Annotated in this window: 59 protein-coding genes, 1 pseudogene and 1 riboswitch (2 of these 61 running past the window's edge); of the genes and pseudogenes, 39 read left to right on the top strand and 21 right to left on the bottom strand. The window is 72.4% G+C overall.

The annotated features are described in order from the left end of the window. A protein-coding gene (locus ITJ54_RS08400) for a MetQ/NlpA family ABC transporter substrate-binding protein (RefSeq protein ID WP_194627211.1) crosses the window boundary here: on the bottom strand, nt 1-562 show its 5' portion. 389 nt of this gene lie to the left of the window's left edge; the window shows 562 of its 951 coding nt (coding positions 1-562); its start codon is at nt 560-562; the stop codon falls past the left edge of the window. Between the two features lie 129 nt (nt 563-691). Here ITJ54_RS08400 and ITJ54_RS08395 point away from each other — a divergent pair, with 129 nt between their 5' ends. After that, on the top strand, nt 692-1186 hold the full coding sequence (locus ITJ54_RS08395; protein WP_194627209.1) for a 2'-5' RNA ligase family protein: 495 nt from the start codon (nt 692-694) through the stop codon (nt 1184-1186). A gap of 50 nt (nt 1187-1236) precedes the next feature. Here ITJ54_RS08395 and ITJ54_RS08390 read toward each other — a convergent pair whose 3' ends face one another. The 3 genes from ITJ54_RS08390 to ITJ54_RS08380 form a co-directional block, all read right to left on the bottom strand. Continuing rightward, nucleotides 1237-2505, bottom strand: a complete 1269-nt coding sequence (locus ITJ54_RS08390) for an FAD-binding protein (RefSeq protein ID WP_194627207.1) — start codon at nt 2503-2505, stop codon at nt 1237-1239. 203 nt (nt 2506-2708) lie between these two features. Next, nucleotides 2709-4199, bottom strand: a complete 1491-nt coding sequence (locus ITJ54_RS08385; RefSeq protein ID WP_194627205.1) for an MDR family MFS transporter — start codon at nt 4197-4199, stop codon at nt 2709-2711. Between the two features lie 100 nt (nt 4200-4299). Next, a complete protein-coding gene (locus tag ITJ54_RS08380) occupies nt 4300-4581 on the bottom strand; it encodes an acylphosphatase (protein WP_194627203.1) in 282 nt (93 codons plus the stop codon). Between the two features lie 148 nt (nt 4582-4729). Here ITJ54_RS08380 and ITJ54_RS08375 point away from each other — a divergent pair, with 148 nt between their 5' ends. From ITJ54_RS08375 to ITJ54_RS08345, 7 genes are all read left to right on the top strand, one after another. Beyond that, entirely contained in the window at nt 4730-5428 is a 699-nt protein-coding gene (locus ITJ54_RS08375) for an NUDIX hydrolase (RefSeq protein ID WP_194627202.1), read from the top strand. Nucleotides 5429-5439: 11 nt separating this feature from the next. After that, on the top strand, nt 5440-6711 hold the full coding sequence (gene nadA / locus ITJ54_RS08370; RefSeq protein ID WP_194627200.1) for a quinolinate synthase NadA: 1272 nt from the start codon (nt 5440-5442) through the stop codon (nt 6709-6711). 2 nt (nt 6712-6713) lie between these two features. Beyond that, a complete protein-coding gene (locus ITJ54_RS08365; protein WP_194627198.1) occupies nt 6714-8453 on the top strand; it encodes an L-aspartate oxidase in 1740 nt (579 codons plus the stop codon). After that, complete coding sequence (nadC, locus tag ITJ54_RS08360; RefSeq protein WP_194627196.1) at nt 8450-9361, top strand: carboxylating nicotinate-nucleotide diphosphorylase; 912 nt, start codon at nt 8450-8452, stop codon at nt 9359-9361. The genes ITJ54_RS08365 and nadC overlap by 4 nt, the downstream gene beginning before the upstream one ends. Nucleotides 9362-9366: 5 nt before the next feature. Next, complete coding sequence (locus ITJ54_RS08355) at nt 9367-10524, top strand: cysteine desulfurase family protein (RefSeq protein ID WP_194627194.1); 1158 nt, start codon at nt 9367-9369, stop codon at nt 10522-10524. An 89-nt stretch (nt 10525-10613) separates the two neighbouring features. Next, nucleotides 10614-10865 (top strand): hypothetical protein, encoded by a 252-nt coding sequence (locus tag ITJ54_RS08350; RefSeq protein ID WP_194627192.1) that lies wholly within the window; start codon nt 10614-10616, stop codon nt 10863-10865. Nucleotides 10866-11117: 252 nt separating this feature from the next. After that, the gene (locus ITJ54_RS08345) at nt 11118-11408 is read left to right on the top strand and encodes a hypothetical protein (protein ID WP_194627190.1); all 291 of its coding nucleotides are present in this window, start codon (nt 11118-11120) and stop codon (nt 11406-11408) included. Here ITJ54_RS08345 and ITJ54_RS08340 read toward each other — a convergent pair. Then, nucleotides 11368-11862, bottom strand: coding sequence for an MSMEG_6728 family protein (locus ITJ54_RS08340; protein ID WP_194627188.1), 495 nt, complete (start codon nt 11860-11862; stop codon nt 11368-11370). The genes ITJ54_RS08345 and ITJ54_RS08340 overlap by 41 nt on opposite strands. Nucleotides 11863-11947: 85 nt before the next feature. Here ITJ54_RS08340 and ITJ54_RS08335 point away from each other — a divergent pair, with 85 nt between their 5' ends. Further along, on the top strand, nt 11948-12544 hold the full coding sequence (locus ITJ54_RS08335; RefSeq protein WP_194627186.1) for an NAD(P)H-dependent oxidoreductase: 597 nt from the start codon (nt 11948-11950) through the stop codon (nt 12542-12544). A 291-nt stretch (nt 12545-12835) separates the two neighbouring features. On the opposite strand, the gene aroQ is transcribed toward ITJ54_RS08335, so the two are convergent. Continuing rightward, on the bottom strand, nt 12836-13279 hold the full coding sequence (gene aroQ, locus ITJ54_RS08330; protein ID WP_194627184.1) for a type II 3-dehydroquinate dehydratase: 444 nt from the start codon (nt 13277-13279) through the stop codon (nt 12836-12838). Nucleotides 13280-13342: 63 nt separating this feature from the next. On the opposite strand from aroQ, the gene ITJ54_RS08325 reads away from it, so the two are divergent. Further along, complete coding sequence (locus ITJ54_RS08325) at nt 13343-13936, top strand: DNA-3-methyladenine glycosylase I (RefSeq protein ID WP_194627182.1); 594 nt, start codon at nt 13343-13345, stop codon at nt 13934-13936. Nucleotides 13937-14013: 77 nt separating this feature from the next. Next, nucleotides 14014-14700 (top strand): DJ-1/PfpI family protein, encoded by a 687-nt coding sequence (locus ITJ54_RS08320; protein WP_194627180.1) that lies wholly within the window; start codon nt 14014-14016, stop codon nt 14698-14700. 11 nt (nt 14701-14711) lie between these two features. On the opposite strand, the gene ITJ54_RS08315 is transcribed toward ITJ54_RS08320, so the two are convergent. Continuing rightward, a complete protein-coding gene (locus ITJ54_RS08315; protein ID WP_194627179.1) occupies nt 14712-15503 on the bottom strand; it encodes a LysR family transcriptional regulator substrate-binding protein in 792 nt (263 codons plus the stop codon). A 33-nt stretch (nt 15504-15536) separates the two neighbouring features. Between ITJ54_RS08315 and ITJ54_RS08310 the strand changes: the two genes are divergently transcribed. From ITJ54_RS08310 to ITJ54_RS18280, 3 genes are read left to right on the top strand one after another with little or no spacing between them, the layout of a single operon-like run. After that, the gene (locus tag ITJ54_RS08310; RefSeq protein WP_071269968.1) at nt 15537-15926 is read left to right on the top strand and encodes a DUF5997 family protein; all 390 of its coding nucleotides are present in this window, start codon (nt 15537-15539) and stop codon (nt 15924-15926) included. A gap of 49 nt (nt 15927-15975) precedes the next feature. Next, nucleotides 15976-16482: a hypothetical protein gene (locus ITJ54_RS08305; protein WP_194627178.1), complete on the top strand. Its 507-nt coding sequence runs from the start codon at nt 15976-15978 to the stop codon at nt 16480-16482. A 58-nt stretch (nt 16483-16540) separates the two neighbouring features. Continuing rightward, nucleotides 16541-17068 (top strand): Lrp/AsnC family transcriptional regulator, encoded by a 528-nt coding sequence (locus ITJ54_RS18280; protein WP_194627177.1) that lies wholly within the window; start codon nt 16541-16543, stop codon nt 17066-17068. 21 nt (nt 17069-17089) lie between these two features. Here ITJ54_RS18280 and ITJ54_RS08295 read toward each other — a convergent pair whose 3' ends face one another. Next, the gene (locus tag ITJ54_RS08295; protein ID WP_194627176.1) at nt 17090-17521 is read right to left on the bottom strand and encodes a GNAT family N-acetyltransferase; all 432 of its coding nucleotides are present in this window, start codon (nt 17519-17521) and stop codon (nt 17090-17092) included. A gap of 105 nt (nt 17522-17626) precedes the next feature. Between ITJ54_RS08295 and ITJ54_RS08290 the strand changes: the two genes are divergently transcribed. The 7 genes and pseudogenes from ITJ54_RS08290 to ribH all read left to right on the top strand — a co-directional run bounded on the left by ITJ54_RS08290 (nt 17627) and on the right by ribH (nt 27219). Then, nucleotides 17627-19012 carry a hypothetical protein gene (locus ITJ54_RS08290; protein ID WP_194627175.1) on the top strand — a complete coding sequence of 462 codons (1386 nt, stop codon included), beginning with the start codon at nt 17627-17629 and terminating at the stop codon, nt 19010-19012. An 86-nt stretch (nt 19013-19098) separates the two neighbouring features. Beyond that, complete coding sequence (locus ITJ54_RS08285; RefSeq protein ID WP_194627174.1) at nt 19099-20958, top strand: cell wall anchor protein; 1860 nt, start codon at nt 19099-19101, stop codon at nt 20956-20958. A gap of 156 nt (nt 20959-21114) precedes the next feature. Beyond that, nucleotides 21115-22476 (top strand): alpha/beta hydrolase, encoded by a 1362-nt coding sequence (locus ITJ54_RS08280; RefSeq protein WP_323741643.1) that lies wholly within the window; start codon nt 21115-21117, stop codon nt 22474-22476. Beyond that, nucleotides 22473-25073, top strand: coding sequence for a bifunctional lysylphosphatidylglycerol flippase/synthetase MprF (locus tag ITJ54_RS18275; RefSeq protein ID WP_194627173.1), 2601 nt, complete (start codon nt 22473-22475; stop codon nt 25071-25073). Before ITJ54_RS08280 ends, ITJ54_RS18275 begins: the two co-directional genes overlap by 4 nt. Before the next feature lie 57 nt (nt 25074-25130). Further along, a riboswitch (FMN riboswitch) is annotated at nt 25131-25265 on the top strand. 96 nt (nt 25266-25361) lie between these two features. Next, complete coding sequence (locus ITJ54_RS08270) at nt 25362-26003, top strand: riboflavin synthase (RefSeq protein WP_194627172.1); 642 nt, start codon at nt 25362-25364, stop codon at nt 26001-26003. Next, nucleotides 26003-26698: pseudogene (ribB, locus tag ITJ54_RS08265) on the top strand (3,4-dihydroxy-2-butanone-4-phosphate synthase); the annotation flags it as partial. The gene ITJ54_RS08270 and the pseudogene ribB, both read left to right, overlap by 1 nt. Before the next feature lie 41 nt (nt 26699-26739). Next, nucleotides 26740-27219 (top strand): 6,7-dimethyl-8-ribityllumazine synthase, encoded by a 480-nt coding sequence (gene ribH / locus ITJ54_RS08260; protein ID WP_194627169.1) that lies wholly within the window; start codon nt 26740-26742, stop codon nt 27217-27219. 63 nt (nt 27220-27282) lie between these two features. Here the strand turns inward: ribH and ITJ54_RS08255 are convergent, their stop codons facing one another. Together ITJ54_RS08255 and ITJ54_RS08250 are read right to left on the bottom strand one after the other, a co-directional pair. After that, complete coding sequence (locus tag ITJ54_RS08255) at nt 27283-27453, bottom strand: hypothetical protein (protein WP_194627167.1); 171 nt, start codon at nt 27451-27453, stop codon at nt 27283-27285. Between the two features lie 66 nt (nt 27454-27519). After that, nucleotides 27520-28068 carry a TetR/AcrR family transcriptional regulator gene (locus ITJ54_RS08250; protein ID WP_194627165.1) on the bottom strand — a complete coding sequence of 183 codons (549 nt, stop codon included), beginning with the start codon at nt 28066-28068 and terminating at the stop codon, nt 27520-27522. 136 nt (nt 28069-28204) lie between these two features. On the opposite strand from ITJ54_RS08250, the gene ITJ54_RS08245 reads away from it, so the two are divergent. The 5 genes from ITJ54_RS08245 to ITJ54_RS08225 all read left to right on the top strand — a co-directional run bounded on the left by ITJ54_RS08245 (nt 28205) and on the right by ITJ54_RS08225 (nt 34769). Next, nucleotides 28205-30259: an aldo/keto reductase gene (locus tag ITJ54_RS08245; RefSeq protein ID WP_194627163.1), complete on the top strand. Its 2055-nt coding sequence runs from the start codon at nt 28205-28207 to the stop codon at nt 30257-30259. Then, a complete protein-coding gene (locus ITJ54_RS08240) occupies nt 30238-31260 on the top strand; it encodes a LacI family DNA-binding transcriptional regulator (protein ID WP_194627162.1) in 1023 nt (340 codons plus the stop codon). Before ITJ54_RS08245 ends, ITJ54_RS08240 begins: the two co-directional genes overlap by 22 nt. 194 nt (nt 31261-31454) lie before the next feature. Continuing rightward, a complete protein-coding gene (locus tag ITJ54_RS08235) occupies nt 31455-32978 on the top strand; it encodes an MFS transporter (RefSeq protein WP_194627160.1) in 1524 nt (507 codons plus the stop codon). A gap of 607 nt (nt 32979-33585) precedes the next feature. After that, a complete protein-coding gene (locus ITJ54_RS08230) occupies nt 33586-34110 on the top strand; it encodes a flavin reductase family protein (RefSeq protein WP_071270001.1) in 525 nt (174 codons plus the stop codon). Nucleotides 34111-34154: 44 nt separating this feature from the next. Further along, nucleotides 34155-34769 carry a superoxide dismutase gene (locus tag ITJ54_RS08225; protein WP_194627158.1) on the top strand — a complete coding sequence of 205 codons (615 nt, stop codon included), beginning with the start codon at nt 34155-34157 and terminating at the stop codon, nt 34767-34769. A 99-nt stretch (nt 34770-34868) separates the two neighbouring features. Here ITJ54_RS08225 and ITJ54_RS08220 read toward each other — a convergent pair whose 3' ends face one another. Beyond that, nucleotides 34869-35444 (bottom strand): TetR/AcrR family transcriptional regulator, encoded by a 576-nt coding sequence (locus ITJ54_RS08220; RefSeq protein WP_194627156.1) that lies wholly within the window; start codon nt 35442-35444, stop codon nt 34869-34871. A gap of 181 nt (nt 35445-35625) precedes the next feature. On the opposite strand from ITJ54_RS08220, the gene ITJ54_RS08215 reads away from it, so the two are divergent. After that, on the top strand, nt 35626-36600 hold the full coding sequence (locus tag ITJ54_RS08215; protein WP_194627154.1) for a carbohydrate kinase family protein: 975 nt from the start codon (nt 35626-35628) through the stop codon (nt 36598-36600). An 11-nt stretch (nt 36601-36611) separates the two neighbouring features. On the opposite strand, the gene ITJ54_RS08210 is transcribed toward ITJ54_RS08215, so the two are convergent. The 5 genes from ITJ54_RS08210 to upp all read right to left on the bottom strand — a co-directional run bounded on the left by ITJ54_RS08210 (nt 36612) and on the right by upp (nt 42196). After that, nucleotides 36612-38117 (bottom strand): serine hydrolase domain-containing protein, encoded by a 1506-nt coding sequence (locus tag ITJ54_RS08210; protein WP_194627152.1) that lies wholly within the window; start codon nt 38115-38117, stop codon nt 36612-36614. Beyond that, entirely contained in the window at nt 38114-39463 is a 1350-nt protein-coding gene (locus ITJ54_RS08205; protein WP_194627150.1) for a cryptochrome/photolyase family protein, read from the bottom strand. Before ITJ54_RS08205 ends, ITJ54_RS08210 begins: the two co-directional genes overlap by 4 nt. After that, entirely contained in the window at nt 39460-40032 is a 573-nt protein-coding gene (locus ITJ54_RS08200; protein WP_323741642.1) for a MarR family winged helix-turn-helix transcriptional regulator, read from the bottom strand. The genes ITJ54_RS08205 and ITJ54_RS08200 overlap by 4 nt, the downstream gene beginning before the upstream one ends. Before the next feature lie 314 nt (nt 40033-40346). Continuing rightward, the gene (locus tag ITJ54_RS08195; RefSeq protein ID WP_194627148.1) at nt 40347-41114 is read right to left on the bottom strand and encodes a winged helix-turn-helix domain-containing protein; all 768 of its coding nucleotides are present in this window, start codon (nt 41112-41114) and stop codon (nt 40347-40349) included. 446 nt (nt 41115-41560) lie between these two features. After that, complete coding sequence (gene upp / locus ITJ54_RS08190) at nt 41561-42196, bottom strand: uracil phosphoribosyltransferase (protein ID WP_071270063.1); 636 nt, start codon at nt 42194-42196, stop codon at nt 41561-41563. A gap of 106 nt (nt 42197-42302) precedes the next feature. Here upp and ITJ54_RS08185 point away from each other — a divergent pair, with 106 nt between their 5' ends. Next, nucleotides 42303-42734 (top strand): nucleoside deaminase, encoded by a 432-nt coding sequence (locus ITJ54_RS08185; protein WP_194627416.1) that lies wholly within the window; start codon nt 42303-42305, stop codon nt 42732-42734. Between the two features lie 12 nt (nt 42735-42746). On the opposite strand, the gene ITJ54_RS08180 is transcribed toward ITJ54_RS08185, so the two are convergent. Next, a complete protein-coding gene (locus ITJ54_RS08180; protein ID WP_194627146.1) occupies nt 42747-43703 on the bottom strand; it encodes a cation diffusion facilitator family transporter in 957 nt (318 codons plus the stop codon). A gap of 63 nt (nt 43704-43766) precedes the next feature. Here ITJ54_RS08180 and proC point away from each other — a divergent pair, with 63 nt between their 5' ends. Continuing rightward, nucleotides 43767-44597 (top strand): pyrroline-5-carboxylate reductase, encoded by an 831-nt coding sequence (proC, locus tag ITJ54_RS08175; RefSeq protein ID WP_194627144.1) that lies wholly within the window; start codon nt 43767-43769, stop codon nt 44595-44597. A gap of 67 nt (nt 44598-44664) precedes the next feature. On the opposite strand, the gene ITJ54_RS08170 is transcribed toward proC, so the two are convergent. Continuing rightward, on the bottom strand, nt 44665-45360 hold the full coding sequence (locus ITJ54_RS08170) for a potassium channel family protein (RefSeq protein ID WP_071270072.1): 696 nt from the start codon (nt 45358-45360) through the stop codon (nt 44665-44667). Beyond that, nucleotides 45353-46786, bottom strand: coding sequence for a TrkH family potassium uptake protein (locus ITJ54_RS08165; protein WP_194627141.1), 1434 nt, complete (start codon nt 46784-46786; stop codon nt 45353-45355). The genes ITJ54_RS08170 and ITJ54_RS08165 overlap by 8 nt, the downstream gene beginning before the upstream one ends. A 71-nt stretch (nt 46787-46857) precedes the next feature. Between ITJ54_RS08165 and ITJ54_RS08160 the strand changes: the two genes are divergently transcribed. The 4 genes from ITJ54_RS08160 to ITJ54_RS08145 all read left to right on the top strand — a co-directional run bounded on the left by ITJ54_RS08160 (nt 46858) and on the right by ITJ54_RS08145 (nt 48239). Further along, the gene (locus ITJ54_RS08160) at nt 46858-47373 is read left to right on the top strand and encodes an ArsR/SmtB family transcription factor (RefSeq protein WP_071270098.1); all 516 of its coding nucleotides are present in this window, start codon (nt 46858-46860) and stop codon (nt 47371-47373) included. A 110-nt stretch (nt 47374-47483) separates the two neighbouring features. Then, nucleotides 47484-47678: a helix-turn-helix domain-containing protein gene (locus ITJ54_RS08155; protein WP_071270101.1), complete on the top strand. Its 195-nt coding sequence runs from the start codon at nt 47484-47486 to the stop codon at nt 47676-47678. A 135-nt stretch (nt 47679-47813) separates the two neighbouring features. Then, nucleotides 47814-47912 carry a 30S ribosomal protein bS22 gene (locus tag ITJ54_RS08150; protein WP_003792170.1) on the top strand — a complete coding sequence of 33 codons (99 nt, stop codon included), beginning with the start codon at nt 47814-47816 and terminating at the stop codon, nt 47910-47912. Between the two features lie 72 nt (nt 47913-47984). Next, a complete protein-coding gene (locus ITJ54_RS08145; protein ID WP_194627139.1) occupies nt 47985-48239 on the top strand; it encodes a glutaredoxin family protein in 255 nt (84 codons plus the stop codon). Between the two features lie 158 nt (nt 48240-48397). Here ITJ54_RS08145 and aspS read toward each other — a convergent pair whose 3' ends face one another. Next, the gene (gene aspS / locus ITJ54_RS08140) at nt 48398-49738 is read right to left on the bottom strand and encodes an aspartate--tRNA(Asn) ligase (protein WP_194627137.1); all 1341 of its coding nucleotides are present in this window, start codon (nt 49736-49738) and stop codon (nt 48398-48400) included. Nucleotides 49739-49912: 174 nt separating this feature from the next. Between aspS and ITJ54_RS08135 the strand changes: the two genes are divergently transcribed. After that, nucleotides 49913-50272, top strand: coding sequence for a hypothetical protein (locus ITJ54_RS08135; RefSeq protein WP_194627135.1), 360 nt, complete (start codon nt 49913-49915; stop codon nt 50270-50272). Nucleotides 50273-50451: 179 nt separating this feature from the next. Here ITJ54_RS08135 and ITJ54_RS08130 read toward each other — a convergent pair whose 3' ends face one another. Next, nucleotides 50452-50847 (bottom strand): MerR family transcriptional regulator, encoded by a 396-nt coding sequence (locus ITJ54_RS08130; protein WP_194627133.1) that lies wholly within the window; start codon nt 50845-50847, stop codon nt 50452-50454. Nucleotides 50848-50914: 67 nt separating this feature from the next. Here ITJ54_RS08130 and ITJ54_RS08125 point away from each other — a divergent pair, with 67 nt between their 5' ends. From ITJ54_RS08125 to resB, 5 genes are all read left to right on the top strand, one after another. Then, complete coding sequence (locus tag ITJ54_RS08125; RefSeq protein WP_194627132.1) at nt 50915-52396, top strand: SulP family inorganic anion transporter; 1482 nt, start codon at nt 50915-50917, stop codon at nt 52394-52396. 67 nt (nt 52397-52463) lie between these two features. Continuing rightward, entirely contained in the window at nt 52464-53120 is a 657-nt protein-coding gene (locus ITJ54_RS08120) for a histidine phosphatase family protein (RefSeq protein ID WP_194627131.1), read from the top strand. Beyond that, on the top strand, nt 53117-53731 hold the full coding sequence (locus ITJ54_RS08115; RefSeq protein ID WP_194627130.1) for a TlpA family protein disulfide reductase: 615 nt from the start codon (nt 53117-53119) through the stop codon (nt 53729-53731). The genes ITJ54_RS08120 and ITJ54_RS08115 overlap by 4 nt, the downstream gene beginning before the upstream one ends. Before the next feature lie 4 nt (nt 53732-53735). Then, complete coding sequence (locus ITJ54_RS08110; RefSeq protein WP_194627129.1) at nt 53736-54479, top strand: cytochrome c biogenesis CcdA family protein; 744 nt, start codon at nt 53736-53738, stop codon at nt 54477-54479. After that, a protein-coding gene (gene resB / locus ITJ54_RS08105) for a cytochrome c biogenesis protein ResB (RefSeq protein ID WP_194627128.1) crosses the window boundary here: on the top strand, nt 54463-55257 show its start. 927 nt of this gene lie beyond the right edge of the window; only the first 795 of its 1722 coding nucleotides appear in the window; its start codon is at nt 54463-54465; its stop codon lies beyond the right edge, outside the window. Before ITJ54_RS08110 ends, resB begins: the two co-directional genes overlap by 17 nt.

Genomic DNA, 55257 nt, shown 5'->3' with positions numbered 1-55257 from the left:
AGAACGCGTTGCCACCGTCCTTGAGTTCGAGCAGCTTGGCCGACTGCAGCACCAGGAGCGCACGGGCCTCGTTGATGGCGTCGTTCGGGATCGCGATCTTCGCGCCCTCGGCGAAGTCCTCGACGTCCGAGACCTTCGTCGAGTACAGCGGCAGCGGGTAGACGGCCGTCGCGCCGATCGGCTGCAGGTCGTCGTCCGAGGTGACGTTGTAGTTCGCCAGGTACTGGATGTGCTGGAACTGGTTGAGGTCGACCTGCTTGTCCTTGAGCGCCGGGTTCGGCAGCGAGTAGTCCGAGAAGTTCTTGAGCTGCACGGTGACGTTCAGGTCCTTCTTCGCGAGGTCCACGTACGTCTTCCAGTAGGGCAGCGACTTGTCCGAGACACCGATCGTCACCGTCTTCGGCGCGGCGCTCGACGCGGACCCGGCGGTGTCGTCACCCCCGTTCCGGACGGCGACCACGACGATCGCGACGATGATCGCGACGACGACGATCGCCGCGGCGACGATCCAGCCGACGGGGCGCTTGCGCTTCGGCTTGGCGGGCAGTGCGGGTGCGGTCATTGGGTGCTCCTCGTGGGGTGGCGGGGTCACACGCTCGTGGACTGCCCCCGAGTGTGGTCGTCGGCGGGAGCGCGGTCGACTTGCGTTCCGCCGTGTTACGCGCAGCACGACCCGGGCAGACTCGGACGGGTGCGCAGCATCGAACTCGTCCTCGACGGCCCCTCGGACCAGGCGGTGCGGTCGCTCTGGCAGACCCTCGTCGCCGCGGAGCTGCCGAGCCTCGGCCACTCCGGCACGAACGACCCGCACGTGACGCTCGCAGCGGGGGAGTCCCTGCCCCTCCCGACGGACCTCGACGCTCCGATGCCCGAGGCCCTCCGCACCGCCGGCGTGCTGCTGTTCCCCGCCGGACCCGGCCGACACGTGCTCGGCCTCGGCGTGGTCGTCGACGGGCCCCTCGCCGAGTTCCACCGCGCGGTCCACGCCGCCGCTCCCGGGTCGCTCGACGCGTCGCTCCCCGGGCGTTGGGCGCCGCACGTCACGCTCGCCCGGCGCATCCGCGACGTCGACCTGCCCGCGGCGCTCCGCGCCCTCACCGCCGACGCGCCCCTGCCAGAGGTGCTCACCGTGGGTGGCCTGCGCCACTGGGACGGCGACGCGAAGGTGGTCACCCCGCTGTCGTGAGCCGGGTGGCGGACCGGTGCTGAGCCTCCTGGCCGGTCTGGAGGCTCGGATCAGGCCAGCAGGACCCGCTCACCGAACGCGGATGCGAACGTCCGGTGCGGGTCGGTGCGCGCGATGAGCGCACGGACGTCCGGCAGCCGCGGGTAGAGCGCGGCGACCGCGTCGCCGTCGAGGGAGCTCATCTTGCCCCAGTGCGGGCGGCCGCCGAAGGGGGCGAGCCGGGCCTCGAGGTCGGGGAGCAGGGCGGCGACCTCCTCGGGGTGTTTCTGCCAGGTGAAGGCGATGCAGAAGACGTCCTCGCCCTGGGACGGGCTGAGCCACAGGTCGTCGGCGGCCATCGTGCGGAGCTCTGCGACGTGCAGGTGCGGCTGGATCCGGTCGGCCAGGCCGCGCAGGGCATCGAGCGCTGCCGCCGCGTGCCGGAGTGGGACGAAGTGTTCGCTCTGCACCTCGGAGCCGTGCGAGGGGACCGAGTCGATCGGGAAGTGCGGCAGCCGGTCCCACCACGGACCGACCGAGCCGTCGCGTGCCGTGTGGTGGTCGTCGCCGGGGCTGCCGGGCAGTCGCGGGGCGCCGAACCGGCTGTCGGGGACGTCGGCGGTCGCGTCCATGCGGGACTTCACGAGGACCTCGCTGACCTCGTTGCCGAACCGCGTGTACGAGCAGACGGAGTACCCGCTGGCGTGGATCTCGGCGGCGTGGTCGAGGAACGTGCGCCAGGGGAACGGGCCGTAGGTGTCCTGGCGCATCCGGTAGGTGGGCTCGACGTCGAGCGTGACCCGGGTGACGATGCCGAGCAGTCCGAGGTGCAGGACGCTCCCGGCGAAGTCGGCGTCCCCGCGGTGGAGGGTGCGGGTGCTGCCGTCGGCGCCGACGACCTCGAACGCACGGACCGCGGTCGACAGCGAGCCGAGGGTCGTGCCGGAGCCGTGCGTGCCGGTCGCGATCGCGCCGCCGACGGAGATGTGGGGGAGCGAACCCATGTTGTGCAGGGCGAGGCCGGCGGCGTCGAGCTCGGGGGCGACCCGGCCGTAGCGGGTGCCGGCGCCGAGGGTGGCGGTGGTGCCGGTGCCGGTGCCGGTGCCGTCGTCGTCGTCGTGTCGGTCGATGACCAGGTCGGTCGGGATGCCGGTCAGGTCGAGCAGCACGCCCGGGGTGTCCGCGACGTCGTTGAACGAGTGGCGCGTGCCGAGGCCGTGGACGCGCGGGGACCGGGCGACGAGGTCGGCGACCTCGTCGAGGGAGGCCGGGCGGACGACGCGCTCCGCGGTGTAGGTGACGGTGCCGGACCAGTTGAGCTCGCTCGTCGTCGAGTGCATGCGTCCACGATGCCACCCGCTGGTGTGCGGCGTGGGCGCCTGCGGGCGTCGGGTGGCGCCGCACAACGGAAACCGGCTCGAACCGCGGAAGTCCGTGGTTCGAGCCGGTTCTGGTGGTGCGATGCCGATCCGCGCCGCGGTCGCGCAGCAGCCGTAGCCGCAACCGCAGCAGCAGCAGCCGTAGCAGCAGCCGCTGCTGCGGGCTAGTGCGCCATCGGGGGCGTCGGCGCGCCCGCGGGGACCACGGGCTTGCGCACGAAGCAGGCCGCCAGGATCGTGAACAGCGAGATGATCCCGCCGACGAGGAAGGCCGTGCGGACGCCGGACGACGTCGCCTCGGCCAGACCGTCCGCACCGGAGCCCGCCGTCGCCGTCGCAGCGCCGATGGTCAGGAGCGTGATGAACAGGGCGGTCCCGGCAGCACCGGCCAGCTGCTGTGCCGTGCCGAGCACCGCGCTGCCGTGCGAGTACAGCTTCGGGGGCAGGCCACCGAGTGCCGCGGTGAACAGCGGCGTGAAGCTGAGGGCGAGGCCGATGCTCAGGACGACGTGCGCGGTGAGGACGAACCACACGCTCGTGTCCGTGCCGACGGTCGAGAGCGCGAAGAGCACGACGCTGATGATCACCGCGCCGGGGATGAGGAGCACGCGCGGGCCACGACGGTCGTAGATGCGGCCGACGACCGGGGACAGCAGGCCCATGAGCAGGCCGCCGGGGAGCAGCAGCAGGCCGACGTTCAGGACCTCGAGCCCGAGGACGCGCTCCAGGTAGATCGGCAGCAGGATCAGCGTGCCGAGCATCACCAGGAAGCTCAGGCCCATCCCCACGATCGGGATGGTGAAGCCCTTCGTCTGGAACGTGCGCAGGTCGAGCAGGGCGCTGTCGCTGCGCTGCAGTCGCGTCTGCCGGATGATGAACAGCGCCAGGGCGACGGCTCCGACGACCAGGGCGGTGACCGGCATGACCGGGCCGGTGGTCGCGATCTCGCCGATGCTCGACAGCCCGTAGACGATCCCGCCGAACGCGAAGGCGGACAGGATCACGGAGGCCACGTCGAGCGGGGCCTTGCGCGGGGTGCCGACGTTGCGGACCTTCACCATGCCGAGGACCAGCGCGGCGATCGCGATCGGCAGCACGAACCCGAACAGCCAGCGCCACGAGAACGCGTTGAGGATCAGCCCGGAGATCGTCGGGCCGACGGCGGGGGCGACCGAGATGACGATGGAGATGTTCCCCATCACACGACCGCGGTGCGCGGGGTCGATGAGCGTCAGGACGGTGGTCATGAGCAGCGGCATCATGATCGCGGTGCCGCTGGCCTGCACGATGCGCCCGAGGAGCAGCGTCGTGAACCCGGGGGCGAGCAGCGCGATGAGTGTGCCCGCGGAGAACAGGCTCATCGCCCACATGAACACCGGTCGGGTGTTGAAGCGCTGGATCAGGAACCCGGTGATCGGGATCACGACGGCCATCGTCAGCAGGAACCCGGTGGTGAGCCACTGCCCGGTCGCGGCGCTGATGTCGAGGTCGTCCATGAGCCGGGGCAGGGCGACGCCCATGATCGTCTCGTTGAGGATCACGACGAACGCCGAGACCAGCAGCAGGCCGATCACGAGTCGGTCGTCGGCCGCGGACCGCGTCGGAGCGGGCAGTGACCCGGTCCTCGGAGCGGTGTCGATGGCGTGGTCGGTCATGGTGAGGCTCCGAACGAGAGTCGATGGGTGATGCCACGGGTGCAGCACCTGAGCACTTTCGATTATTCCGCGCCGCACCGACAGATCTCGGTCTGGTCGCTCAGCGCAGGATGTCGAACCGCTCGGCGTCACCGTGTGGCACGACCGGTCGGGTCGACACCTCCGTCACCGTCGCGGCCGGCGGGCCCGTCCGGAGCAGCTCGACCAGGGCGTCGACGGCGGCCGACGGCCCCTCGGCCTCGACCTCCACCGTGCCGTCGAAGAGGTTCCGCGCGTACCCCGCGAGTTCGAGCCCGTCCGCCTTGCGTGCCGTCCACCAGCGGAAACCGACCCCCTGGACCGTCCCCGCGACGACGACGTGCACCCGTGTCACCGTTGTCATGTCGCCAATGTAGGCGGCCTGGGTTTCCCACCGGTCACCACCGTGCTTCCGGCGGATGTCGGAGTGTTTCGACCAGGTGTCGCTGCGCATCGCACGCAGTGATAGTGTCCTCTCAACCCGATCACTTACAGTCAGGATGACCTGAATCATGGACGACACCGGGATCCGCCTCGCGGTCTCCACCGTGATCGTGGCCCTGCGCCCGCATCCCGACACCGGGGCCCCGGCGCTGTGGATGCCGCTCGTCCGTCGCACGGCCGAGCCGTACGAGGGGTCGTGGGCGCTGCCCGGGGGATGGGTCGGTCCGGACGAGGGGCTCGAGGACTCGGCCGCCGCCCGGCTCCGCGAGACGACGAACGTCCAGCCGCGGTACCTCGAGCAGCTCTACGCGTTCGGCGACGTGGGCCGTTCCCCGACCCGGGTCGTCTCGATCGTGTACTGGGCCCTCGTCCGTCCGGCCGAGGCCAGCTCGGTGCCCGACGACTGGAACGTGCGCTGGTTCCTGGCGGACGAGCACCCGCCGCTCGCGTTCGACCACGACCGCATCGTCGAGTACGCCCTGTGGCGGCTCCGCACGAAGATGTCCTACTCGCGGATCGCCCAGGCGTTCCTCGGCGACCGCTTCACCCTCGCCGAGCTCCGCGGCGTGTACGAGGCCGTGCTCGGCCGCACGCTCGACCCCGCCAACTTCCGGCGGCAGGTCGCCCAGTCCGACGCGGTGATCGCCACCGACGAGACCACGAGCGGGGACCGGCACCGTCCGGCCCGCCTGTACCGCTCGAACCCCGACCTGGCCTACGCGGACAACGGCCCGCTGCAGTCCGGCCCCACCACCCGCACGACCTGACGGGAACCACCGTGTCCATCGCCACCACCATCGAACTGATCTCCAACGGCCGGGTCGAGGGCAGCACCTGCACGCCCGACCTCGCGATGCCGACGTGGGACTTCGACGCCCGCCCCGGCTACGGCCCCGGGTCGTCGGTGTCCGACGTCATCCCCACCACCGCCCCGCGCCAGGGGGTCCTGCCCGAGGAGTACAAGCAGGCGCCGGTCGAGGAGCTGCACGCGCGCATCGAGCGGGCGAAGGCGACGCTCGGTGACCGGGTCGTGGTCCTCGGGCACTTCTACCAGCGCGACGAGGTGGTCCGGCACGCGGACTTCCTCGGCGACTCGTTCCAGCTCGCGAACGCGGCGCTGACCAAGCCCGACGCCGAGGCCATCGTCTTCTGCGGCGTGCACTTCATGGCCGAGACGGCGGACATCCTGGCTCGCGACGACCAGCACGTCGTCCTGCCGAACCTGGCCGCCGGGTGCTCGATGGCGGACATGGCCGACATCGACAGCGTCGAGGCCGCCTGGGCCGAGCTCGAGGCCGTCTACGGCACCGAACCCGACGCCGACGGCCGCGTGCCGGTCATCCCCGTCACGTACATGAACTCGGCCGCCGACCTCAAGGCGTTCTGCGGTCGGCACGGCGGCATCGTCTGCACGTCGTCGAACGCGGCGACGGTGCTCGAGTGGGCGTTCGAGCGGGGCCAGCGCGTCCTGTTCTTCCCCGACCAGCACCTCGGCCGGAACACCGCCAAGGCCATGGGCATCAGCACCGACCTGATGCCGATGTGGAACCCGCGGCTGCCGGGCGGCGGCAACAGCGCGGCGGAGCTCATGGCGGCGAAGGTCGTCCTGTGGCACGGCTTCTGCTCCGTCCACCGGCGCTTCACCGTCGACCAGATCGAACAGGCGCGTCGCGACCACCCGGGCGTGACGGTGATCGTCCACCCGGAGTGCCCGATGGCCGTCGTCGACGCCGCCGACGTGGCCGGCAGCACCGACCTGATCCGGAAGACCGTCGCGGCGGCCACGGAACCGACGACCTTCGCGATCGGCACCGAGATCAACATGGTCAACCGGCTGGCGGCGGAGTACCCGCAGCACACGATCTTCTGCCTGGACCCGGTCGTCTGCCCGTGCTCGACGATGTACCGGATCCACCCGGGCTACCTGGCGTGGGTGCTCGAGGCGCTCGTGCGTGGCGAGGTCCTCAACGAGATCGTCGTCCCGGACGCGGTGAAGGCGGACGCCAAGGTCGCGCTCGAGCGCATGCTCGCAGCCAAGCCGAGGGCCTGACCGTGCACGTCGTCATCGTCGGCTCCGGCATCGCCGGACTCACCGCCGCCATCCGCGCCAGTACCCGCCACGACGTGACCCTCGTGACGAAGGGGGCCCTCGCCGACGCCGTGACGAGCCACGCCCAGGGCGGGATCGCCGTCGCGCTCGGCGCCGACGACTCGGCCACCCTGCACGCGGCCGACACCCACGTCGCCGCGGCGGGCGGTGCGGACGCCCGCGCGGTCGACGTGCTCTGCACCGACGGCCCAGCCCGAGTCCGGGACCTCCTCGCCCTCGGGGTGCCGTTCGACCGCACTGACGACCCGGGCAGCCTCGACCGGCACGGTGACGACCTGGCCCGCGGGCGCGAGGCAGCGCACGGCCGGTGGCGCGTCGTCCACGCCGCCGGGGACGCGACCGGCGCCGCGATCGAGCGGACGCTCATCGCCGCGCTCCACCGCCGGCACGTCACGATCCTCGAGCGCACGTGCCTGACCGACCTCGTCCTGCGGGACGGCGCCGTCGTCGGCGTCGACGTGCTCGACCTGCTCGGCGAACCCCGACGGATCGACGCCGACCAGGTCGTGCTCGCCTCCGGGGGAGCGGGCCACCTGTACCGCGACACCACGAACCCGCTCGTCGCGACGGGCGACGGGGCCGCGGCGGCCTGGCGCGCCGGAGCTGTCCTCGCCGACCTGGAGTACGTGCAGTTCCACCCGACCCGGCTCGCGGTCCCCGGCGGTGGCCTGGTCTCCGAGGCCGTCCGCGGCGAGGGCGCCGTCCTCCGCGACGCCCGCGGCCACCGCTTCATGCGCGCACTGCACCCGGACGCCGAACTCGCCCCCCGCGACGTCGTCGCCCGGGGCATCGCCGCCGCCATCCGCGACGACGGCGCCGTGTTCCTCGACGCCAGCGGTCTCGACGCCGCCTTCCTCGTCGAGCGCTTCCCCGGCCTGACCCGCGCCACCCGTGCCGCCGGCTTCGACTGGACCCGCGAGGGCGTCCCGGTCGCCCCCGCCGCGCACTACTCGATGGGCGGCATCGCCACCGACGCTGAAGGGCGCACCAGCCTGCCCGGCCTGTCCGCCGTCGGCGAGGTCGCCTGCACCGGCGTCCACGGCGCCAACCGCCTCGCCTCGAACTCCCTGCTCGAGGGCCTCGTCTTCGCGGTCCGTGCAGCGGACGCGCTCGGCACCCCGCGACCCGGTCGGCTCCGCCTCCGCGGCGACGCGACGCTCCCCGTCACCAGGGTGACGGACGCACCGGAGCCGGTCCGAGCCTCCCGTCCGGTGGATGGTGACCAGGGACGGACTGGGCCCACGCGGGCCGGTACCGGCGCGCCGCGGAGCGTGCGGAGCGGCGTGACGGCCGAGCCCGTGGGGGGAGGCCCGGATCGCCTCCCCGAGCCCGCGGACGTCCGGCGGGCGCTGCAGTCCGTCATGACCGAGCGCGTCGGGCTGCTCCGGGACGCGGCCGGGCTCGCGTCCGCGCGACGCGACCTGGACGCGCTCGTCGTCGACGCACCCACGACCGTGCGGGGACACGAGGACCGCGCGCTCCTCGACCTCGCCCGGCTGGTCGCCCGCGCTGCCGAGGCCCGTACCGAGTCCCGCGGCGCCCATGCCAGGACTGACCACCCCGACACCGACCCGGACGCCCCCGCGTCGCTCGCGTGGACGCGTGCCGTCGCGCCCGGCCCCGTCCCCGTCCACGCTCCTGCTCCCGCTCCCGTCCCCGTCCCCGAAGAGGCCATCGCATGACCAGCCCCACGTCGCCCCTCGACCCCGGCTCCATCCCGCCGCACGTGCTCCGCCGCGTCATCGAGACGGCGCTCGAGGAGGACGCCCCCTGGGGGGACGTGACCAGCGAGACGCTGATCCCCGCCGCCGCGACGGCCACCGCGACGCTCGGCGCGCGGGAGGCCGGCGTGCTCAGCGGTGGTCAGGTCGTCGTCGCGGTGATGCACGCGGTCGACCCGACGATCACGGTGTCGCTGCACCATGCCGACGGCGCCCCCTTTGCGGCGGGGGACGTCCTGGCGACCGTGTCGGGTCCTGCGCGGTCCGTGCTCCGTGCCGAGCGGGTCGCGCTGAACCTGGTGCAGCGGATGTCCGGCATCGCGACGGCCACCGCGCGGTACGTCGACGCGGTCTCCGGTACACGTGCGCGGATCGTCGACACGCGCAAGACCACGCCGGGGCTCCGCGCGCTCGAGCGGTACGCGGTGCGGTGCGGCGGCGGGCACAACCACCGCACGTCGCTGTCGGACGCGGTGCTCGCGAAGGACAACCACCTGGCGGTGCTGCTCGCGAGCGGGATCGGCATCGGCGACGCCGTCCGTGGCGCTCGGCAGCGGCTCGGGCACACTGTGCACCTGGAGGTCGAGGTGGACCGGATCGACCAGGTCGAACCCGTCGTCGCCGCGGGCGTGGACACGATCATGCTCGACAACTTCAGCCCGGCGGACCTGGTCACCGGCGTCGGCATCGTCGCCGGACGGGCGCTCGTCGAGGCCTCCGGCGGGGTGTCGCTCGAGACCGTCGCGGCGATCGCGGCCACAGGGGTCGACGTCATCTCGGTCGGGGCGCTGACGCACTCGGCGCGGGCGCTCGACCTGGGCCTGGACATGTCCGTGGCCGCCCCGTCGGCCGTCCCCGCGCCGGTCTGACCCGCGTGTTCTACCTGGACCGGGCGGCCACGACGCCCGTCCGCCGCGAGGTCCTCGAGGCGATGTGGCCCTGGCTCACCGGCGGCTTCGGCAACCCGTCCTCGACCCACGGCATCGGCGACCAGGCCGCTCGGGGTCTCGCCGACGCCCGGGCCCAGGTCGCCGCGGTGCTGGAGTGCCGCCCCGCCGAGGTCGTGTTCACCGCCGGGGGGACCGAGGGGGCGAACACCGCGGTGAAGGGCCTGGCGCTCGCCGCACCCCGGGGACGGCACGTCGTCACGAGCGCGATCGAGCACGAGGCGGTGCTCGCCAGCTGCGACTACCTCGCGCGGTTCCACGACTTCACCGTCACGGTGCTGCCCGTCGACCGGGACGGCCTGGTCGAGCCTGCGGTGCTGGCCGCGGCGCTCCGGCCCGACACCACGCTCGTGTCGATCGCGCACGCCGACAACGAGATCGGCACCGTGCAGGACGTCCCCGCGCTCGCCGCGGTCGCGCACGCGGTCGGTGCCCGGTTCCACACCGACGCCGTGCAGTCCGCGCCGTGGCTGCCGGTCGGGCTCGACCGGCTCGGCGTGGACGCGTTGACGTTCTCCGGCCACAAGCTCGGTGCGCCGAAGGGCACCGGCGTGCTCGCGCTCCGGGCCGGCGTGCCGATGGAGCCGCTCGTGCACGGCGGGGGACAGGAACGGGGCCGACGCTCCGGCACCGAGGACGTCGCCGGCGCGGTCGCGGTGGCCACGGCGCTGACGCTGTCGGACGCCGCGCGGGACACCGCGGCGCGGACGGCGAGCGCGACGCGGGACGCGGTGATCACGGGTGTGACGGCGCGGGTGCCAGGCGCGGTGCTGACCGGGTCACCGTCCGCGCGGCTGCCGGGGCACGTGTCCTTCTGCTTCGGCGGGACGGCGGAGCTGCCCGGGGTCAACGGCGAGACGGTGCTGCTGGAGCTCGAACAGCGGGACGTCGTGTCGTCCTCGGGGAGCGCGTGCGCTGCCGGCAGCACCGAGGCGTCGCACGTGCTCACCGCGCTCGGCCTGCCCGAGGACGTCGCTCGGAGTGCCGTCCGCCTGACGTTCGACGCCGGGCTGACCCTGGCGGACGTGCCCCTCGTCGTCGACGCGGTGGCCTCGGCGGTCGAGACCGTCCGGGCGATGGGATGACGACACTGAGGGTGTACTAGACGTTCTACTCCATCTCTGGGGTCCTGTCCCCCCTTCTGCGGACAAGCGATCTGCGACAGAGTGTTCACATGGCAAACGCGATGATGACCCGGACACCCCGGGAGGACCGCTTCCGAGCGGTGCAGCTCCTCCCGGCACCGGCGACCGTCCTCGCGCTCGCCGTGGCAGCCGGACACGACGTCGGCACCGCCCCACTCGGTCTGATCGCCGCCGTGGGTGCGCTCGCCACGATCGGGAGCGCCCTGCTCCCGATGCTCTGCCGGTCCATGCCCGTTCCGACCGAGTCGGAGCGGTACCGAGAGGACACCGAACACCTCTGAGGACCCGCGCCCTCGGTTCCGACACCCCCATGGGACCCGATGGGCGCGACCAGACCGGACGCGACCCTGAAACCGCGTCCGGAGCGGGCGAGACGAACCCCTGTCGCCGCCGTCCGCTGCACCCGAGGCCCGTCGTGGGCTGCGGGACGTCAATCCCCTGAACGACGTCCACATCGCACCCACGACGGGCCCGGGTGCACTTCCGCGCGTGCCCCCGACGGACCGCACGGTGCTCGCCGCTAGCGTGACCGGGTGCCCTCCTACCGCGTGACCCTCGCCGTCGGTGCCCTCGCCCCCGGGGTCGCCCCCGACGCCGTCCTGCCCGAGGCCGCCCGACTCGTCGCCGAGCGGACCGTGGTCGAGGCCCAGGACGTCCGCCTGCTGCGCGGTGTGCCGTGCGCCGTCGTCCGCTACGAGGCCGCCGAGGACAGCGACGCCGTCGCCATCGCCCACCACGCGGTGGACGGCCTGCGCGACACCGTCGAGATCCGGTCGGACCGGGTCACCCGGCGCGACGGGGCGCGGTGGACGCCGATCGCTTGAGCGCACTGGAGGACGGCACCGGCCAGACGTACTCGAGGTCGTCCGGCGCGTCCGGGAACAGCGGTCGGTAGAACTCCGGCGCCTTCTGCACGAGCTTCGAGCGGTGCGACAGGTGCACTCGCTCGTCCTCGTTCCACGCCGGTCGCGGGTAGTCGCCGCGCTCGTAGGCGGCCAGGTCCTCGGGGACGCGGGCCAGGTCCTCGAGTGTCTTCGCCAGGCAGGTGTCGGCGTGCCCGCGTTCCAGCCACACCGAGCAGGTGGCGTCCTGGTAGGCCATCAGCGCCGGCCGGTACCCGCGCCACATCGCCGTGACCGGGTGGTGCTGCCAGCCGTAGTCGGGCAGCGTCAGCGCACGCATCACCTGCAGGGTCTCGACGCGTTGCTTGCCGAGCCGCTTGTCGTCGAGGACCTCGGCAGAGGCACGGAAGTCGGCGAAGGGCAGGAACGTCTGCATGCCGCGAACGGTACGCGGCGCGGCTGGGGCGACACATGCCGTCACACGCGAGCAGCCGCTCGGCGCCCGTGTGAGCATCGAACCCATGAGCGGAGCACACGTCGTCGGCGTCAGCGGCAGCCCGTCCGACCCGTCCCGGACCTCGACGCTGGTCGCGGCCACGGTCGCGCGGCTCGGCGAGGAACTCGACGGGGCCGAGACCCTGACGGTGGAGATCGGGCCGCTGCTGGCCGACCTCGGCGCAGCGTCCGACCGGGCCTCGATGGCACCGGCGACGATCGCCGCGCTCGAGGCCGTCGAGTCCGCCGACGTCCTCGTCGTCGGCAGCCCCGCGTTCCGCGCGGCCTACTCCGGCGCGTTCAAGCTCTTCTTCGACTGGGTCGGGCAGTACGACCTCGTGGACACCCCGGTGCTCCTGACCGCGACGGGCGGCAGTGATCGGCACGCGCTGCTCGTCGAGCACCAGATGCGTCCGCTGTTCGGCTTCTTCCAGTCCACGACGCTGCCCCTCGGGGTGTTCGGCAACGAGCGCGACTTCACCAAGCGCGAGGGCGGCTACGACATCACGAGCCTCGACCTCGAGCTCCGCATCGACCAGGCCGTGCGGCGCGCGCTCCCGATCATCCGCGGCGGCTTCGCGACGGCCGCCACCGCCGACCTGCGTCGTCCCGCCGACTTCTGAGGCGCGCGCTCGCGCCTGCCTTCCCTCCCACCCCCGCTGAGATCGCACTCGGTGTCGCCTCCGGTTCCGGGGACCCGACACGAACTGCGATCTCGACGCGGCTGGCGTCCGCCACCACCGGACGGGAGGCTCGTGCCGGCGCCGCCACGAGCCTCCCGTCCGCCCCGTCCCTCCTCGCCCCCCCGCGGTGAGATCGCACTCCGTGTCGCCTCCGGCTCCGGGGACCCGACACGAAGTGCGATCTCGACGCGGCTGGCGTCCGCTGGCGTCTCGACGACGGCGCCGTGCGCGTCAGCGCCGCAGGGACGCCAGGTGCGCCACGGCCAGACGGTAGCCGTCAGCGCCGGCCCCGGCGATGACCGCGGTCGCGGCCGTGGCCACGTGGTCGACGTGCCGGAAGGGCTCGCGCTTCCAGGTGTTCGAGATGTGGACCTCGACCACGGGGACGGACAGCGCCTCGGCGGCGTCGTGCAGCGCGACCGAGGTGTGCGCGTACGCCGCGGGGTTGATCACCACGCCGTCGAAGTCGTCGAGGGCCTCGTGCAGCCACTCGACGAGCTCGCCCTCGCGGTTGGTCTGGCGGAAGTCGACGCCGAGCCCATGGACCTCGGCCTCTGCGCGGACGATGCCCTCGATGTCCGCGAGCGTGACCGTGCCGTACTGCTCCGGGTCGCGGCGCCCGAGGATGTCGAGGTTCGGGCCGTTGAGGACGAGGATGCGCGACTGCTCGGTCATGCGGCGAGCCTACCGACGACCACGTGCGGTCCCGGCTGCCGATCGGTCGGGCAGGATGGTGCCGTGCGTGACCTCGTGATCGGCGACGACGACGGCCTGGCCCGGCCGGTGTGGGCGTCGACGGACCCCATGCTGCGGGACTACTACGACACCGAGTGGGGGATGCCCGTCCACGACGAGCGGGGCGTGTTCGAGCGGCTCTCGCTCGAGGCCTTCCAGTCCGGGCTGTCGTGGCGGACCATCCTCGCCAAGCGTCCGGCGTTCCGCGCGGCCTTCGCCGACTTCGACCCGGACGCCGTCGCGGGCTTCGGGGAGCACGACGTCGACCGGCTGATGGCCGACGCCGGCATCGTGCGGAACCGGGCGAAGATCCTGGCGACGATCACCAACGCGAACGCCACGGTCGCCCTGCGTGCCGACGGTGGGCTCGCCGACTTCGTCTGGTCCTTCCGGCCGTCGACGACCCCCGAGCCGCACACCTTCGCCGAGGTCCCGACGACGAGCGAGGAGTCCGTCGCCCTGTCGAAGGCCCTGCGGAAGCGCGGGTTCGCCTTCGTCGGGCCGACGACCATGCACGCGCTGATGGAGGCCCTCGGGATCGTCGACACGCACCTCGTCGGCAGTCACCGCCGCGGCAGCTCGGGCGTCTGGGCCTGACCGGATCGACGCCGGCGGACCGGACCGACAGCGGACGACCGGACCGACACGACACGACCGGGGCTAGGGTCGCGGGCATGACGACCGAGAGCACCGTCCGGATCGCGTTCCTGCTCGTCCCGGACCTGACGCAGCTCGACCTGACCGGTCCAGCGCAGGTGCTCAGTCGTGTGCCGGGCGCCCGCGTGGAGTACGTCGCGGCGACGCTCGACCCGGTGCCGAGCGACTGCGGGCTCGCGCTCGTGCCGACCGTGACGTTCGCCGACGCCGCACCGGCGGACGTCCTCGTGGTCCCCGGGGGCGACGGTGCCTTCGACGCCATGCTCGACCCCGACGTCGTCACGTTCGTCCGCCGTCAGGCCGAGCACGCCACGTGGGTCACCTCGGTGTGCACGGGGGCGTTCGTCCTCGGTGCCGCCGGGTTGCTCGCGGGCAAGCGGGCGACGACGCACTGGGCCTCGAAGCCGATGCTCGCCGCGTTCGGGGCGACGCCGGTGGACGAGCGGTACGTCGTCGACGGCGCCGTCCTGACCGCGGCCGGGGTGAGCGCGGGCATCGACATGGCGCTCTGGCTCGCGGCCGACCTCGCCGGGCAGGACGCCGCCGAGCGCATCCAGCTGCAGATCGAGTACGACCCTCACCCGCCGTTCGACGGGGGGTCGGCCGAGCGTGCCGACGCCCGGGTCGTCACCGCGGCGCGGACGGTTGCCGAGTCAGCGCGCGGCGACCGCGTGGCGCGCGCTGCTGCGGCAGTGCTGTCCTGACGACCAGGTCGTCAGCGGTTGCCCTTGGAACCCCGACTGGGCTTGCCGCGCATCTTGCCGCGGCCGGGGGTGGGCCCCTTGCCGGTGTTCGACTTCTTGCCGGCGCCGGACTTGCCGCCGCCGGGCGACTTCGCCTTGGCCTTGCCGCCGGGTGCTTCCTTGGAACGAGAGCCGTTCCCGGATCCGGACGCACCACGCGCCGGACGCGAGGGTTCGTCGGCGGGCCGCTCCGAGCCTCCTGGCTGGTCCGGCTGGCTCCGCGAGCTGTTGGCGGTCCGCCCACGCACCACGCCGATGAACTCCTCCGTCAGCTCGGAGGAGTCCTCGTCGCGCCAGACCAGCGCGACCCGGGTGCCCTCGGCGTCGGCGAGCGGGCGGGCGACGAGGTCCTTGCGGCTGGCCTTTCGGAACAGTGACTGCGGGAGGACGACCACGCCGACGTTCGCCTCGACGAGGTCGAGCGCGGCGTCGACGTCCGCGGGGACGGGCCCGGCGTCGATCATCTGGACGGTCTCCAGGTGCGCCGCCGTGACCTCGGTGGCCTTCGCGAGGTCCGAGTCCTTCGGGGTCGCCACGACGGCGGTCTCGGTCCAGAGGGGGATGGCGCGGAGGTCCTCGGGGACGGGCATCCTGGCGAAGACCATGTCGACGACGTCGTCCTCGTCGCAGAGCACCGCGACGAGGTCGCCCTGCCCGACGGGGCGGAGCCGGAGCTCGACGGAGGGGAAGCGGTCGCGCCAGACCCTGGCCCACTTGGCGGGTGAGACGCCCGGCACGAACGCGATGGTGAGTGCCACGGTCATGCAACCGAGCATAGGGGCCGTACCCTTGACCCCATGGCGCAGGAACAGACGATGAAGCCCGAGACGGCTGCGAAGAAGCTCGGCATCCTGCTGTCGGCCGCTCCGGAGTCCTTCCGCGACGCGCCCGTCACGCGGACCGCCTTCGAGGAACTCCGGACCGAGCCGCCGACGTGGCTCGAGGAGCTCCGCCGCGACGGCCCGCACCCGCGACCCGTCGTCGCGCAGAAGCTCGGTGTCTCGATCTCCGGGCTGTCGCGCTCCGGCATCGAGGACGCGCTGACCACGGCCGAGATCAAGCAGCTGCTCGTGGAGAAGCCCGAGTGGCTCGTCCAGGAGCGTGCGACCCAGGCTGCCGTGCACGAGGAGAACGCCCGCGTGAAGCACGAGCGCGCCGCCAAGGCCGCCGCCCGCGCCGAGGCCTGACACCCGCTCCACCACGAACTGACCCGCCCGGACCGACCCAGGACCGCCCGTGCACGAGACCGTCGCCGACGCCATGCTCGTCGTGCCGCAGTTCGCGTCGGTGTGCTGCATCGTCGGGGACCGCTACCGCCCGCGCCCCGGGGTGATCGTGCCAGCGGGCGTGATGCTCGTCGCGATGCTCATGCCCGTCGTGCACGCCGGGTCCTCGTGGACGCTGCTCGCCGCGACGGTGCTGCTCCTGCTGGCGCCGCTGCCGGTCATGCGCCGACGCCGAGCCGACGGGCGTCGCGCTGAGCCGATGGACGTGCACCGGGCGCTGTCCTCGGTCGTGATGGCCGGGATGCTCCTGATGGGACACGCCTCCGGGCTCGCCGACCCGCACGCCGGACACGGCATCGCGCTGTCGGCCGTGCTCGGCGGCGGCGTGATCGGGTACTGCGCGTTCAGCGGCTGGTTGCTGCGGTACGAGTGGGGACGCGATGACCGTCGGTCCGTGCGCAGCGGCGAGGTCTTCGCGATGACGGTCGCCGTGATCGGCATGACGCTCGCGATGTAGGTTCCCCGCGCCCGTGCCGACCTCGGGGAACCGGCCGACCCCGCGCTACGGTGGTCGCGTGTCCGACCGCCCTGTCCGCCGCCCCGACCCGGTGCCGCGCCTCGACGAGGTCGACGAGCGCATCCTCTGGACCCTGGCCGCCGACGCCAGGATCCCGAACAACCGACTGGCCGCCGCGGTGGGCATCGCCCCGTCGACGTGTCTGACGCGGGTCCGGGCCCTCGAGGACGCCGGCGTGATCCGCGGCTACCGCGCTGACGTCGACGTCGCGCGCCTCGGGTTCTCGATCGAGGCCATGGTGTCGGTCCGGGTCCACGCGGCTGCGCGACACGAGCTCCGTGACTTCGCCAAACGCCTGCTGCGGGTGCCCGTCGTGCTCGACGTGTCGTTCCTGGCGGGCGACAAGGACTTCCTCGTGCACATCGCCTGCACGTCGACCGAGCAGCTGCGGGACTTCGTCGCCGACGAGCTCAGCGGGGACCCCTCGGTCGCGACGACGCAGACGAACATCGTGTTCGAACGGCTCGTCGCGGACCGGGAGCGGCAGGCACGGTCGTACGACGAACTCCGGCGCTGGCAGGCCTGAGCGACGTCCTGCGGCCCGGCGTCAGCGCGTGCGGGTCATCGGGACGTGCGGGATGGCGTCCTCGACGAAGTCCTCGCCCGAGCGCACGAAACCGAAGCGGCCGTACCAGTGCTCGAGGTGCGCCTGGGCGTTGAGCGTCACGACGGGGGACCGGGTCTCGGCGATCGCGGCCTGCATGAGCGCTGCCCCGAGGCCGGCGCCGCGGGCGTGTGCGGCGGTGGCGACGCGGCCGATGCGCTCGGTGCCGTCGTCCTCGCGCAGGAGTCGCAGCGTCGAGTCGACCGAGCCCTCGCCCGCCCAGAACTGGATCGTGCCGGGCTCGAGGTCGCGGCCGTCGATGTCCCCGTACGCGCACTCCTGCTCGACGACGAAGACGTCCTGCCGGAGCCGGAGGATCTCGTGCAACGTGACGACGTCGAGGTTGCGGGTGGGGGCGCTGAAGGTCGATGGCAACTTCGTTCCTGACTTTTTCTTGGGAATCTGGCGGCGCGGTTCCGACGGAGGCGTACCGTGCCGTTCAACCACTCTACGTGCGCAGCCAGATCAGGAGGTGAGCGCATGGACAACCCGTTGCGCGCACCCTGGCGCGCTGCGATCCGGTACGCCCTCGTGGGCACCGGAGTCAGCGCGGCCGCCGTGCTGCTCTCGTTGACCCTCGGCGCGCAGACCGCGTCCGCCGCCGAGGACGCTCCGAGCGCCCGGACGACCGCGTCGTCGTCCTCCGGACTGCTCGGCGGGGTCGTCGGCGGCGTGGCGAACACCGCCGACCAGGCCGTCAGTGCCGTGGTCACGCCGGTCCGCCAGGTCATCGCACCGGCACCGGCACCGGCTGCGCCTGCCCCCGCTGCGCCTGCCCCCGCGCCCGCTCCCACACACGTCGTGCCGGCCCCCGCAGCTCCGGCTCCGGCCGCACATGCACCGGCGCACGCGCCCTCGACTCCCGTCGTCGCACCCGCCCCGGCGCACCAGCAGCCCGCAGCAGCCGTGCCGACGACGACTGCCCCGACGACGACCGGCCCTACATCGGCCGCCTCCACTCGGCCCGCAGCGCAGCCCGCCGGTCCGACTCCGGCAGCGGTCCCGACCACCCCGACCGCGGCAACTGCCCTGACGGACGTCACCCGGGCCTCCCGTCCGGTCACCGGCACCGTCGCGTCCCTGCTCCGCCCCGTCACCGGGACCGTCCAGGGACTCACGGGCGCACGCCCGGTCTCCTCGCTCGTCGACACGCTGGACGGCGTCGTCGGAGCACTGCCGGTCGTCAGCGGCGTCGTCGGTGACGACACGCTCGGCACCGTCACCGCACCGGTCACCGGGGTCGTCGACGACGTCCTCGGTGGCGTCGGCACGGTCGTCGGCGGCGTCCCGGACGTCGTGGCGGACCCGCTCCCGCCGGTCCTGGGCACCCTGCCTGGAGGCTCCACCCCCCTCCCACAGCTCCCCGCGCCCCCGGTGGGTGGCGGCTCCGGAGCGGTGGGAGACCCGGGTGGGTCGGCGGGCGGTGCCGCGGATCCGCGGCCCACGATGCGGGCCGTGGCCACGTCGCCGACCACGGCGACGCGCGCCCCCGCATCGATCGCCCCCGCGTCGATCGGTCTCGTCGTCGAGAGCAGTGCGCCGACCCCAGGACCGACCGCATCGCAGCTCAGGACGGACGGCCCGCTGCTGGCGCCGACCGTGACCGTGCGCACGCCGGACTCGGCGACGCTCGGTGGCAAGGCGCTGTTCGTCCCGCAGGGGACTCCCGGAGAGGCGCCGCTCGGCGACTCCGGACTCGGACTCACCGGCGGCACCACGACCGGCAGCACTGCCGGTGCGGGTGTCGTCGGGACGGTCGGCGCCTCCGCCGACCAGGACCCCCTCGCCGCGGGGACTCGCGGCTCGATCGCCGACGACGTGGTCCCCACGTCGCTCCCCGGCGACCACGACGTCGCACCTGACTGAGGTCGGCGCACCTGCCCGTTGGCAGGACGCGCCATCCGATCGCACCCGCGATCGGCACACAAGACCTCGATGCAGGAGTGATGACCATGAACAAGCACGTCTCGAGAGGGCTGTGGTTCGCCCTCTTCCTCGGTGGACTGACGCTCGGGGGGACGGCCGCGGCGAACGCGGCGACGACCTCCGGTGCGGACGGCATCGTGTCAGGAACCCAGGTGGCGCCGTCGATCGACGCCCCCGTCTCCGTCGGGCAGAACGCGCTCGGCGTCCTCGGCGACGCGGTCTCGTCGGCCGTGGCAGCTCCGGCTGCTGCACCGTCGCCGGCTGCTGTCCCCGTGCCGGCTGCTGCCGCTCCCACCACCTCGGGGTCGGACGGCATCGCCTCCGGCACCCAGGTCGCGGGAGCCGTCAGCGTGCCCGTTGCGGTGACCGGCAACGCGGTGGCCGCGCTCGGTGACGCTGCGGCGTCGGCGGTCCCGGCTGCTCCCGCGGCCCCGGCACCTGCTGCGGCGCCTGCTGCGGCTCCGGCCACGTCCGGGTCGGACGGGATCGCCTCGGGCACGCAGGTCGTGCCCGCCGTACAGGTCCCCGTGACCATCGGTGGCAACGGCATCGGTGTCCTCGGGGAGGGCACGGCATCGGGCTCGACGCCCACGACGGGCTCGGGGACTGCCAGCTCCGGATCCGCTGGCTCCGGATCCGCCGGTTCCGGGGGGACGACCTCCGGCGCTGACGGGACGCTCTCCGGCACGCAGGTGTCGCCGGTCGTCTCGGTGCCGGTGACCATCGCGGGCAACGGGATCGGGCTGCTCGGTGACGGGACGGCGACGGGCTCGGGCTCGTCGCCCGCGTCGGCACAGCCGGCCGCTCCCAGCACGGGGACGGGCGCCGCGCCCGTCACCTCGGGTGACGACGGCATCGGGTCCGGGACGCAGGTCGTTCCGGGTGTCAGCCTGCCGGTGACTGTTGGTGGGAACGGCATCGGTGTCGTCGGTGACGGCACGAGCACGAACACGAACACCGGGTCGGCCACGCCGGTCGGCACGGGCGCCGGGAGCACGACGTCCGGCAACGGTGGCACGGGTTCGGGCACGCAGGTCGCGCCGGTGGTCAGCCTGCCGGTCACGGTCGGTGGGAACGGCATCGGCATCGTCGGTGACGGCACCAGCACGAACACGAACACGGGTACGGGCACCGGGTCGACCACGCCGGCCGGCACGGGTACCGGGGGCACGACCTCCGGCGACGATGGCATCGGCTCCGGTACGCAGGTCACGCCCGTGATCAGCCTGCCGGTGACGGTCGGTGGGAACGGCATCGGCATCGTCGGTGACGGCACCAGCACGAACACGAACACGGGCTCGACCACGCCGGTCGGCACGGGCACGGGGACCGGGGGCACGACTTCCGGCGACGGTGGCATCGGCTCCGGCACGCAGGTCGCGCCGGTGATCAGCCTCCCCGTCACGATCGGGGGCAACGGCATCGGCATCATCGGTGGCGGCACCAGCACCGGGACGACCCCGAGCGACGGCACCACGCCGGTCACCACACCTGGCGACGGCACCACGCCGGTCACCACTCCCGGCAACGGCACCACCACCCCGGGCGGGACGACCGTCCCCGTCACCACCCCTGGTGACGGCACCACCCCCGGTGACGTCACGACGGTCCCTGCCGGCACGACCACGACCGGCACCACGCCGACCGTGACCGCCGCTGCCGCAACCACCACCGCCCCGACCACCGCAGCCGCCCGCACCACCGCCACGACCGCCTCGGTCGGGACGGGGACGACGGCGACCGCATCCGAGGCGAGCACGGGCAACGGCACCACCCCGGCAGCGCTCGCGTACACGGGGGCGTCCTCGCCCCTCGTGCCTGCACTGCTCGCACTGCTGCTGATGCTCCTCGGCGCGGGGACGCTCGTCCTCCGTCGTCAGCACTAGCCGGATCAGGGCCGAGGGACACCGGTACGCCGGTGTCCCTCGGTGGCGTGCCTGGGAGCGCTCTGACCGCCGACTGTGGGGCGATGATGTCGATGCTGTGAACAGTGGAAGCGCCGCAGCAGCCGCTCGGGAGCCAGCGGGCTGGACGATGGACCCGTGTTCACCGAACTGCTCCGCACTCCGATCGTGACCCCGGGGGTCCTGGTCCCCGTCGACGTCGTCGCCGGACTGCTGACCCTCTGGGCCCTCGTCGGCCCCCTCGGCCGACGCACCGCGCGGAGCGGTGGCCGGACCATCGTGAGCGGTCGCGGGCGACTCGCCGTGCGCTCAGGTGCGCTGCTCGTCGGAGCCGGGGCGGGCCTCCTGGCCGTCTGGTGGTTCGGCGACGTGCAGGACGACTTCGGCGTGGCCTTCACGCCGGTCACGCGGATGTGGGTCGCCTTCCTCGGCGCGACCGTGGCCCTGTGCATCGCCGTCCTGGTGCAGGGTGGCTGGGGCCGCAGGGGAGTGGCGATCGCCGCGCTCGCCGGCGTGGCGTTGGCCTCCGGACTCGGCATCAACGTCGACTTCGGTGCGTACCGGACCATCGAACAGGCGATCACGACCGACCCGTACCCGATGGGCTCGCTCGGGCACCAGCGTGCTGCCCCGGCGGACGCGCAGGTCGTCGACGCAGCCACCTGGACGGCCCCGGCATCGATGCCGGACCACGGCCGCACGATCTCCGTGCAGATCCCCGGCACGGTGTCCCACTTCCACGCGCGCCACGCGGTCGTGTGGCTGCCACCGGCAGCGCTCACCGCGCACCCGCCGACGCTGCCTGTGCTCGTCGCGCTGTCCGGGCAGCCCGGCCAGCCGTCCGACATGTTCCAGGCGGGCGAGCTCGGCGAGGACCTCGACACCTACGCCCGGGCCCACCACGGTCTGGCCCCGATCGTCGTCAGTCCCGACCAGCTCGGGGCGCCCAACCGGAACCCGATGTGCGTGGACTCCCGACGGCTCGGGCGGAGCGCGACCTACGTGATGACCGACACCGTCGACTGGATCCGGCAGCACCTCGACGTGGCCGCGGCCCCGAGCGCCTGGGGGATCACCGGGTTCTCGGAGGGGGCGACCTGCGCGATGCAGTTCTCCACGGCGCACCCCGAGGTGTTCGGCTCGGCGCTGGCCATCTCCAGCGAGCTCACCGTGAAGAACGGGTCGGAGGCGCACACGGTCAAGGTCGGGTTCGACGGCTCCCGGTCGGCGTACCAGGCCGCTGCCCCCGTCGCGGCCATGCGTCGGCACGCGCCGTACCGGCAGCACCTGACGGTCTTCGGGTTCGGCCAGGACGACGCGCCCTACCGGGCCTCCACCACCACGCTCCGCACCGCGGCGGAGCACGCGGGGATGCAGACGTCCCTGGTCGTCTCACCGGGGTCCGCCCACGACTGGAACACGGTGCGGTACGTGCTGACCCACGGGCTGCCCGAGGTCCTCACGCACCTCGGCCTGCCGGCACAGGGCGGTGCGCTGTGAGCGCCGCGCCGACGCCAGCGTCCGCGCCCCCGGCCACGTCCCGTCGTCGTCCGTCCTTCCGCGACGTCGTCCGCCGTCCGCTCCGCACCGCGCGTCGGGCGCCGGTGACGGCCACGATCGTCGTCCTGGTCCTCGCGACGTCGGTCATCGGGGTCCTGATGCGACTGACCCACGGAGGCGCAGCCGGCCACCACGGCCACGCAGCCACGCTCGGGGACGCCTTCGGTCCGGCGTCGTTCGGTCCGCTCCGCGTGTTCGTCGTCTCGACCGGCGTCGTCGCGCTCCTGCTCACCCTCGCCGGGGTCGTCGTGCTGGTCGGCGCAGCCGAGCGCCTGATGGGCTCGTGGCGCACGGCCGTCGCCTTCGTCGTGACGACCGTGGTCGGCACGGGGATCGGGGCGCTCAGCGCATTCGTCGACCTCGACGGCCGCAACGCCGGGGCGCTGATCGCCGGACGCGCGACGGCGTTCGACCCGTGGACCGCGATCGTCGGCACCATCGCGACCGCGAGCGCCTTCGCCGGTCCGCTCTGGCGTCGGCGCATCCGCGTGGGCACCCTGGCCGTGGTGGCCGCACTGTTCCTCTACGCGGGGCACGCGTCCGACCTCTACTCGGTGCTCGCCGCCGCGTCCGGGTGGGTGCTCGGCGAGACGCTGCGCAACGCCCCGAAGCGCGTCGGCTGGACCCGCAGCTCGCACCGGGAGACCCGCGTACTGCTCGGCACCGCGGTGCTCGTGTCGGCCGTGGGGCCGGTCATCGCGCTCGTGTCCCGCGCGCGGGTCGGGATCCTCGCGCCGATCGCCGCGGTCGTCGGTGCCGGTCCGGTCACCCCGGTCGCCGGCTGCCGCGCGGACGGGGTCGCGGGGCAGTGCCTCCGCGGGCTCCTGGCGTACCGGGCGACGGACCCGTGGACGCTGCTGCTCGCGGTCCCGCCGCTCCTCGTCCTGGTCGTGGGCGGGCTCGGGCTGTTCCGTGGCAGTCGGTTCGCGGTGTGGCTGGTCGTGGTCGTGGACCTGGTGACGGCGATCGCCGCCGCGGTCACGTACGGCCTGGTGCCCGGCCGGGTCGAGCGGCTGCACGGCCCCGAGGACCGGCTCATCGTCACGCTGTCCATCGTCGCGTCGATCGCGGTGCCGCTCGCGACGGCCGTCGTCCTGGTGCTGCTGCGTCGTTCGTTCACCGTGCTGCCCACCCGCCGACGCCTCGGCGGGTTCGGGATCGCCGTGCTCGGCACCGCCGTCGTGCTCGTCGTCGTGATGCTCGTCGTCGCCGACGCCTCCCCGGTCCGCATCGCCGAGCCCTGGCGGATCGTCGTTTCCGCGCTCGGCCCGCTCGCCCCGACGACGTTCTGGGAGCACCTGCCGCGGCTCGACCCCGGGCTCCGGCTGACCCTCGGGCTCGCCGGTCCGGTCCTGTGGCTCGTGGTCGCCGTCGCCGCCGTCCGCCCGACCGGAGCCGCGCCGACCGACACCGACCTCGACGGCAGCCGGGCCGCGCGGGAACAGGCAAGGGCGCTGCTCGTGGCCGGCGGTGGGGACACCTTCGGCTGGATGACGACCTGGCCGGGCAACGCCTACTGGTTCGCCGCGGACGGCCGTGCCGGCATCGCGTACCGGCGGAACGGCGGCGTCGCGGTGACGCTCGGCGGCCCGTTCGGACACCTGGACGCCCGCGGGGACGCGCTCACCGCCTTCGCCCGGTTCTGTGACGACAACGGCTGGACCCCGGTGCTGTACGGCGTCGACGAGACCGTCGCCGCACCGCTCCGTGCGCTCGGCTGGGGCACGCTGCCCGTCGCCGAGGACGCGGACTTCGACCCGCGGGACTGGACGACGAGCGGCAAGAAGAAGCAGGACGTCCGCACGTCCGTGAACAAGGCGGCGCGTGAGGGCATCACGGCGACGTGGTCCAGCTGGCAGGACCTGCCCACGGCCACGGTGCGGCAGATCGAGGCGATCTCCGAGGAGTGGGTCTCGGAGCGGGAGCTCCCGGAGATGGGCTTCACGCTCGGCGGCGTCGACGAGATGCGCGACCCGGCGGTCCGCACGCTCGTCGCGCAGGACGCCGAGGGCACCGTGCTCGCCGTGACGAGCTGGCTGCCCTCGTACGACCAGGGCCGCGTCGTCGGGTGGACGCTCGACGTGATGCGACGGACCAGCGCGGCGCCGAACGGCGTGATGGAGTTCCTCGTCGCGAGCGCTGCGGACCGGATGCGCGAGGACGGCGTCGCCCGCCTGAGCCTGTCGGCCGCTCCGCTCGCACAGGCGCCGGATGCAGCAAAGGCACCGGATGCCGCGAAGGCGCCGGGAGCCGCTCCGGCGCAGGGGGCCGCCTCGGCGCCGGGGTCGGCGTCGACGTCGTCGCCGGGCGAGGGCGTGCAGAACCTCCTCGAGCTCGTCGGCGGGGTGCTCGAACCGGTGTACGGGTTCCGGTCGCTGCTGAAGTTCAAGCTGAAGTTCGGGCCGGAGCTGCACCCCCTCGTCCTGGCCTACCCGGACCCGGTGGCGCTGCCGTCGATCGGCATCGCGGTCGTCCGCGCGTACCTGCCGGACCTGTCGCTCCGCCAGGCGGTGGCGCTGGCCCGCGGGCGCGGATGACCACGTGTGACCCCGCTGCCGCGCGCGTCAGGGGGCTGGGGTATCGTTCGGGGTACGCAAGCGCTCCGGGGTCGGTGCAAGTCCGAACCGGTGGTGACAGTCCACGAGCTGACGACGGGTGAACTCCCGACCGATGCTGACCCGGTGGGATTCCGGGACCGACGGTGAGAGTCCGGATGGTAGGCGCGCTGGCGGAGGACACGACCATGCCCACCACGCGGCGCGGACGCGACCTCCGCACTGCCGACGACCGTCGTGCACACCCGGAGTCCCGTTGAGAGGACACCAGTGTTCACCGGCATCATCGAGGAACTCGGCACCGTCACCGCCGTCGAGGCCCAGGGCGACTCCGTCGCGCTCACGATCCGCGGCCCGCTCGTGGTCTCGGACGCCCGACACGGCGACTCGATCGCGACGAGCGGTGTCTGCCTGACCGTCGTCGAGCAGACCACCGACACCTTCACCAGCTTCGTGATGAAGCAGACGCTCGACATGAGCGCGCACGGCTCGCTCCGCGTCGGCGACCCGGTGAACCTCGAGCGCGCAGCGTCCGTCGGCGACCGGCTCGGCGGGCACATCGTCCAGGGGCACGTCGACGGCACCGCGACCGTCCTCGAGACCGCGGACGGTGACGGCTGGCGCCGGGTCCGCTTCGCCCTGACGCCGGAGCTCAGCCCGCTCGTCGTCGACAAGGGCTCGGTCGCGCTCGACGGCGTCTCGCTCACCGTCAGCGCCGTCTCGCCGGAGTCCACCGACCCTGCTGCCGCCTGGTTCGAGGTCAGCCTCATCCCTGAGACCCTCGGCGCCACCACGCTCGGCGACCGGGTCCCCGGTGACCGCGTCAACGTCGAGACCGACGTCCTCGCGCGCCACGTCCGCCGGATGCTCCGGCTCGACGCCGGTGTGCGGTCCAGCCTGGAGGCCCGGTGATGGTCGTCGACGCATCGCACCACTCCGACGTGGCGGCGCCAGGGCACGTGGCCGGCGCCGCGCCGGTGGTCGCGCCCGCACGCGTGCCCGGCCTGTCCACCGTGGACGACGCCGTCGCCGCGATCGCGGCCGGCCGCCCGGTGATCGTCGCCGACGACGAGTCCCGCGAGAACGAGGGCGACGTCATCCTGTCCGCCGAGCTCGCGACACCGGAGTGGATCGCATGGACCGTGGCGCACTCGTCGGGCTTCATCTGCGCGCCGGTCAGCACCGAGATCGCCGACGCACTCGACCTGCCGCCGATGGTCGAGCACAACGAGGACGTCCGCGGCACCGCGTACACCGTGACCGTCGACGCCGCAGTCGGGGTCACGACCGGCATCAGCGCCCACGACCGCGCCCGGACACTGCGGGTCCTCGCCGACCCGACCTCGGTGCGGGACGACCTGCACCGCCCGGGCCACGTCGTGCCCCTGCGCGCCCGACCCGGCGGCGTCCGCGAGCGCTCCGGGCACACCGAAGCCGCGATCGACCTCGTCACCGCAGCAGGGCTGCGTCCGGCGGCGGCGATCTGCGAGATCGTCGACGAGGACGGCAGCATGATGCGGCTGCCGCGACTCGTCGAACTGGGGGCGCGCGAGGGCGTGCCCGTCATCACCATCGCTGCGCTGGCCGAGTGGCTCGACGCAGCCGACCGGGCGACGACCTCCGTCGCGCCCACGGAAGGAACCACACGATGAGCGGAGCAGGCGCGGCGGACCGCGACCAGGTCGACGGCAGCGGGATCCGGGTGGCGATCGTCGCCGGGCAGTGGCACGACACCATCGCGGCAGGACTCCTCGCCGGGGCCCAGCGCGAGGTCGAGCGGCTCGGTGCCGAGGCCACCGTCATCCCCGTCCCCGGCAGCTTCGAGCTGCCGGTCGTGGCGAAGGTCGCACTCGAGTCCGGCTTCGACGCCGCGGTCGCGCTCGGCGTGATCATCCGTGGCGGCACCCCGCACTTCGAGTACGTGTCCGACGCGGCGACGAGCGGTCTCACCCGCGTCGCGATCGACACCGGCAAGCCCGTCGGCTTCGGTGTGCTCACCCTCGACGACGAGCAGCAGGGGATCGACCGGGCGGGTCTGCCCGGATCGAAGGAGGACAAGGGCGCCGAGGCCGCCCACGCCGCCATCGCGACGGCCGTCGCCCTGCGGACCCTGCGCGTCCCCGCCTGATCGTTCCGGCAACGCAGAACGGCCCCGCACCGGTGAGGTGCGGGGCCGTTCTCGACGCTGGGACTACTTCTTGCCGAAGACGTGGATCGGCAGGAAGAAGGAGAGCGACATGAGCAGGACGCCCGCCATGAAGACGAAGGCCTGACCCGAGTTCACCTGGAACGCGACGCCGAACAGGTACATCGACACCAGCAGCAGCAGGATCGAGAAGAAAGCGGCGATGACGCGGCCCACAGGGTACCTCCGGAGGTCAGACGGGTGGAACACCCCAAGTCTATCCCCAGGGGCGCCCGCGCTGGTTCACGCAGCGGGCTTGGTGGACACCAGTCGGTCGACGACGCCGAGCAGTGGCTCCATGTCGACCGTCGCACGGTCGGGCCGGACGTCGCTCGCAGCGCCGAGTGACGCGGCGTGGTACAGCCCGTCGCCCATCAACTTGATCGCCTGCGCGGTGGGCGCGTCGCCGAGGGCCTCGACCAGGGTGGCGAGCCAGGCGTTCTCGGTCTCGTCGAGCGTGCGACCGGCTTCCGCGTACCCGGCCTGCTGCAGGCGGCTCGCGGCGAGGAGCGCCAGGTCGAGCTCGCTGCCGACGAACTGGCAGTTGCGGACGAAGTAGCGGGCGGGGCCGTCCTCGGCGACGCGCATCCGTTCCACGTCGGCCGTGGACAGGTCGACGAGCCGGTCGCAGAGCCCCTCGACCAGGGCGGCCTTCGAGCCGAAGTGGTAGAGCAGTCCGCCCTTGGACACCCCGGCGCGTGCGGCGACGGCGTCGAGTGTGGCGGGACGCTCGCCCTCCTCGCACACGATGGCGACGAAGCTGTCGAGGACACGGTCACGGGCACTGGCCATGGGGGAAGTCTAGGGAACCACGGGCTCGTACTGCTCCCACGACTCGATCGTGAACGCTCACGGCCCTTGATCCACGGGGAGGAACTGGCCTAGTGTCGTCCCGACCGTGAAGGTTCACGAGACGAACAGGATCCGCATGTCAGCGCAGACCGCGACCACCACCGGCACCACCCCGACCCCGTCCGGCGACACCCCCGGCTGGGCCGTCCTCGGCCCGGGCAGCATCGCCCGTCGGTTCCTCTCCCAGCTCCCGGCGAGTGCGTCGGGCGCCACGCTCGTCGCTGCGGGCAGCTCGTCGCTCGAGCGGGCGCAGGCGTTCGCCGAGGACGCCGCCGGCCACGGGTTCGCCGACGTCACGGCGACGACCTACGACGAGGTGCTCGCCGACCCGCGCGTCGACGCGGTCTACGTCTCGACCGTGCACACCGGCCACGCCCACCTGGTGCTGGCGGCGCTGCAGGCGGGCAAGGCCGTCCTGTGCGAGAAGCCCCTCGCGCCGAACCACGGCACCGCGATGGCCCTGGTCGACGCCGCCCGGGTCGCCGGGCTGCCCCTGGTCGAGGCCTACATGTACCGCTTCCACCCGCAGACCGCCGCACTGCTCGACCTCGTCCGCCAGGGCGCGGTCGGCGACGTCACCCACGTCGACGCGTCCTTCGCGTTCCGCGCGGGGGAGCGCACCGGCCGCCTGTTCGACGTCGACACCGCCGGGGGCGGCATCCTCGACGTCGGCGGGTACCCCGTCACGATGACCGCGGCGATCGTGCAGGCCGCCACGGGCACCGCCGTCGCGGAGCCGACCGAGCTCACCGCCACAGGCACCCTCGGCCCGACCGGCGTCGACGAGTGGACCACCGCCGACCTCACCTACCGCGGCCGTGCCGATCGCACGATCACGGCGAACGTCCGCACCGGGGTCCGCGTCGAGGACGACAACGCCGTCACCGTGTACGGCACGCGCGGCCGGATCACCCTGGCGGACCCGTGGACCCTCGGGGACGAACCCACCATCGTCGTCAGCACCGTCGACGACGACCCCCGCACGCTGTCCTTCGCCGGTGAGCACCCCTACGCCCGCGAAGCCGACGCCACCACCGACGCCCTCGCCGCCGGTCTGGGCCAGGCAGCGCAGATGACCCTCGACGAGTCGCTCGCCACCGCCCGCACGCTCGACCGCTGGCGCGCCGCGATCGAGCTGCGCTACCCGTTCGAGGCCGAGACCGCCGACATCCCGACCGTCAGCGGCCGGCCGCTCACCGTCGCGTCGGACACCACGATGCTGTACGGCGAGGTGCCGGGCGTCGGCAAGCGGATGTCCCGCCTGGTGATGGGCGTCGACAACCAGCCCGACCTGGCGCACGCCAGCGCGATCTTCGACCTGTTCGTCGAGCGCGGCGGCAACGTCTTCGACACCGGGTACATCTACGGCGGCGGCGTGCTCGAGGGCCGACTCGGCAAGTGGATCCAGAACCGCGGCATCCGCGACGACGTCGTCGTGATCACCAAGGGCGCCCACACCCCGTACTGCGACCCCGAGTCCCTGAGCCGCCAGCTGCTCGAGAGCCTGGAGCGCCAGGGCACCGACCACGCGGACATCTACATGATGCACCGCGACAACGAGGACGTCCCGGTGGGGGAGTTCGTCGACGTGCTCGACGAGCACCGTCGCGCCGGCCGCATCCGCGTGTACGGCGGGTCGAACTGGAGCCTGGCGCGCTTCGACGAGGCCAACGCCTACGCGGCGGCGAACGGCAAGCACGGGTTCGAGGTCCTCAGCAACCACTTCGGCCTCGCCGAGGCGTACGACGTGCCGTGGGAGGGCTGCCGCCACGTGACCGACGCCGCGTCGAAGGCCTGGCTCGAGGAGCGACAGGTCCCGCTGCTGCCCTGGTCGTCCCAGGCGCGCGGGTTCTTCACCGGTCGTGCGACCCCGGGGGACACCAGCGACGCCGAGCTCGTCCGCTGCTACTACAGCGACGACAACTTCGAGCGGCTCCGGCGCGCGACGGAGCTCGGCGAGCAGTTCGGCGTCCCTGCCACGGCGATCGCCCTGGCGTACGTCCTCAACCAGCCGTTCCCGACCTTCCCGCTCTTCGGACCGCGCACCATCGCCGAGGCCCGCTCCTCGATGACCGGCCTCTCCGTCGAGCTCACCCCGGAGCAGGTCGCGTGGCTGGACCTCCGCGCCTGAACGAGACGCCGCCGCCCCCCGCCGGCCGCGCGACGATCATCGACGTCGCCGCGGCCGCCGGGGTGTCCCGGCAGACGGTCACCCGGGCGATGAACGGCATGACCGGCATCAGCGCGTCTACCAAGGAGCGGGTCCTCCTGGCGGCCGAGGCCCTCGACTACCGACCGTCCCGCTTCGGCCGCGGGCTCGTCACCGGCGGCGACCACCAGCTCGGCCTGGTCGTCGACGACCTGCGGAACCCGTACTCGCCGGAGCTCGCCGCCGCGGTGCTCGGGCTGGCCGCCGACCGCGGGTGGAACGTGATGCTCGCGGACGTCGGGCTCGCGAGCGACCCGTCCCGCATGGTGCAGGCCCTCGGCGTCCAGACCGACGTCGTCATCGGGTACCTCGGGCTGCGCGCCGCGGAGTGGATCGAGCAGCTCGGCTCGGTGCCGGTCGTCGAGCTCGACCCCGCCGGCCCGGTCACGCGGGCGGCGGTCCGCATCGACCCCACCGAGGCCATCGACGCGCTCGCCGACCACCTCGTCGCCACGGGCGTCAAGCACCCCGTGGTCCTCGACGCCTCGTCCGACGGGGCGCCGACCCACCGCGGCACGCTGATGGCCGACGCGCTGCGCCGACGCGGGTACCTGCCCGAACTCGTCCACGGCGGGGCCCCGACCGCTGCTGCCGGTGCCGAGGCCACGGAACACCTGCTCGGCAGCCACCGCCGGCTCGACGCCGTGCTCGCCTTCAACGACGTGACCGCGCTGGGCGTGCTCTCGGCGTGCCGTCGCGCGGGCGTCGACGTGCCGGGTGACGTCCGCGTGGTCGGCGTGGACGGCCTGCCGCTCGGCGGCCTCGTCGCGCCGACCCTCACGACGCTCGCGGTCGACCTCGACGCGGTCGCGCAGCAGGCGCTCGACCTGGCGCTCGGCATGCTCGCGGGGGACCTGCCGCGGCAGGGCCCGGCGGTGCAGCGCACCGTGCGCCACCGCCTCCTGGTGCGCGAGTCGGCCTGACGGCTCGGCCGGGCAGTGGTCCGGACCACCGCCGGACTGGAGGCTCGGCGCACGACCGCGGAGGAGCCTCCCTCCCGACGTTGGTTGCATTTGCAACCACAACCGTCCAGACGGTACAGTAGACGGAGTCCTGCCGGGCCGCGTGACGACTTCCGCGCCCGTTGCACCTCCCTCGAAGTCCTCGGAGCACCACCATGTCCGCACTCCTCACCAGTCCCGTCGCCACGCGTGTCACCGCGAGCCGCGCACGACGGTTCCTGGCGCTCGCGGTCCTGATGCTGCCTGTCCTGCTCATCTCGGTCGACAACACGATCCTGAGCTTCGCGCTGCCGTCCATCGCCCGCGCGCTGAACCCCGACGCCACCACGCAGCTCTGGATCGTCGACGCCTACCCGCTCGTGCTGGCCGGGCTGCTCGTCGTGATGGGCAGTATCGGTGACCGCATCGGACGCCGCCGCATCCTGGTGGTCGGCGCGACCGGGTTCGCCGCGATGTCCGTCGCGGCCGCCTTCGCCACCGACGCCTGGATGCTCGTCGCCGCCCGCGTGGCGATGGGCGTGTTCGGCGCGATGCTCATGCCGGCCACGCTCTCGATCATCCGCAACGTGTTCCCGGACGCGGGGGAGCGGCGGATGGCCCTCGCCGTCTGGTCGACGATGTTCGCCGCGGGGAACGCCCTCGGCCCGCTCGTCGGCGGCGCGCTCCTGGCGCACTTCCACTGGGGCAGCGTGTTCCTCGTCGCGGTGCCGATCCTCGTCGTGATGCTCGCGGCCGTGCCGTTCTGCGTGCCGGAGTCCCGCGACCGCAACCCCGGCCCGGTCGACGTCGTGAGCATGCTGCTCTCGCTCGGCACGCTGGCGCCGGTCGCGTGGGCGATCAAGTCGATCGTGCACCCCGAGGAGCGCGGCCTCGCCATCGCCATGGTGGCCGTCGGTGTCCTCTGCGGCATCACCTTCGTCCGCCGGCAGCTCCGCACGCGCACCCCGATGCTCGACCTCCGGCTGTTCCGCAGCACGGCGTTCACGGGCAGCGTGCTGATGAACATGGCGGCGATGTTCTCGCTGACCGGGTTCCTGTTCTTCATCGCCCAGCACCTGCAGCTCGTGGCCGGGCTCGACCCCTTCGCGTCCGGCATCGTCCTGATCCCCGGCTCCGTGCTGACCATCGTCGCGGGCATCGTCGCCGTGCCGATCGTCGCCCGGGTCGCACCGCGGTGGGTCGTCAGCGTCGCCCTGCTGTTCTCCGCCGCCGCGTACGGCCTGGTCGCGGTGCTCGGACACCACGCGTCGATCGCCGCACTGGCCTTCGCCTTCGTGCTGCTCGGCATCGGGATCGGCGCGTCCGAGACCGTCACGAATGACCTGATCATCTCCACCGCGCCGGCGGACAAGGCCGGTGCTGCCTCTGCGGTGTCCGAGACCGCCTACGAGATCGGTGCCGTGCTGGGGACCGCGATCCTCGGGACGATCCTGGCCACGGCGTACCGCGCGCACGTCATGGTGCCGGACGGGCTCTCCTCGACGTCGCACACCGCGGCGCAGGAGACCCTCGGCGGCGCGGTGTCGGCGGCGAACGAACTCGGCGGGACCGCGGGGCAGGTGCTCCTCGAGTCGGCGCGGGCCGCGTTCGACTCCGGCGTGACGATCACGGCCGGTGTCGCCGCGGTGCTCATGGTCGTCGCTGCCGCGGGTGCGGTCGTCATGCTCCGTCGCCGCTGACCCCGCCCCGCGACCGTCCGCCCGACTCGGCCAGCCGGCGATCGGCGGTTGGGGCGTCGGTTCCAGATCGGTCGCCCGACTCCGGGAGCTGGCCATCGGCGGTCGGGGTGTCGGTTCCTGTTCCGGTTGATGACGAATCTGGTTCGCGGAAGTCGGGTGTCGGGTACTGCATCCGTCACGGCGCAGATCGAAGTCCGGCGCCCGTGCGTCGTCACGCTGCCGCCCGGGTGCTCCGCCACGCCCCGCGCTCCCGACCCGCGCGTCCGACCAGCCAGCCCGACCTGCTCCCGCCGACCAGCCGTCGCAGCCCTGCACGGGGAGCCGGCCGCCGGCGGTCGGGGCGTTGGTTCCCGTTCCAGTCGATGACGAATCTGGTTCACGGACGTCGGGCATCGCGTACCGGATCCGTCACCGCGCAGATCGAACTCCGGGAGCCGTGCCTCGTCACGCTGCCGCCCGCTCCGCGCCGCACCGTCCGGTCGCCGCGCCCGGGATGCCCCGAACCTGGGAATCGTTGACCTCAACCAGGGTTCAGGTCATACGTTGGGACCTGGCCACGAGGACCACGGCCACACCGCACCCGAACGAGGAACGAACGACGACTCCCATGCCCGAAGCCACCCCCGCGGACGCCGTCCCGACCACCATCGCCGACGCCTACAAGTCCGCGTTCCGTGGTCACCCTGCCGGCGTCGCCGTGATCACCGCAGAGGGACCGGACGGCCCGACCGGCCTGACCGCCTCCAGCGTCGCGAGCGTGGCGATCGACCCGCCCGTCCTGGTGTTCTCCCTCTCCACGAACTCCGGCTCCGCCGGCACGATCCTCGGCGCCCCGCTGTTCGTCGTGCACCTCATGGACTCGCACGGCGTGGCCCTCGCCCGACGGTTCGCGTCGACCGGCAGCCCCGCGGCCGACGACCCGATCTGGGGCACGCTGCCCTCGGGTGACCGCTACCTGCCGTCAGCGGCGTCGGCGCTCCGGTGCCGACCCCTGTCGACCACACCGATCGGCAGCTCGACCGTCGTCGTCGCCGAGGTGCTCGACATCGTGCTCGGGTCCGAGCGCGGCGAGCCGCTGGTCTACCACAACCGGGAATTCCACTCCCTCACTGATCGTTCCCGGCTCTCGTGAGCTGCGGAGCACCGTCCGCCAACCACTGATCGAAAGGAACTCACATGGCTGAGTACACCCTGCCGGAGCTGCCGTACGACTACGCCGCGCTCGAGCCGCACATCAGCGGCAAGATCATGCAGCTGCACCACGACAAGCACCACCAGGCCTACGTCACCGGCGCGAACACCGCCCTGCAGCAGCTCGGCGAAGCCCGCGAGTCGGGCAACTTCGGTGCCGTGAACAAGCTCGAGAAGGACCTCGCGTTCCACCTCGGTGGGCACGTGAACCACTCGATCTTCTGGACCAACCTCGGCCCGGACACCAAGGTCCCCGAAGGCGAGCTCGCCGCGGCGATCGACGAGTTCTTCGGTTCCTTCGAGACGTTCAAGGCGCAGTTCGCCGCCGTCGCGAACGGCATCCAGGGCTCCGGCTGGTCCGTGCTTGCCTGGGACACCGTCGGCCAGAAGCTGACCACGTTCCAGCTCTTCGACCAGCAGGCGAACGTGCCGCTCGGCGTCGTGCCGATCTTCATGCTCGACATGTGGGAGCACGCCTTCTACCTCGACTACCTCAACGTCAAGGCGGACTACGTCAAGGCCGTGTGGAACATCGTCGACTGGGAGAACGTCGCCGCGCGCTTCGCGAACGCGAAGTCGCAGAGCTTCGTCACGCTCTGAGACACCGACGGCGGGTCACGATCGTGACCTGACGACGGACGGGAGGCCCGGTGCCAGCTGGCACCGGGCCTCCCGTCCGTCCGGGGTGCACCTGGACGGTCAGGCCGTCGCGACGGCGGTGCGGGCCGCCAGGCCGGCGGCGAGGGCGCGGAGCGCTGCGTCGGCGTCGGTGCGCTCCGGGTCGACGACTGCACCCCACTGGATGCCGCGGGCCGCGAGGACCACGCCCTGCGCGGTGCGCGCCGCCTCGGCGTCACCGCGGCCGTGTGCGCAGCACCAGGCGGCGAGGGCGTCGATCTGCGCGCGGTGCACGGACCGTTCGCGGTCCCGACCGCACAGCGACTCCACGGACCCGAGCTCGAAGGTCAACCGTGCTGCGAGGGCACGTTCCGGGTCGTCCAGTCCACCGAAGACGGCGACGAGGTACACGGCGAGGGCGTCCTGGTCGGCCTCGGGGTCGAGGGTGTGACAGGCGGTGGCATCGGCCAGGTGTTCGACGACGGCGTCGACGAGGGCGTCGCGGGAGCCGAAGTGGTAGACGATCGGGTAGGCGCTGGTGCCGAGCACGCGCCCGAGGCTGCGGACCGAGACGTCCTCGAGCTTGGTGTCCTGCAGGTGCTGCGCGACTTTGCTGATGATCGCCGGCTTCAGGGTCGGGTCGGGCTTGCGAGGCATGGGCGTCTCCGCGGTGACAGTGGATGGCGGGTCGCCGGTAAACGACCACACCACATGGTAGCGGTGATGTTCCAGTACCGGTCTGCGAGCGAGCCGCGGACTGGGACCTGGCTGGGCATCTGGCCGTGACCCTGTACGAACGGAAGTGGAGAAATTCTCGGCTTCACGTATCGTGGAGGTGATGACCCTGCCTCCCGAACGCCCCGTGCCGCCCCTCAGCGCCGCAGCGCCCGGTCACGGGCGGTCCGTCGGCGGCCGACGTCGTGGCGCCGGGAAACGCTTCCTGGTCGTCGGGGACGTCCTCGACGGCGTGCTCGTGCAGACGAGTGCCCGGACCACCGGCGACCACGACCCCGCCGCCGTGATCCGCCACCGTCCTGCCGGAGCTGCGGGTGCCGCAGCGACGTGGCTCGGGTGGCTCGGCGCCGAGGTGGACCTGGTCGGGCGTGTCGGCGTCGACGACGTCTACCGCCACGAGCGCGCGCTCGAGGACGCCGGCGTCCGCGCGCGGATCGGGTACGACTCCAGGACCTCGACGGGCGCCGTGGTGTCCGTCCGGAGCGGTGTCGGCCGGACGTCGATGTCCGACGGCGGGGCCAGCGCGCTCCTCGGTGCCGACGACGTGCCGCTCGACCTCGTGCAGCGCGCCGACGTCGTCCACCTCACCGGTGCCGCGATGCTCGGGTCCGGCGGGACGGAGCGGATCGCGGCGCTCGTCGCCCGGGCCCGGTCCGGCACGGCCCGCGTGGCGCTCGACCCCTCGTCCGTCGCCGTCGTCCGGTCGATCGGGGGTGCGGCCTTCCTGGCGGCGATCGCCGGCGTGGACGTCCTGATGCCCGGACAGGACGAGGCCCTCGCGCTCACCGGGGCGTCCGACGTCGTCGAGGCAGCCGCCGAGCTCGCCCAGCACGTGCCGCTCGTCCTCGTCACGCTCGGCCCCGCGGGCGTGCTCATGGCCCGACCCGGGCGCACCCCGCAGCCCGTGCCGGCGACACCGGCCACCGTGGTCGACACGATCGGCGCGGGGGACGCCTTCGCGGCCGGGTTCCTCCGCGCGTGGGCGACCGACGCCGTCCGGGTCGGGGCGGCCACCCGCGAGGGCACCCGGGTCGCGGCTCGTGCGCTCGGCTTCGTCGGCGGGCGGCCGCCGGTCTGACGACGAGGTCGTCAGGCCTGCTGTTCGGTCGGTTCGGCGGTGACGGTCAGCGTCTGGACACGTCCAGCGGCCAGTGGTGCCAGGCGGATCTCCACGCGCAGCCGACCCGCGGTGCCGGGCAGCCACCAGCGGAGGTGCGTCGGCGTGTTCGACCGCTCCTGCACCGGGGAAGCCGCCAGGTCGGCGCCCACCTGGGTGACCGCGGCCGCGAGCGCCTGCCGACGGCGGTCGTACGGCACGTCCATGGCGACGTTCGGCGTGCAGATCGTGTCGGCGAGGTCATCGTCCCAGGCCGTCAGGAGCCGGGACACGGCTGCCTGCGCGGCACGGGTCTCGGGGAGGACCGTGGGCGTCGGCGGGGTCGTCCCGCTCGTGGCCGCCAGCAGCAGGTCGTGGGCCGTCTCGGCTGCGATCGAGACCTTCGCCTGCGTGGCGTTCTCGAAGGCCACGACGCCGAGGCCGTCCTGCACCGACCACCGCATGTGCGCCGAGAACCCCGGGTATCCGCCCGAGTGCGACGCGATCACGCCGTGGTCGTCGTCCTGCTCGACGAACAGCCCGAAGCCGTACCCGACCGGACGCCTGGCGCCGGGGAGGCCCGTGCGCGGGACGTGCCGCATGGCCTGCTGCATGAGCCGTCGGTCGGCGGCGGAGACCGGGCCGTCCTGGGCCGCTGTGCCCGGCCGTCGGATCGGCGCGAAGGCCGACGAGAGGTGCCGAGCCCACCGGGACAGGTCCGCCACGGTGGAGTACAGGCCGCCGATGGGCGAGAAGGCGCCCGGCCCGGTCAGCGGGAGGGGTTCGAAGTCACCCTGGTGCGGGCGGACACCGGTCACGACGTACCCGCGGGCGTCCTGCTCGGCGAACACGGTGTCGTCGAGGCCGAGCGGTCGGAGCACCACGTCGCTGGCGACCTCGGTGAACGGGCGACCGGCGACGACGGAGACCGCGCGCCCGAGCAGGGCGTAGCCGAGGTTGGAGTACGCGAAGGCGGTGCCCGGCACCGAGTCGAAGAGGAGCCCGGCGCGTAGGACGTCGTCGAGCTCGTCGTCGGAGATGGACTCCTGACGGTCACCCCACGGGTCGTCGGTCGGGAACCCGGCCGACATGGTCAGGAGCATCCGCAGCGTCGGCACGGGGGAGTCCGGTGTCGGCAGCACGACCTCGGCGAACGCCGGCACGAACTCGGCGACCGGGGCGTCGAGTGACACCAGGCCCTCGGCGACCAGGGAGAGCAGCGTGGCCGCGGTGACGCTCTTCGTGCACGACGCGATGCGGTAGACCGTGTCGGCGTCAGGAGCCCGACCGTCACCGCGGTCGCCGTGCCCACCCGACGCGACGAGTCCGTCGGCGTCGAACACGCCCCAGACCGAGCTCGGGGCGGTGCCGCGCTCGATCCGTTCGCGGAACAGGTCGTCCACCTGCCGGAGCACGGCGGGGTCGACCGACGCCGGGGCGTTCGCGGGTGCCTCGGACGCCGGGGTGTCCTCGGGTGCCGCCCTGTGGTCCGGGGTCACGACCGACGCATCTGGTCGTAGGCGTCGAGGGCTCGCTGCCGGGTCTCCTTGAGGTCCACCATCGGCTCCGGGCGTTCCTCGTCCGCCGGCACCCAGTGCCGCACGTACTCGCGGTGCTTGTCGAACCGCTCGAGCTGCCGGTCGGGGTTGAACACGCGGAAGTACGGTGCCGCGTCGAACCCGGACCCGGCGACCCACTGCCAGTTGCCGGCGTTGTTCGCCGGGTCGGCGTCGACGAGGGTGTCCCAGAACCACTGCTCGCCGATGCGCCAGTCCACGAGCAGGTTCTTCACGAGGAAGCTCGCCGTGGCCAGGCGGACCCGGTTGCGCATCGCGCCGGAGCTCCAGAGCTCCCGCATGCCGGCGTCGACCAGGTCGAAGCCCGTCCGACCCTGGTACCAGCGCTGCAGTTCGTCCTCGGACGCATCGCGCCACGGGAAGGCGTCGAACTCCCGACGGACGTTGACGGTGGCGAGCTGCTCGCAGTGGAAGTACTCGTTCCAGTTGAACTCGCGCCACGCGAGCTGCCGGAGGAACGCCGGTGCCTGCTGTCGCTGGTGCGGCTCGAGTCGGCCGTGCAGTCGGTGCCAGACCTGGTACGGGCTGATCTCGCCCCAGCGCAGGTGCGGGGAGAGGTCGCTCGTCGCGGCCATCGCGGGTTCGTCGCGCTGGTCGTAGTCCTCGAGCGCGTTGTCGACGAAGTCCTCGAGGAGCTTCGCCGCGCCCCGCTCACCCGGGTCCCAGGCGTCACGGAGTCCTCCGGCCCAGTCCGGCGCGGTCGGCAGCAGGGCCCAGTCGTCGAGGTCGTCACCGGCGGCGTCGGACGCGGCGGGCAGCTCGCGAGGCTTCGGGAGGGGGTGCCGGGGTTCGGGAAGCGTCTGGGCCGCGCGCCAGAACGGCGTGAAGACCTTGTACGGCTCGCCCTGCCCGGTCCGGACCGTCCAGGGCTCCCAGAGCAGGGCGGCCGCGAAGCTGTGGGCCTCGATGCCGCGGTCGGTCAGGGATGCCTTGATGCCGGCGTCGATGTCGCGCTCGACCGGGCCGTAGCGGCGGTTCCAGAAGACGCCGTCGGCGCCGGTGTCCGCGACGAGCTGGTCGATGACGTCGGCTGCGGCACCGCGGCGCAGGACGAGCCGCGAGCCGCGCTGGCGCAGGTCGGCGTCGAGCGAGGCGAGCGAGTGGTGCAGCCACCAGCGTGCAGCTGCGCCGAGCGGGCGGATGCCGGCGCTCTCGTCGTCCAGCACGTAGACGACGGTCAGGTCGCCGCCGTGTTCCATGCCCGCGCGGAGGGCCGGGTTGTCGGCGAGCCGCAGGTCGTCCCGCAGCCAGACCAGTGCGCCGGTCATGCGGAGGCCGAGTCGGTCGTGGCGCCGCGTCGTGCGGCCGGGAGCTCCCCGGTGGCCACGCGGAGCTTCGTGCAGAGGTCGGTGAGCGTCCGGAGCTCGGTGTCGTCGAGGCCGGCGCTGAGCTGCTCGGCGATGCTGGTGGCGTGCTGCACGGCGACGGCGCGGTAGACGTCGAACCCGTGCGGCGTCAGCGCGACGATGACACCACGGGCATCGGTGGGGTCCGGCTGCTTCTCGACGATGCCGCGGGTGGTGAGCCGGTCGACCAGGCGGCTGACGCTCGGCTGCGTCAGGAGGAGGTGCCCGGTGAGGTCGCGCATCCGGCACCGTCGGCCCGGCTGCGTGGAGAGGTTGAAGCACACGTCGTACTCGTTGAACGAGATCTCGTCCCCCGGGAACTCGCTGTTGAGGTTCCGCATGACCGAGACCTGCGCCCGGAAGAGGGCTTCCCATGCGGAGACGGCGACGGCCTTCTCGCTGCGGGTGGGGTCCGGGACGACGGTCCTGTCGTGCCCGAGCGTCCTGGCGTCCAGGAGTGTCGGCTCGTCCACGAGCGCCTTGTCGTCCACGGTCGCGGTCCTCTCGGTCGGGTGGCTCACCACACTACCGACGGCATCGGACACTGGCCGGCCACGCCGACCATGGTCCGTCGGCAGGGCGGGCCGGGGAACGGACGAAGGCCGGTCGTCCAGGGGACGACCGGCCTTCTCCCTTGCACCAAGAGTGTCCTGCAATCACATTCCACAGCCGCTGCCACAGCAAACAACGACTGCAGAACCGACTGTATAACGAAGGGGTAACGGGCGCCAGCGGCAATCTGCTCCGTTGCCTGCGAGTTCCCCGGGAGCCCCGTGGGGGACGGCCCGCGCGGACCGACGCGCGCTCAGAACAGGTCGGGCGACGGGGTGGAGGCGTAGCGGACGGCGACGTCGGCGTGGCGGTCGAAGCGGTAGCCCACGCCGCGGACGGTGCGGACGATCTCCTCGAACGCGCCGAGCTTGGAGCGGAGACGGCGGACGTGCACGTCGATCGTGCGCTCGTTCGGGGTCTCGTCCTCGCCGTCGGACCACAGGCCCTCGATGATGGCCGAGCGGTCGACGGTCCGGCCCTCGCGGAGCACGAGGAACTGCAGCAGCTCGAACTCCTTGAACGTCAGGGGAGCGGCTTCGCCGTCGAGGGTGACGCGCTTCCGGGAGATGTCGATGACGACGCCGGTCTCCTCGGGCTCGGGCTTCTCGGCCTGCTTCCGTGCGGCGACGGCCGACCGGTCCTGCAGGGCGAGTCGGACGACGTCGACGTCACGTCCTCCGGAGTGCTCGGCGGCGACGGCCACGGCGGCGTAGGTCTCCGCGGTCGGGACCAGCTGGGCGGTGAGGGCCTTGAGCTGCTCGACGACGGCCGCGAGGGTGGTGCCCGCGGCGGCGGCCTTCTCCTCGTCGATGCCCACGTAGAGCGCGAAGCCACGTGCCTCGGTGCCCTCGGGCAGGGCGCGGTTCCGCTGCGGGGCGACCACGGGGCTCGTCGGGATGGTCGTGCGCTCCGGCTGGACCGCGGCGCGCCGGGGGCGGATCGGCGTCACCGGGCCGAGGTCGACCGGGGCCGGTGCGGCGGCGTGGGGGGTGGTCCGGGGCTGGGCGATGGTGAGCGACATGGCGGTTCTCCGTGCGGTGTGGCCGCGACTGCTCCCGCAGTGCGGCCGATGTCGAATGCGTCGTCCCGGCGGCGTCCACCCGAGGGGCCGGACGCCGAGGGGCCCAGCGGTCCTCGTGCGGACCGGGGCTGACCGGGGATGCAGGGGGACGACCTCGAGACGGGACGTGTCGCGTCGTCGGTGGTCGTCACCCGGGGATCACACGCTCGCGACGGGGGTGGTGTCGCTGGGGATCCGGCTGGAACGGGTACCGGTCAGGCACACATTCGACAACGCATGACCGCCGTCGCAGGCATCATCGTGCCGGTCGTCCCCACTGCCCCTGTGGAGGAGCACGCCTCGGAGAGGACGCGGGTGGACACGAGTGCAGTCATGGACTCGAGTATCAGCGGTATACCAAGCCGCTGTCAACCGTCCGACCGGACGGTGCGATCTGCTCGTTCTGGTTACTCGGCCAGGCCGTACAGGCGGTCGCCGGCGTCACCGAGGCCGGGGACGATGTACCCGTTCTCGTCGAGCCGCTCGTCGAGCGCACCGAGCACGATCGTGACGTCACGGTCGCCGACGGCTTCCTCGACGGCCTTGAGTCCCTCGGGGGCCCCGAGGATGCACACGCACGTGACGTCCTCGGCCCCGCGGGCGAACAGGAAGTCGATCGCGGCTGCGAGCGTGCCGCCCGTGGCCAGCATCGGGTCGAGCACGAAGCACTGGCGTCCCGACAGGTCGTCCGGCAGGCGCTCGGCGTAGGTCTGCGGCTCGAGGGTCTCCTCGTTGCGTGCCATGCCGAGGAAGCCGACCTCTGCCGTCGGGACGAGCTTGACCATGCCCTCGAGCATGCCGAGGCCGGCACGGAGGATCGGCACGACGAGCGGTCGCGGCTTCGCGATGGCGACGCCCATGGTCTGCGCGACCGGGGTCGAGATCGGCGTGGCGGTGACGCGGACGTTCCGGGTGGCCTCGTACGCCAGGAGCGTGACGAGCTCCTCGGTCAGCGCCCGGAAGGTGGGCGAAGGCGTCGTGCGGTCGCGGAGCACCGAGAGCTTGTGGGTGATGAGCGGGTGGTCGGCGACGTGGACTCGCATAGGGTCGAGCGTACCGTGCCCCGTGCCGACCAGCGGTCGCGGTCGTCACCGAGGAACCCCAGGAGGACCCGTGGAGCACCCCGCCGGCCGTCCGTACGTGGCGGCGATGGAACGGGCACTCGACGAGGCCCGGGCGTGCCTGGCCACCGGGGACGTCCCCGTCGGTGCCGTCGTGCTCGACGAACACGGCGTCGTGGTGGCGACCGGTCGCAACGAACGCGAGGCGACGCAGGACCCGACCGCGCACGCCGAGGTCCTCGCGCTCCGGGCAGCGGCCGCCGCGACGGGGGACTGGCACCTCGACCGGCACACGCTCGTCGTCACGCTCGAGCCCTGCCCGATGTGTGCCGGCGCAGTCCTCGCCGCCCGGGTGCCACGGGTCGTGTTCGGCGCGTGGGACCCGAAGGCCGGCGCGTCCGGCAGCGTCTACGACATCGCCCGCGACCGCCGACTGCCCCACCGGTCCGAGGTCGTGGCCGGGGTGCTCGAGGACCAGTGTGCAGCGCTCCTCGACGACTTCTTCCGCGAGCGGCGCTGACGCAGGGACCGCTCAGTCCGCCGCGCGGATCACGATCGCCTCGGTCGGCGGCCGTGGACCGGTGCGGAGCACGTCGGGTTCGACGTAGATGACCCGGGCGACCGGGACGGCCGCGCGGACCCGCTGCTCGACGGTGTCGATGCCGGCGGCGACGTCCCCGAGGCGTCGGTCCCCGTCGACCGCGACCTTCACGCCCACCATGAGCTCGTCGGGTCCGAGGTACAGGGTCTTGATGTGGATGATCGACTCGACCTCGGGACCGTCGAGCACGGCCGCCTTGATCGCGGTCACGTCCGCGACGCTGGCGCCCTCGCCCACGAGCAGGCTCTTCGTCTCGACGCCCAGCACCAGCGCCACGGCGATGAGCAGCACGGCGATGAGCACGGTGCCGATCGCGTCGAAGACGCTGTTGCCGGTCAGCGCGGTGAGCCCGACGCCGAAGAACGCGAAGACGAGCCCGATCAGGGCCGCGGTGTCCTCGAGCATCACGACGGGCAGCTCCGGTGCCTTCGCCCGGCGCACGTACTGCACCCACGAGAGCGAGCCCTTGTTCGGCTTCGCCTCCTTCAGCGCGGTGCGGAGCGAGAAGCCCTCGAGCCCGATGGCGATGAGCAGCACCAGCATCGGCAGCCACCAGTTGTCGAGCGGGTGCGGGTCGGCGAACTTCTCGATGCCTTCGTACAGCGAGAACACCCCACCGACCGAGAACAGCACGATGGATACGACGAAGGCGTAGACGTAGCGCTCGCGGCCGTAGCCGAACGGGTGTTCCTCGTCCGCGGCACGTCGGGCGCGTCGGCCGCCGAGCAGCAGCAGGAGCTGGTTCGCCGAGTCGGCGAGCGAGTGCACGCCCTCCGCGAGCATCGACGCGGACCCGCTGATCGCGGCGGCGATGAACTTCACGACCGCGATGCCGACGTTCGCCCCGAGTGCGGCGAAGATGGCCCGGTTGCCTCCGGAAGCGCTCACTGTGACCCCTGTCTCGAACCTGCTGCTCGATCCTACGGGCAGCCCGCTCGGTAGGGTCGGGCCATGACGATCGAACTGCCCCGCACCGCCCTCCTCGGCGTCGGTTCCATGTCCGGCGCGGTCCTCGACGGCCTCCTCGCCGCGGGACTCGCCCCCGAGACGGTGGTCCTGACGACGAAGTCCGAGGCCTCCGCGGCGGCGCACCGCGAGCGCGGGCTCGACGCCACCGCGACCGAGACCGACGCCGACGCCAACCGTGCCGCCGTGCGCGGGGCGGGCGTCGTGGTGCTCGGCGTGAAGCCCTTCGTGATCGGCGACCTCCTCGACGAGGTCGCTGGTGACCTGGAGCCCGGCGCCGTCGTGGTGTCCGTCGCAGTCGGTGTCACGACCGCAGCGATCCAGGCCCGCGTGCCCGACTCCGTCCGGGTCGTCCGGGCGCTGCCGAACACGCCGATCGGCGTCGGGCACGGCGTCACGGGCATCAGCGGTGGCGCGTCTGCCGACGCCGCGGCCGTCGCCCTGGCATCGAGCCTGTTCGACGTCTCCGGCTCCGTGATCGAGGTCCCCGAGGACCGGCTCGACGCCCTGTCCGCGGTGTCCGGCTCCGGCCCCGCCTACGTCTTCCTGCTCATCGAGCAGTGGCAGCAGGCCGCCGAGTCCCTCGGCTTCACCCCGGAGCAGGCCGAGACGATGGTGCAGGGCACCATGCGCGGCGCGGTCGAGCTCCTCGAGCGCTCCGGCCGCGAGCCCGCGGACCTCCGCCGGGCGGTCACGAGCCCGAAGGGCACCACCGAGCGAGCGGTCGCCGTCCTGCAGGACGCCGACCTCGCTGCGACGCTCCGCCGGGCCGCGGACGCGGCGATCGCACGTGCCGAGGAGCTGTCCAAGCTCTAGACGCGACCAGTGGACGGACTGGAGGCCCGTGGCGGCGCCGCCACGAGCCTCCAGGCTGCCCCTGTGGTCACTCGAGCGCGGCGAAGCGCTCCAGCGCGGTGGTGGAGCCGGAGACGATGATCACGTCGTGCTCGCCGATCACGCTCTCCGGCGTCGCCGGTACGAACGGTTCGCCCGGCGGCTTGATGCCGAGGACCGTGAGGCCGAAGCGCGTGCGGATGACGGTCGTGGCGAGGTCCTTCCCGCGCACCGTGCGGGGCGGGAACATCTTGACCACGGCGAAGTCGTCGTCGAACTCGATGAAGTCGAGCATCCGGCCGGAGACCAGGTGGGCGGTGCGCTCGCCGGCCTCGCGTTCGGGGTAGACGACGTGGTTGGCGCCGATGCGCGACAGGATCGTGCCGTGCGAGCGGCTGATCGCCTTCGCCCAGATCTGCGGGATGCCGAGGTCGACCAGGTTCGCGGTGATGAGCACGCTCGACTCGAGGTCGCTGCCCGTGCCGACCACGGCGATCGGGAAGTCGCCCGCGCCGATCTGGCGCAGGGCGTCGATGTCCGTGGCGTCGGCCTGCACGGCGTGCGTGACGCGGTCCGACCACTTCTGGACCAGGCCGGCGTCGGTGTCGACGACGAGGACCTCGCGGTCCTGTCGCTCGAGCTGGCCGGCGGTGGCGGCGCCGAAGCGGCCGAGGCCGATCACCAGGACGGGCGCGTCGTGGCTGACGGCGCCGAGCGGGTGCGGCGGGCGGGTTCGGTCAGCCAACGATCGGCCTCTCCTCGGGACGGCGGAACAGTTGCCGGCTCTGGCTGGCGGCCAGTGCTGCGGCGATGGTCACTGTACCGACACGGCCCAGGAACATCGTGGCGGCGAGCACGTACTTGCCGGATTCCGGCAGGTCTGCGGAGACGCCGGACGACAGGCCGCACGTCGCGAAGGCCGAGATGACCTCGAACAGCACGCGGTCGAGCGACTCGTGGGTGATCTGGAGCAGGACGATCGTGGCGACGGCGACGATGGTCGCTCCCCACAGCACGACGGCGACCGCGACGCGGAGCACGTCGCTCGGGATCCGGCGGCCGAAGGCCTCCATGCTCTGGCGGCCACGCGCCTCGGCCACGGCAGCCAGGAAGAGCACCGCGAGCGTGGTCACCTTGATGCCGCCGGCGGTCGACGCGGAGCCGCCGCCGATGAACATGAGCATGTCCGTCAGGAGCAGGCTCGACCCGTTCAGCTGGTCGAAGTCGACGAGCGAGAAGCCGCCCGAGCGGGTCATCGTCGACAGGAACAGGGCCTGGAACGCGGTGCGGCCGGCGCCCTCGCGGCCGAAGGTCGCCGGGTTCGAGGCCTCGAGCGCGATGTAGACGACCGCGCCGCCGACGAGCAGGACCGCGCTCGTGGCGAGCGTGAGCTTGACGTGGATCGGCCACCGACGGGGCGTGCGGAGCTGCTTGGTCAGGGCGCGGATGACCGGGAAGCCGATCGAGCCCGCGACGACGCCGATCATCAGCAGGGTCAGGAACCAGTAGTCGTGGGCGAACGGGTCGAGTCCGCTGGCGTTCGGTGCGAAGCCGGTGTTCGTGAACGCCATCGCCGCGTAGTAGAAGGAGTCGCCGACGGCTGTCCAGAACGGCATGCCGGCGAGCAGCACCGACGGCAGGAGCAGCAGGCCGAGCACGATCTCGATCGACAGGGTGCTCACCGCGACGGTGGCGAGCAGCGTGCCGACCTCGCCGAGCCGCACGGCCTGGCCCTCGGGCACGGCGCCGTGGTGCGTGCGGAGCGGGTTCGAGTCACCGGCGGCCATCAGCTTGGCGCGCAGCCCGAGCTTCCGCGTCACGAAGAGGCCCAGGATCGACGCGAAGGTCAGCACGCCCACCGCACCGATCTGCGTACCGATCACGACGAGCGTCTTGCCGAAGACCGACCAGTGCGTCGCCATGTCGACGGTCGCGAGCCCGGTGACGCAGACGACGGACGCGGCGGTGAAGAGCGCGTCCGCGAAGTGCGTCGACTGCCCGTCCGCCGCCGCGAGCGGGGTCATGAACAGCGCCGTGAAGACGAAGATCAACGCGACGAAGACCACGATCGCCAGGCGTGAGGGCGACGAGCGGAGCACCGTGCCGATGCGTGAGGGTCGCTTGCGACTCGAGGTCGTCAGGACCTTCGGGGGCTCCGTGCGATCGAGCATCGTATGCCTCCGAGGACATGGGCGGGACGCATCGCATGGTACATCCGTGGTCGGCCGGTTAGCCTCTCCCCATGGCCGACATCTTCAGCGTGGTCGCGGACCCGACGCGGCGGGAGCTCCTCGGCACGCTGCTGACGGCGTACGGCTCCGACGCCACCGCCGGCGAGCTCAGCGTCGGTCAGCTCGTCGAGAAGCTCGGGGTCAGTCAGCCCACGGTCTCCAAGCACCTCCGCGTGCTGCGGGACATCGGCCTCGTGACCTCACGCGAGGAAGGGCAGCACCGCTACTACCGGCTCGACCCGGAGCCGCTGCTGCACCTCGAGGAGTGGGTCATGCCGTTCACCGGCGCGGTCGACGCCGACGGCACGCCCGCGACCACCGCGTGGACGCCCGACGGGCAGCCCGTGTCGGTGCGGCGGAACGGTGTCGCCGGCAAGGCCACGGTCGAGGTCGGCATCGAGCTCGGGCGGGTCATGGCCGAGGCCTCGCACCGCGCGACCGCGGCGTTCTCGGGCGCGCAGCAGGGGTGGGGCAAGGTCGTCGAGACCTCGCGTCGTCGCTTCACCAAACGGCCCGACCAGGACTGACTCCGCAGTCTGGACACGGGGCCGCACGCGCCCCTAAAGTTGCCAGTGACCACTCAGGTCACACCAATCTCTCGCGTTCGGGTCCGAGCGCGAGCGACCGAAGGCGGACCATGGCCGGCAGTTTCGACGACGTGCGCTTCCTCACCGTCGCTGAGGTCGCCGAGATGATGCGCGTCTCGAAGATGACGGTCTACCGGATGGTCCACGCCGGGGAGCTCCCCGCGATCCGGTTCGGCCGGTCGTTCCGCGTGCCGGAGTCCGCCGTGGCCGAGGTCCTGCGCGGCGGGATCGCCGACGTCGGCTAGCTCCACCCCACCCCACCCCGGTCGTCCGGCGCGTTCGACATCACAGGCGCGCTCCGGTAGCATCGATCAGGTTGATTTTCCGCGGCTTCATCGGCCCGGTGTCCGTACATCACCATCAGTCCGAGCGAGGTCCACATGGGTTCTGTCATCAAGAAGCGTCGCAAGCGCATGGCGAAGAAGAAGCACCGCAAGCTCCTTCGCAAGACGCGCCACCAGCGTCGCAACAAGAAGTAAGTCGAAGGACTTGCCGCAGAAGCCCCGGTTCGCCGGGGCTTTCGCATTTCCCGGGCGGTCTACGCTGGATGCATGCCAGCCGTGACGCTCCTCACCAAGCCCGGATGCCATCTCTGCGACGACGCGCGACCGGTCGTCGAGTCCGTCGTCGCCGCCCACCCGGGCGTGACGCTGACCGAGCGGTCGATCCTCGACGACGAGGCGCTCCGGCTCGAGTACGCGGAGGACATCCCCGTCGTGCTCATCGACGGACGGGTGCACAGCAACTGGCGGGTCGACGCCGCCCGACTCGCTGCGGCGCTCGAGCGGGCCGGCGCGCGGGCCTGACCCGAGCCTCCTGTCCGGCGCCTGCCCGCGCCGGGGTCGCCGGTTCGTTGCGGCGCCGCACAAGCAGAACCGGCCCGAACCACGGACGTCCGTGGTTCGAGCCGGTTCTGGTTGTGCAACGGCAGTCCGCGCCGCGGGGGCCCGCACCGCGGTGGTGCCTACGGGGTCAGGCGCGTCGGGCCGCGGAACAGGTACGTGACCTCGCGGATCGACGGCTCGCCGAGCATGAGCATCAGCACGCGTGCCAGGCCCATGCCGAAGCCACCGTGCGGCGGCACGCCGTAGCGGAAGAAGTCGAGGTACCAGCCGAGCTCGGCGGGGTCGAGGCCCTTCTCCTCCGCCTGGGCGGTGAGGACGTCCACGCGGTGCTCGCGCTGGGCGCCCGTGGAGATCTCGGCGCCGTTGAACAGCAGGTCGTAGCTGTTCGTGAGCGTCGGGTCGTCGGCGTGGCGCATGTGGTAGTACGGCCGGATCGAGGCGTCGTAGTCGGTGACGAAGACGAACTCGGAGCCGTGGTGCTCCTTCGCCCAGGCAGACACGCGGCGCTCGCCCTCGGGGTCGAGGTCGCCGTCGGCGCGCACGACGTCGTGGCCGCTGTCGGCGACGATCGTCCGGGCCTCGGCCAGGGTCACCCGGGGGAACGGCGTCGTCGGGACCTGCAGCTCGAAGCCGAAGACCTCTTCGATGTCCTTGCCGTACTTCTCCTTGACCGCGGTGATGCCGGCGACCAGGACCTCCTCGTGCATCGCCATGACGTCCTCGTGCGACTCGATCCACGAGAACTCGGCGTCGACGCTCGTGAACTCGGTGGCGTGGCGCGAGGTGAACGAGGGGTCGGCGCGGAAGGCGTCCGCGATCTCGAAGACGGCACCGAAGCCCGCGGGCTGGGCCATCTGCTTGAAGTTCTGCGGCGACTGCGACAGGTACGCCGTGGTCTCGAAGTACTCGAGCTGGAACAGCTCGGCACGCGACTCGGACGCCGAGGCCATCAGCTTCGGGGTGTGGATCTCGATGTAGTCGCGCTCGACCCAGTAGGTCCGGAACGCGTGCTCCATCGTGGTCTGGATGCGGAAGATGAGGTTCTGCTTGCGGTTGCGCAGGTCGAGGAAGCGCCAGTCCAGGCGCTTGTCGAGGGAGGAGTCGTCGGCGATCGGCGTCTCCGGGATCGCCGCGCTGACGACGGTGAGCTCGCCCACCTTGACCTCGAGGCCGCCGAGCTTGACGCGCTCGTCGTGCTTCAGGGTGCCCTGCACGTGGATGAAGGAGCCGTGCGCCAGGCCGGAGATGGACTCCGTCGTGGCGAGCGCGGTCGCCGAGGCGTCGTCGCCCTCCACGGCTTCGCGTGTGGCGGGGTTGACGAGCTGGACGGCGCCGGTCTCGTCGCGGAGGACGACGAACTGCACCTTCTTCTGGTCGCGGACGGTCTCGACCCATCCGGCCACGGAGACGGGACCGTCGGGGAGTGCGGCGAGGTCGCTGATGCGGGTGCGTTCGATCACGGTCGTCGAGTCTACCGGGCCGGGCGCGTCGGTCGAGGTGCGCGGAGTCGCTTCCCTCCACAGGTCGGCTCACGTCGGGTGTTCTCCACCGATGCGGACGGGAGGCTCGGCTCGACCTGGGCGCTCCGTAGCGTTCTCGACGTGGCCGGGTCGCGAGCAGGGGAGGAGGTCCTCATGACGGCGGGGACCGAGGTGCTCGCGGCCTGGCCGCCTGCGGCGGTGGCGACGGTGGTCGCCGCGCTCGGGGCGGCCGCGCTGACCTTGACCGGCGCGCTTGCCGGTGGTGTCTGGGCGGCGGTGCGGTGGCGGCGCGATGTGTACCGGGAAGAGCGTGACCGGGCGTGGACCCGGATCGTGTGGGCCGTCGACCTGGTCTGCGCCGAGGACGTCGGGCGGAACGAGATCGGACGCCGCGCGTTCCAGGCGGTGTACGACATGCAGATTGCTCGCGACGAGGACGTGGTGTTCGTCACGATCGTCCGGGAGTTGATCAACACGGAGAAACAGAGGAGGGATCGACCATGGGAGCGGTGAACGACGAGTGGAACGCCCGGATGTGGGAGCAGTGGAAGGTGAACGTCCGGCGGCGGCACCGCTTGCGTCCTTGGAAGGCACGCGCCGTCATCGCCGAGCAGGAGGAACGGCTCCGTGTGTACCGCGCCATCCTGCTCGAGGAGCGGGCCGAGCGCGCGGAGTGGGAGCGGGGGCGCTGGTCAGGGGAGGGCGGCGCGGAGGGTGCCGAGCGTGCCGATGAACTCCTCGGCCATGCCCGCCCGCTCCACGAGCTTCGCGTGCCGGGCTCGGGCGTCCTCGAGGAAGGCGTCGAGGCGCGCTGCCCGTGCGGCCGTGTCCTCCGCGTCGGCGCCCGGCAGCCCGTCGACGATGCTGAGCAGGTCGCCCATCTCCTCGAGTGAGAACCCGAGGGGCTTCATCCGCCGGATCACCAGCAGCCGCTCCAGGTCACCGTCCGTGTAGACCCGGAAGCCCCCGGTGGTGCGGCCGCTGGGCACGAGCAGGCCCACCTCGTCGTAGTGCCGGATCGTGCGGAGCGACATCTCGGCGCGATCGGCGAGTTCGCCGATGTGCATGGTCTGGGTCACGTCGGACATGGTGGCAGACCTCCTGGGGTGGGTGCTGGTGGAACTGTACCCTCACGTGACGGTAGAGTCGCCGATGATGTCGACCACCATGCACGCCCCGACCGTCCTCTCGGCCCTCCGCTCACCCCGGCTGCTCTCGCGCGAGGTCCTCGCGGGCATCGTCACCGCGCTCGCGCTCATCCCCGAGGCGATCTCGTTCTCCGTCGTTGCCGGCGTCGACCCGGCCGTCGGGTTGTTCTCCAGCGTCGTCATCGCCGTGGTGATCTCGATCGTGGGCGGTCGCCCGGCGATGGTGTCGGCCGCCGCGGGTTCGGTGGCGCTCGTGATCGCCCCGCTCGTCCGCGACCACGGCATCGACTACCTCGTCCCGACGATCGTGCTCGGCGGCCTGATGCAGCTCGTGCTCGGCTTCCTCGGGGTCGCCCGGCTGATGCGCTTCATCCCGCGCAGCGTCAACGTCGCCTTCGTGAACGCCCTGGCGATCCTGATCTTCACCGCGCAGCTGCCGAACCTGCTCGGTCCCGACGTCCCGTTCGTGGTGTGGCCGCTCACGGTCCTCGGCGTCGGGATCATCGTCGGCTTCCCCTTCCTGACCAAGGCCGTGCCGGCACCGCTCATCGCCGTCGTCGTGATCACGCTCATCACGGTCGTGTTCAGCGTCGCGGTGCCGACCGTCGGCGACGAGGGTGCCCTGCCCACGGCACTGCCCGGCTTCAACGGCATCACCGTGCCGTTCACCTTCGAGACCCTGGCGACCATCGCGCCGTACGCGTTCGGCATGGCGATCGTCGGCCTCATCGAGACCCTCCTCACCGCGCAGCTCGTCGACGCGATCACCGACACGGGGTCGAGCAAGTGGCGGGAGTCGTGGGGGCAGGGCGTCGCGAACATCGCCTCCGCGTTCTTCGGCGGCACCGGTGGGTGCGCGATGATCGGGCAGACCGTCATCAACGTGAAGACCGCCGGTGCCCGCACCAGGATCTCCACCTTCGCGGCCGGCGCCTCCGTGCTGGTCCTGACGATCGTGCTGCACGACGTCGTCGCGCAGATCCCGATGGCGGCGCTCACGGCGGTGATGCTCATGGTGTGCGTGGCGACGTTCGACTGGCACAGCATCCGCCCGCGCACCCTCGGGCGCATGCCGCTCGGCGAGACCGCCGTCATGGTGATCACCGTGCTCGTGGTGGTCGCGACGGACAACCTGGCGACGGGAGTGCTGGTGGGCGTGGTCCTCGCGGCCCTCGTGTTCGCCCGCCGGGTGGCGCACGTGGTCGAGGTCGTCCGGGAGCCCGTCGACGAGCGGACCGTCCGGTACCGCGTCCACGGTGCGCTGTTCTTCGCGTCGTCGAACGACCTCGTGACCCGGTTCTCCTACGCCGACGACCCGGAGCACATCGTGATCGACATGTCCGAGGCGCACGTGTTCGACGCCAGCACGGTGGCCGCGCTCGACGGCATCGAGCAGCGGTTCGCCAAGCACGGCTCGACCGTCGAGGTGGTGAACCTGAACACGGGATCGACCGCCCTGCACGGCAAGCTCTCGGGGCACCTCGGCTGAACGTCCCCGAAGCCGTGGATCCGCTGGGCGGGCAGTGGGGTCGGTGGATCGACCTACACTGGAACCCATGCCCGCGACCCGAATCCACCTCGTGCGACACGGCGAGGTACACAACCCGGACCGTGTGCTCTACGGACGACTCCCGGGCTTCGGACTGAGCGAACTCGGCACCCGCATGGCGGCTGCGTCCGCGACCGCGTGGATGACCGCGGGCGTCGACGTCCGCCGCATCGTGGCCTCACCGCTCCAGCGCACGCAGGAGTCCGCGGCGCCGTGGTCCGAGCTGTACGGGCTCGACGTCTCCCTCGACGAACGACTGATCGAGCCGACGAACCGGTACGAGGGCCAGCCGCCCGGGTTCACGAAGCGCTCGGTCCGCCGCCCGGCCGAGTGGCCCTGGATCGCCAACCCGTGGCGTCCCAGCTGGGGCGAGGCCTACGAGTCGATCGCGAACCGCATGGTCGCCGCGATCACGACCGCCTGGGAGAGCGTCGAGGACGGCGACGTCGTCCTCGTCAGCCACCAGCTCCCGATCTGGATGGTGCACCGCCGACTCGCGGGGGAGCCCCTGTGGCACGACCCGCGCAAGCGCCGGTGCGACCTGTCGAGCATCACCACCCTCGAGCGTGTGCCCGCCACCTCGAGCGGTCGGTTCACCGAGGTCGGGTACGCGGACCCCGCGCTGGAACTGCGCGCGTCCGCGATCGACGAAGGAGCAGTGTGACCGTCAGCAGCATCAAGAAGCGCCTCGTCGTGGTCGGAGCGACGGCCCTCGTCTCCGCCCTCGCCCTGACCGGGTGCTCCGGCGGCAGCGACTCGCTGTCGAAGCAGTACGGCAACGGCACCACGCAGAACTACATCTCCGGCGACGGCGCGGTGACCGAGGTCTCCGCGAAGGACCGCAAGGACACCGTCGACTTCTCCACGAAGGACTCCGACGGCGACCGCGTCTCGTCGAAGGCCCTGCGCGGCAAGGTCGTGGTGCTGAACTTCTGGTACGCCAGCTGCCCGCCCTGCCGTGCCGAGGCGAAGTACCTCAGCACGGTCCAGGCGAAGTACGCCGACCAGGACGTCCAGTTCATCGGCGTCAACGTCCGTGACCAGGCCGCCACCGCCGCGGCGTTCGAGCGCACCTTCAAGGTCGACTACCCGACGGTCCTCGATGCCGACAAGGGCACCATGCAGCTCGCGCTCTCCGGGCAGATCGCGCCGAACGCCGTCCCCGCGACGATCGTCCTCGACACGAAGGGCCGGGTCGCCGCGCGCGTCCTCGGTGCCGTCGACGGCACGAGCATCCTCGACACCCTGGTCGGCGACGAGCTCAAGGCGTCCTGACCCCATGAGCGGCAACCCCTTCTCCGACGCGATCCTCAGCGGGCAGATGCTCGTCGCCCTCCCGGTGGCGCTGCTCGCGGGGCTCGTGTCGTTCCTGTCGCCGTGCGTCCTGCCGCTTGTCCCCGGGTACCTCGGGTACGTCAGCGGCATCGCGGACGCCGGTCGTCGGGGCCGCGGACGCGTCGTCCTCGGGGTGCTGCTCTTCGTGCTCGGCTTCACCGCGGTGTTCGTGGCCTACACGACCGTCTTCGGCGCGCTCGGCTTCTGGCTGGTGCGCTGGCGTGACGTGATCACGCAGGTCCTCGGCATCGTGGTCATCCTGATGGGACTGGTCTTCATCGGCCGGTTCACCTTCCTGCAGCGCTCGCTGAAGCCCTCGTGGACCCCGGCGACCGGCCTGGTCGGCGCCCCGCTGCTCGGCATCGTGTTCGGCCTCGGCTGGACCCCCTGCCTCGGCCCGACGCTCGCCGCCATCAACCTGCTCAGCGTGCAGTCCGGCAGCGCCTGGCAGGGCATGTGGCTCGGCGTCGCCTACTGCCTGGGACTCGGCGTCCCGTTCATGCTCGTCGCCCTCGGCGCCGGGTGGGCGGCCGGAGCGATCCGCGCCGTGAAGCGCCACATGCGCACCGTCAACATCATCGGAGGATCCATCCTGATCGTCATCGGCCTGCTCATGGTCACCGGCATCTGGTCGGCCGTCATGTCGAGCGCCGGGGCGGTGATCCAGAGCTTTGTCCCCGCGGTCTGACCCCACCAACGACGTCACCGACGAGTCCGGCGCTGACGTCGCCTCCGACCCACAGCGGCCGTCCGACCACGTCGACGGCACCGCGCAGGCGCCCTCCGACGGCGTCAACCAGCCGAAGCTCGGCGTCGTCGGCTACGTCCGGTACTTCTGGCGCCAGCTCACGAGCATGCGCACGGCACTGTTCCTGTTGATGATGCTCGCCCTCGCGGCGATCCCGGGGTCCCTCGTGCCGCAGCGCACCGCGGACCCGAACGGCGTCGTGCAGTACAAGGCCGACCACACCACGCTGTACCCGATCCTCGACAAGCTCCAGGTCTTCGACACCTACACCTCCGTGTGGTTCTCGGCGATCTACCTGCTCCTGTTCGTGTCCCTCATCGGCTGCATCATCCCCCGCACGCGACACCACTGGCAGGCGCTCCGCACCCGTCCGCCGAAGACCCCTGCGCGACTGACGCGGCTCGCAGGCTTCCGCAGCGCGGCGGTGCAGGCCGACACCCTGACGGGCGGTGGCTCCGGCACGGACGCGACCACGAGCCTCCCGTCGGTGGACCACGCGATCTCGCGCGCGACCGCTGTCCTGAAGCGGTCCGGGTACCGGGTCGAGCGCTTCGGCGACTCGGTGAGCGCGGAGCGCGGGTACCTCCGCGAGACCGGCAACCTGGTGTTCCACGCGGCGCTGGTCGGCGTGCTGGTGGCCGTCGGCATCGGCGGGGGGTTCGGGTACACCGGGCAGCGCCTGCTGGTGGAGGGCCAGACGTTCTCCAACGTCCTCGGG

The organism is Curtobacterium sp. VKM Ac-2865, from assembly GCF_015350905.1.
In the GTDB taxonomy this organism is placed as follows: Bacteria; Actinomycetota; Actinomycetes; order Actinomycetales; family Microbacteriaceae; genus Curtobacterium.
Note: the sequence above shows the minus strand (reverse complement) of the source record. Positions and strands in the feature narration are given on the sequence as shown.

Bases quoted from the DNA above. Each gene is read 5' to 3' on its own strand.
- ITJ54_RS08390 (WP_194627207.1), bottom strand. From the start codon at position 2,505: ATGCACTCGACGACGAGCGAGCTCAACTGGTCCGGCACCGTCACCTAC.
- ITJ54_RS08385 (WP_194627205.1), bottom strand. From the start codon at position 4,199: ATGACCGACCACGCCATCGACACCGCTCCGAGGACCGGGTCACTGCCC.
- ITJ54_RS08380 (WP_194627203.1), bottom strand. From the start codon at position 4,581: ATGACAACGGTGACACGGGTGCACGTCGTCGTCGCGGGGACGGTCCAG.
- ITJ54_RS08375 (WP_194627202.1), top strand. From the start codon at position 4,730: ATGGACGACACCGGGATCCGCCTCGCGGTCTCCACCGTGATCGTGGCC.
- nadC (WP_194627196.1), top strand. From the start codon at position 8,450: ATGACCAGCCCCACGTCGCCCCTCGACCCCGGCTCCATCCCGCCGCAC.
- ITJ54_RS08350 (WP_194627192.1), top strand. From the start codon at position 10,614: ATGGCAAACGCGATGATGACCCGGACACCCCGGGAGGACCGCTTCCGA.
- ITJ54_RS08340 (WP_194627188.1), bottom strand. From the start codon at position 11,862: ATGCAGACGTTCCTGCCCTTCGCCGACTTCCGTGCCTCTGCCGAGGTC.
- ITJ54_RS08335 (WP_194627186.1), top strand. From the start codon at position 11,948: ATGAGCGGAGCACACGTCGTCGGCGTCAGCGGCAGCCCGTCCGACCCG.
- aroQ (WP_194627184.1), bottom strand. From the start codon at position 13,279: ATGACCGAGCAGTCGCGCATCCTCGTCCTCAACGGCCCGAACCTCGAC.
- ITJ54_RS08320 (WP_194627180.1), top strand. From the start codon at position 14,014: ATGACGACCGAGAGCACCGTCCGGATCGCGTTCCTGCTCGTCCCGGAC.
- ITJ54_RS08315 (WP_194627179.1), bottom strand. From the start codon at position 15,503: ATGACCGTGGCACTCACCATCGCGTTCGTGCCGGGCGTCTCACCCGCC.
- ITJ54_RS08310 (WP_071269968.1), top strand. From the start codon at position 15,537: ATGGCGCAGGAACAGACGATGAAGCCCGAGACGGCTGCGAAGAAGCTC.
- ITJ54_RS08290 (WP_194627175.1), top strand. From the start codon at position 17,627: ATGGACAACCCGTTGCGCGCACCCTGGCGCGCTGCGATCCGGTACGCC.
- ITJ54_RS08285 (WP_194627174.1), top strand. From the start codon at position 19,099: ATGAACAAGCACGTCTCGAGAGGGCTGTGGTTCGCCCTCTTCCTCGGT.
- ribH (WP_194627169.1), top strand. From the start codon at position 26,740: ATGAGCGGAGCAGGCGCGGCGGACCGCGACCAGGTCGACGGCAGCGGG.
- ITJ54_RS08250 (WP_194627165.1), bottom strand. From the start codon at position 28,068: ATGGCCAGTGCCCGTGACCGTGTCCTCGACAGCTTCGTCGCCATCGTG.
- ITJ54_RS08245 (WP_194627163.1), top strand. From the start codon at position 28,205: ATGTCAGCGCAGACCGCGACCACCACCGGCACCACCCCGACCCCGTCC.
- ITJ54_RS08235 (WP_194627160.1), top strand. From the start codon at position 31,455: ATGTCCGCACTCCTCACCAGTCCCGTCGCCACGCGTGTCACCGCGAGC.
- ITJ54_RS08230 (WP_071270001.1), top strand. From the start codon at position 33,586: ATGCCCGAAGCCACCCCCGCGGACGCCGTCCCGACCACCATCGCCGAC.
- ITJ54_RS08225 (WP_194627158.1), top strand. From the start codon at position 34,155: ATGGCTGAGTACACCCTGCCGGAGCTGCCGTACGACTACGCCGCGCTC.
- ITJ54_RS08220 (WP_194627156.1), bottom strand. From the start codon at position 35,444: ATGCCTCGCAAGCCCGACCCGACCCTGAAGCCGGCGATCATCAGCAAA.
- ITJ54_RS08215 (WP_194627154.1), top strand. From the start codon at position 35,626: ATGACCCTGCCTCCCGAACGCCCCGTGCCGCCCCTCAGCGCCGCAGCG.
- ITJ54_RS08205 (WP_194627150.1), bottom strand. From the start codon at position 39,463: ATGACCGGCGCACTGGTCTGGCTGCGGGACGACCTGCGGCTCGCCGAC.
- ITJ54_RS08195 (WP_194627148.1), bottom strand. From the start codon at position 41,114: ATGTCGCTCACCATCGCCCAGCCCCGGACCACCCCCCACGCCGCCGCA.
- upp (WP_071270063.1), bottom strand. From the start codon at position 42,196: ATGCGAGTCCACGTCGCCGACCACCCGCTCATCACCCACAAGCTCTCG.
- ITJ54_RS08185 (WP_194627416.1), top strand. From the start codon at position 42,303: ATGGAACGGGCACTCGACGAGGCCCGGGCGTGCCTGGCCACCGGGGAC.
- proC (WP_194627144.1), top strand. From the start codon at position 43,767: ATGACGATCGAACTGCCCCGCACCGCCCTCCTCGGCGTCGGTTCCATG.
- ITJ54_RS08165 (WP_194627141.1), bottom strand. From the start codon at position 46,786: ATGCTCGATCGCACGGAGCCCCCGAAGGTCCTGACGACCTCGAGTCGC.
- ITJ54_RS08160 (WP_071270098.1), top strand. From the start codon at position 46,858: ATGGCCGACATCTTCAGCGTGGTCGCGGACCCGACGCGGCGGGAGCTC.
- ITJ54_RS08155 (WP_071270101.1), top strand. From the start codon at position 47,484: ATGGCCGGCAGTTTCGACGACGTGCGCTTCCTCACCGTCGCTGAGGTC.
- ITJ54_RS08150 (WP_003792170.1), top strand. From the start codon at position 47,814: ATGGGTTCTGTCATCAAGAAGCGTCGCAAGCGCATGGCGAAGAAGAAG.
- ITJ54_RS08145 (WP_194627139.1), top strand. From the start codon at position 47,985: ATGCCAGCCGTGACGCTCCTCACCAAGCCCGGATGCCATCTCTGCGAC.
- ITJ54_RS08135 (WP_194627135.1), top strand. From the start codon at position 49,913: ATGACGGCGGGGACCGAGGTGCTCGCGGCCTGGCCGCCTGCGGCGGTG.
- ITJ54_RS08130 (WP_194627133.1), bottom strand. From the start codon at position 50,847: ATGTCCGACGTGACCCAGACCATGCACATCGGCGAACTCGCCGATCGC.
- ITJ54_RS08125 (WP_194627132.1), top strand. From the start codon at position 50,915: ATGTCGACCACCATGCACGCCCCGACCGTCCTCTCGGCCCTCCGCTCA.
- ITJ54_RS08120 (WP_194627131.1), top strand. From the start codon at position 52,464: ATGCCCGCGACCCGAATCCACCTCGTGCGACACGGCGAGGTACACAAC.
- ITJ54_RS08110 (WP_194627129.1), top strand. From the start codon at position 53,736: ATGAGCGGCAACCCCTTCTCCGACGCGATCCTCAGCGGGCAGATGCTC.